Here is a 57,671-nt window from a genome sequence, read left to right on the forward strand (position 1 = left end):
TAATTCTCTCCCATTGGTCATCACGTAGGGCATGTCGTCTTGTCATAGTCATTGAGCTCAAATTCCTAAATACGATCTAAGTATAGCTTATTCTGAAATATCCATGCTAATTGATGACACGCCCTAGAGAGCAAAAAGACGCTGTCGAAATTATCAGCAACGGCAGTGATAAATTGGTGCTGTCACTGGATCATATTATTCAATTAAATCAGATACAAAAAGGACAGATAAAAATTCATAACAATGAATTTAATCCGTTACAGTTGATATCTGATCTTTTGATAAAGTTTGAACCTATAGCCAGTCAACAAGGCTTAGCGTTAACCAGTAATATTCATCATGTAGATTACAGCCTTTATGGCGACTCCGCAAAAATTCAACAAATATTATCCATATTAGTCAGTAATGCCATTAAATTTACTCCTGCTGGGCAGGTGGTTATCACGTCACAACTGACGCATTTTGATAAAAGTAATCGTTGGAAAGTTAGTGTAAAAGATACGGGCATCGGTATTGATAGCAATCATATTGATGATATTTTCAACCCTTTCTTTCAGGTAGATTCGTCACAAACGCGCCAGTATGAAGGCTCAGGTGTGGGCTTACCTGTGGTGAAGCAAATGGTGCAGCTCATGGGGGCGACCATCGAAGTTGATAGTACCTTTGGGTCAGGGACTCAGTTTACTTTGACATTAGTAATGCCAAACCAACAACAATCTCGCCAGCAGCGGCTGCTAAATGGGCTAACGATTATTTATTATTATGATCAAGAGACAGGTACTTTATTCAATGAGCTAGAGTATCTGGGCGCTACGGTTATTTGCCACCAAGACACACAGCAAGTCATGAATGAGATAAAAGCGCAGAAAGTGGATATGGTGATGTTCGCTGAGGACGTGCTCGCGGATAAAGCTGAACTATTAGCAAAACTTATTCGCCAACATGAAAACGAAGAAAGCGTGCAACGTGCTCTATTGATATACTGGTATCCCCAACATCAAGCGCGTTATGTTGATAATTTCGAGTATGGTTTAAAGGCAGCGGGCATCGATTACTGTCATAGCACGACTTATCAGCACAAGGCTTTGAGTGACTTGTTAAAACGTTGGTTAGTATGGACCTAAAACGCTCTCAAAAAATACGTTTGGCTTTTTAAAATCTCCTAGCCCGTTAGATGTAATTTTCTGATAAAAAGCATGAACAAGCCAAGATTTTTTTACAACAAATAAAAAAGACGCCCAATTTTAAGGCGTCTTTGTTATTGTGTCATTTTCTTATAATGAGATACTTTGCTCTAGCTCTCTATTTATAAAAATAGAGCAGTTTTTAGAACAGATTCTGCGCCCAGCGCACAATATGTTGCCAAGTACGGCTCAAGAATCCTGACTGTGCGACATCATTAGTGGCAATAATAGGGACAGATGCGACAGCTTTACCATCAATAACCGCCATCATCTTACCGATTTCTTGACCTTTCTTAATCGGTGCTTCTAGGCTGTCAGGAATATCAACCACGGTCGTGATTTTATTCTTCTGCGTTTTACTGGTTAGGATTTGTAAGTTATCACCCGTTGCCAGTTCTACCTCATCAGCTTCTCCGAACCATACTGGAACTTTGCTGACGAACTGACCAGCAGGCGCTTTGGTCACTGTGGTGAAGTGGCCAAAGCCCCAGTTGAGTAGTTCACGCGACTGATCAGCACGAGCCTGCTGGCTCTTGGTGCCCATGATGACAGAAATGAGGCGCATACCGTCACGGTTACTCGAAGCGACTAAACAATAACCTGCCGCATCAGTATGGCCCGTTTTTAGACCATCAACCGTAGGATCGGTTGCGAGTAGGGCATTGCGGTTGCCCTGAGTGATACCATTATAGGTAAACTCTTTTTCTGAATAAATACTGTAGTAATCACCACTGTTTTTGACAATAGCGCGAGCAAGTTTGGCCAGATCTAGCGCTGATGCCTGATGACCTTCAGCAGGCATGCCAGTAGAGTTGACGAAATGAGAGTTTTCCATACCAAGCTTTTGCGCTTGCTCATTCATCAAGATTGCAAATGATGCTTCGCTACCTGCGATATGCTCAGCCATAGCTTTTGACGCATCATTACCTGATTGAATGATAATGCCGCGTAGCATATCGATGACACTAGCGGTCTTATTGACTGGCACATACATGCAAGACTGACTGCTGCTACCACGGCACCATGCATTTTGGCTCATGAGTACTTGATCGTCTTCTTTGATGTCGCCTGATGCTAAGCGCTGTTCGATGATATAACTGGTCATCATTTTCGTCAGAGACGCTGGCGGTAATGACTCATTCGCATTTTTTTGACCCAAGATCTCACCAGTATTATAGTCCATCAATACATAGGCGGTATTATCCATCTCAGGTGGTTGTATGGCTGCGTTTGCCATCACTGCACTCATTGAGATACTTACACCAACGACCAGCTGTACTAGCTGATTTTTTACACGCTTTACTGTCATATATCATTACACCGCATCATGGAACCAAATGTATCTATCGCTTGTATTCAATGTCAATTTTCATACATTATTTTAAGCAGCATGCCTTAAACATCATGTCTAAAATAATGTATTAATCAAAACAAGAACGACTGTACGATAGACATAAAATTAACGCCTTATCTTAGCAAAATGCCAACCGATGGGGAATCGATAAATGCAAAAAAGTAAGGCATGAATAAAAAGAAAAGCGAATAGGTATCAAGTGTTTGCTCTTACTAACCTATAGATAACTTCGATCAGCATAAATTCAACGACCACAAAAAAGCCTGCTGTACCGCTTGTGGTTTATAAGCGGAATGACAGCAAGCTTTTATGTTCATTAAACTTAATAGGTAAGTGTAGAGTATCATTTTTGACGATAGTGAGGGTGGGGCTCCAGAAAGAACAAAACCATTTTTTATTGTCGTTAATTATGACTGGCTTTTCTAGCGCTCAAGACGGCTCTCTACGCTTACACGCTTTTAGTGATTAATACTCTGCGTTCGCCAAATCTTCGCACAAGGCTTTATTTTCTTGCTTTGAGAAGCCCATTGTCCAGCTACGAATCCCTTGCAGTATCTGACGATAGTCTTGCTGCGTTGACAGGTATTGGATGGCTGCTTTTGGGTCTTCTAGCGAAGGCATTAGTTCATGCAATTGCACGGTATAAGACTTATAAAAACGTTGTTTTTGATTGCCGTTCAGCATTGATGGACAGATCTCTGATAGTACCTGCATCACAGCAATTTCATGCTTTGTGATATTAATGCCAGACATATCTAACGGAATAGTGGTCGCAGGATTGTTTGCAGCATTAGACGCTTGAGACAGCATGGCAACAGACGTTATTAGTCCTGCCAGCCCGATTTTTGAGGCGGTCTTTGCTATCACAGAAGCTATAGATAATATCGATTGATTCTTCATTCAGTATTACACTCGCTTATCTTTATTTGATGGTGATATGTTAATGGGTAAAAAAACAAAAGTCACATAAAATATTGATTTATGTGTAGATATCTTGTGAGCCAAAGGCATTTTACAGCAACATATCAGTAGCATATACCAATGAAGTCACATCAGTATAAACGCATCAGTTTGTATTGTTGTATGGTGTTGCATATTGTAACGCGTTGACTTATTTCTCTCATTTCGACTCCGTCTTGGGCAAATAATATAACAATAGACAAAAATGCCAGACAGTTTTTGGTCAAAGACTGGGTTCGTGATTATCTATTGTTTAGGTATAATCGCTCGGGCTATCAAGATAATTTAGTTTTAATATACTGATATCACAAGGCTTTCAAGAGTAATCGCCAAATTTTTTATTTTATATACTAGCCTTTGGTTGCTATTTTTATGCGAATAAAGATATGGTACGGTAGCAAAAATTTCTAACAAAAAGACGGTTTGACACAAACATACTGAGCTGACATGAAGATTTTAATTAGTAATGATGATGGGGTGTATGCGCCAGGATTATTGGCACTGTCTCAAGCACTATCGACCATCGGTGAGGTCGTGGTAGTCGCACCAAACGAGGAGCAGAGTGGCTATGCTAGTGCATTGAGTGTATCAAAGCCATTGCATACGCATCAATTGCCATCGGGTTTTATAGCGGTCAATGGTTCACCAGCTGATTGTGTCCATCTGGCGCTGCATGAGCTATACCGTGACGTGGATTTTGACTGTGTCATTACAGGTATCAATTCAGGTGCAAACTTAGGACAGGACGTGATGTTTTCTGGTACCTTTGGCGCGGCATTGACCGCGCAACTATTGGGAATACCTGCTATTGCCACGTCTTTGGTAGGTGGCGGCGTAAAAAATGGCGGACAAGAATCAGCCAGCGATTATCAAGTGGCGGCAAATGAAATTGTCAAATTGCTCACTGAGACCTCGATTTTAGAGTTTCTCAAAAGTTTGCCCTATCATGTATTAAACGTTAATATTCCTGATGTGGATAGCAGCAATGACATCAAAGGGCGAAAGGTTACCTCGTTGGGACATAAGCAGATCGCAGAGCCAGTGCGTCATATGATTGACCCGCGCGGCCGAGATGCGTATTGGCTGTCTCTACGAAAATGTAAAAACAGCAAGCACGAGAATGAGCAACCCTTAGACAGTTCAGCTGAATCAACCAATCAAAAAAATGTTGTATTAACACCGGGCATGACGGATGATCAAGCAGTGGCAGCAGGATACATTAGTTTGTCGCCAGTACGTCTACATCATACTCCAGCGGCGGCATTAGATAAGCTTTTGGCACTAGATTTATAAGTTCGATAGGATATGATTATCAATGACATAGGTGATGGTCACCATATCGCTTGCTGTACGAGTGATATAAATCATCTGCTAGATCGCTAATTGTAGTAACAATATCTAGAGGCTTTTGAGTGATATCAAGCGCTTTTGGATGATAAAACAATAGATAAGCAACACAAAGAACAGGAACCTTGTATGAAAAGAATCATGACCGGATCGCACCTTGCTAAGGCGGCGTTGATTGGCACTATGGCAGTTACTACCTTGTCTGTAGTCGGCTGTGCAACCAAGCCTACTTATCAATCACCAAACCAAGCAGGTCCTAAGATTATTACCAACGCACAAGGCGTCCCTAACTACCATCGCGTACAGCGTGGCGATACGGTCAGCCAAATTGCGGCGCGCTATCGTCTTAACTATCGTCAGATTGGCGCACTAAATAATCTGGACAGTAAATATACGATTTATAGCGGGCAATGGCTCAAACTATGGCAGGGCGGTGCAGCGACGACAGCGAGTAATAACAGCTATAGCAGACCAGCACAGCCACAACCAACTTATACCCCACCTGTAACCCAGTCTCAAACGCCAGCATACGAGGCAACGGCCAATACGACCTCTGGGTATGATTATCCTACTCGCAATCCAGTGACGCGTAACATTGATCCAGCGGCGGGCAATATGGGCATGTGGTTTGCTGGCAATGTCGGTGATCCAGTACTTGCTAGCCAATCAGGGACGGTGCTTTACTCAGGCAACGGTCTACCAGAATATGGCAACTTGATCATGATCCGCCATAGTGATGACTACATCACGGCCTACGCACACAATAGCCAATTGCTGGTAAAAGAAGGGGACACGGTACAGCGTGGCCAACGTATCGCGACGATGGGTAGCAGTGGTCAGACCAATCAAGTAGGGCTGGAGTTCCAAGTTCGCTTGAATGGTAATCCGATTGATCCACGTACAGTACTCGGGCGTTAGTATTGAGGCATGTCGCTGATGGCTGGGCGGCTTTGGTTTATTTTATTTATTTATGTTTGAGACTTTTTATGAGATTAAAAAAACAATACCTCACTCTTATGCCGGCATTAGTGATGGTCGGGTGTACAAGCCAGCAAGCCATGCAAAAAAAGCCTGTCCGTCAAGGTGGCGTTGAGATTACTCAAACCCAAACCGTGCAGGTTAAGCCAACACCAGCGCCAGTTATTAAGCCGCAGCCCGCCCCAAAGCCAAGCTATAGCAGCTTTTCTGATTGGAAGTCAGACTTTTCTATGCGTGCAATATCTTCAGGTTATGATGCTGGGGTCATCCGCCGATTGCTCGATTCCGCTTATCTGAATCAGCAAGTTATCTCATTGGACTCAGGACAGCCTGAGTTTTCTAAGATGCCTTGGGAATATGTGGACTCTGCTGTCTCTAGTGGGCGTGTGAGCGTAGGTAAGCGCAAATTTGCAGAGCAGCGTGCGTTCTTGTCTCAATTAGAATCGCAGTATGGTGTTGATGCAGAGATTGTCGCAGCGATATGGGGCATGGAGTCGTCATATGGCGCGGTCACGGGTAACAGTGATTTACCAAGCTCGCTTGCTAGTCTTGCCTACGACGGCCGTCGTCAAGAATTTGCAGAAGCTCAGCTATTATCCTTAGCGACGCTGCTTCAGCGTGGCGATGTATCATGGTCGCAATTGGACGGCTCGTGGGCAGGCGGCATGGGACAAACGCAGTTTATTCCTGAGACTTGGCTCAAGCAAGGCGTTGATGGTGATGGTAATGGTCATCGCAATCCTTGGGCCACAGGCGATGCACTCGCTTCTACTGCCAACTATCTGAGCAACTCAGGCTGGGTGCGTGGTCTAGCGCCTTTTTATGAGGCGACTGTACCTGCTTCGTTTGATTATTCACTAATGGGAAGTAAGCAACCTGCAGCCAGATGGGCGGCGATGGGTGTCGATACGATAGATGACGTCTATTTAGATGCCAATACTCAGATGGAGCTTTGGTTGCCAGCTGGTAAAGATGGTCCTGTATTGCTGCTAAGCCCAAACTTTGATGTTATAAAAGTTTACAATAACTCATCGAGTTATGCGCTAGGGGTGAGCCTATTGGGCAAAACGATTGATGGGCAAAGTGGTCTGCGAAAATCATGGCCCCGCTATGAGCGTCCGTTGTCAACCACGCAAGTGACCAACTTACAGCGCCGTTTGACGAGTATGGGTTACGACACCAAAGGTGCTGATGGTATCGTGGGCACCAATACTCGTATGGCATTTCAGCGTTGGCAAGCAGACAATGGGCAAACGCCAGATGGATTCATCACTCAAAATAGTGCCTCTTCATTGGCTGGCTGGTGAGGTAAGCTGACGGTATTTATACACCGTATGAATGTCACGATTTTTAATCGCTTTTAGCCATTATGAATCAGTCATTAATCATCAATTAAGCATGTTACTTTGTTCTACAAAAAGCACCTTGCCAAGGTGCTTTTTTTGCCTCAGGCTATGTCTGATTTTGCTGAAATTTATTAAATGAATAAATATTGTGATAATCATCAAATATTTGAGTTGGCTTGATCTAGCAGTCTTCAAAACTTATCAGGACAAGGTTAATACAAGAAAATCGATACTGTGAATGATAGACTCTAAATACAGCTTTTAATAATAAAGATTCAATCACAAATAATGAGAACGACCAAAAGAGCATACCTTTATGATTACCATGGAAGAATTACAAGCGGCAATAAAGCTGCGTATCAATAATTATAATAATACTGACTTCCCGCTTCACAACAGAGCTATCAATACCTGCGATCTATTAGACAGTCGTAATCACATATTAGCGCAAAGCGTCGCCTCACCCTTTGATGTACCCAGACAGAATCTATCTGCGATGGATGGCTATGCTATTGCTAGAGGTAGCGAGCTGTCAGAAGGTAATACGATCGAGATCATTGGTGAGTCTCAAGCGGGTAACGCCTATACTGGTGAGACAGTAGCAGGGCAGGGCGTCCGTATTTTTACTGGCGCAGTAGTGCCTGATAATTGTGATACAGTCATTATGCAAGAAAATACTAACTTTGCTGATATCAGAGCGACCATCGATAAATCCCAACCTTATCGCATAACGCTCACGCAAACGGCCAAAGCCAATGATAATATTCGTGCGCAAGGCGAAGAGATTGAGTCTGGCGAAGCTGTGCTAAAGATAGGAAAACGAATTAATCCTGCCGATATCAGCTTGCTTGCAAATTTAGGTGTCAGCCAAGTGAGCGTGTTTCAACCACTCGTCGTCGGTGTGCTCGCGACAGGCGATGAGCTCGTCGCTATTGGCGATAAGTTGGAACATCTAGCCCAGATATACAACTCCAACACCCCAACGCTCAAAAGTCTACTGTCGAATTTGCCTATCATCATTCGTGACTATGGCATCATTCCTGATGATTTAGAGAAGACGACTGCCGCGGTGAATGATGCTATGCAAGAGTGTGATGTACTTATATCGACGGCAGGCGTTTCGGTCGGCGATTATGATTTTCTGACGACCGTGATCGAAACGCTTGGCCAGATTAACCACTATAAAGTGGCGATGAAACCGGGTAAGCCGTTTGTATTTGGCGAGTTAAATAAAAATCTCGATAAGCCCGTATTGTATTTTGGACTACCGGGTAATCCGCTTTCGACGGTGGTGGGCGCGCTACAGTTTGTGATACCCGCATTATGGCAGATGTCAGGTGCGAGTTTATCAGAGCAGCCGATGCCCCTAACGATCAACGCTAAGCTCACAAATGACATCAAAAAGTCCCCTGGCCGCAAAGACTTTCAGCGCGGCGTATTGTCACAAGATGAGGCGGGTAACTACCAAGTTGAGTGCTTTTCAAGTCAACAATCACACAGAATAAAACAGCTGAGCCGCGCCAATTGCTTTATTGTATTAGACAAAGACAGCGGTAATATATTATCTGGTGATGAGGTTACCGTACAACCGTTTCCTTGGTTACATCGCTAATTCATCGTTTGCCAATCTGCTATAAAATGATGGAACGAAATTAAAAAGCAATCTAGCAATGGGATGCTAAAAACGAATAATAAAGTAACGCTTATGGCAAGCAATACTGATGGCAGTAATATATGAATGAAGACAATATCAAAATAGACAGACCGCAACTGTATTCTCCTGCGTCAGCACCTGTGCTGTCTGACAGCTATATACCGTCTGCTCTAATGATGCCGACTGATCAGGCAACCCAAATCCATCAGCCTTTAACTGATGGGTTTGCGCGGCGTCTGACGTATCTGCGCCTATCTATCACTGATTTTTGTAATTTTCGCTGCGAGTACTGTTTGCCAAATGGCTATCAGGGCAAGCGTCCTGACGATGAGTTGAGCGTTTCTGAAATTGCGACATTGGTGCGCGGCTTTGCCCAAGTAGGTACCAAAAAAGTGAGAATTACGGGCGGTGAGCCATCCATTCGCCGTGATGTTGTCGACATTATCAACATTATTAAGCAAACGGATGGTATTGAAACAGTCGCGATGACCAGTAATGGCTATAAGTTAGGCAAGCATTTGGCTAGCTGGCAAGCGGCTGGACTTGATCAGCTCAATATCAGTATGGACAGTTTTGATGCGGCTACTTTTCATAAGATGACTGGTTTTGATACCTTGCCACAGATATTGGCGGATATGGATACCTTGCTAGAAACGACAGATATCAAACTTAAAATAAATAGCGTCTTGATGGCAGAGACAGCCTTTGAAAACCTGATCGCCGCGATCGACTATGTCAAAGACAGGCAAGTGACCTATCGCTTTATTGAGTTTATGCAGACCAGTGACAATAGCGACTTGTTTTTTGCTCAACATGCCCAGTCTGATATCATCACGGATTATTTATTAGATCATGGCTGGCAGCCACATGAGCGTGGTAGTGCCGACGGTCCAGCAGTAGAGTACAGTCATCCTGATTATATCGGTCGAATTGGTATGATTGCCCCTTATGCGGCACACTTTTGTGATACTTGTAATCGGCTGCGAGTCAGTAGTCAGGGCAAGGTGCATCTGTGCTTATTCGACCAAGGTAATTATGATATTCGCCCTTATCTACAGCATAACGATATCCAAGGGCTAGTAAACACTTTACATAGCTTTATGCCGATTAAGCCTGAGCATCATCATCTGCATGACTCGAACAGTGGCATCATGCACAATCTCTCGATAATCGGTGGTTAAGGCATTCTCAGTCCTTAATCATGATGCTAACTGATGCTGTTTTTGTTATAGATTTTCTAATATAAGCTTTTTTTTGATACAAGTATAAAATTATATCTATAAAGGATTTTTTATGAGTAAGCCTGCTGCACCATTTACCCCTCTTAATATCGCGGTGTTGACTGTTTCTGATAGCCGTACGCTGGCAGAAGACACATCAGGTCAGTATTTAGTAGATAGTTTGATAGAAGCAGGGCATCATTTGGCAGACCGTCAGCTGATCACTGATGATATTTACCAAATTCGCGCCGTGATTAGTGGCTGGATTGCTAGCCCAAACGTGCACGCGGTCATCACAACGGGTGGTACAGGATTCTTTATTAGAGATAGTATGCCAGAAGCCGTCAGCGTGCTGTTTGATAAGTCGATTGATGGTTTTGGTGAGATGTTCCGTTTGATCTCAAAAGATGAGATAGGCATGTCTACGGTGCAGTCGCGGGCAGTGGCTGGTATGGCCAATGGTACGGGTATATTTTGTCTACCAGGTTCGTCTGGCGCGTGCCGTACAGGGTGGGAAAATATCCTAAAAGATCAGTTTGATAGCCGTACGCGTCCGTGTAATTTTGTGCCGCATTTTTTGGCACAAAATCCTAGCCATAACTGATCGCATAAGGTAGTGGGATAATGACAGCGCGCTCAAATAGTTCGGATAACTTGGCAGGTATAGTAATCTTGGCTGGTGGAGCATCCAAACGCATGGGAACACCAAAAGCGACGCTCACTTTGCCGACAGGTGAGCGGCTACTCGATTACCATGTTCGTCATGCCAGCGAATTGCAAGTTCCTATTTTGATTGCGGATAATGGGCGCGGCTTTCATCTTGGTTTAGATATCAATTCGTCTACACCCAAGTCGCCTGTGATGCCTATTGCTGACTATGGTTCTAATTTTGACGCTGATAATGATGAGCAAATTCATACAGGCGGTGCATTGGTCGCTATCGAATCAGCATTGCAAACATTGATTGGTTTGAATGATTCAGAGGTATCAAAGAATCAGAACGCATCGTGGCTATTAGTTATTAGCTGTGACAGCTTAATACCCGCCACTGATCTATGGCAGAAATTGCAACAAGCGATTAATACAGCGGCTAATAAGGGAGTCATCTGCTTAACAGATGACAGTCATTTATATCCATTACTAGGGCTGTATCATTTAGACATTGAACCTGATTTGAAAGCTTATATTGATAGTGGTCAGCGCCGAGTCATGCCATTTATTCAGCCGATGGTAAAAACCGTTCCATTTACTCAGGACTGGCAGCACTTGACCAATTTTAATACGCCTCAAGAGTTTGAACAGGCGTGTGCCGCGCTACCAAAATAATAAAAATACCGATAAAGAGATTACTAAGAAAAGGCTATATCAATGAGTAACAGCGTTCAGACAAATCACCAATCTGCTTTATCACACTTAGATGGTAATGGTGACATCACGATGGTTGATGTCAGTGACAAGATCTCAACGACGCGAGAGGCAAATGCGACGGGACAGGTTTGTTTTCCGAGCGAAATTTATGCGCAAATTAAAGCAGCTGATGGTATGACTAAAAAAGGCAGCATTACGCAAACGGCACATATCGCCGGTATTATGGCTGCCAAACGCACGCATGATCTGATACCGCTTTGTCATCCGCTGCCGCTAGATAAGATCGGCCTCACCTTTGTGTATAATGATGCGCTCAATAGTATTACCGTCAGTGCTGTGGTCAAAGTCACGCACAAAACAGGGGTTGAGATGGAAGCGCTAACCGCCGTGAGTGTTGCCTGCTTGACCATCTATGACATGACTAAAGCACTATCGCATGACATTGTTATAAATGATATTCATCTGGTTAAAAAGACAGGTGGTAAGTCAGACTATACTCATGCTTAGTATGAAAACAATGAGTTCATAGTTAGAGAAATGCCGAATATCAAGCAAGGAAGCTTGCAAAAAAAGGAAAGGTTTATGAGTACTATTGAGACAAAAGCTGATATCGAATCAACGATGGACATTAATGTCATGTATTTTGCCAGTTTGGCAGATGAGGCCAACTGTCAGCAAGAGACTGTAAAAATATCCCAAGATACCTCATTGACTGAACTGTACGAACAGCTCAGTCAAAAGCATCGTTTTAGCCGTACGCAGTCAGAGCTACGAGTGGCAGTGAACGATTATTTCGCTAAATGGACAGATCAAATCAATGACGGTGATAGCGTGGTGTTTATTACCCCAGTTGCTGGTGGTTAGACACACATTTATAAGCGGCTATAAGCCACAAGTAGAGCAGATAGAGAAAAGAAATGACAGATAACGTCCATAACCACTCAATGACCATCAAACGCAGTAGCGATGAAGCCTACCTTATTGCTGAGCGCGACGGTTTTGCATTGCTCGATATTGCAATTGACGAAAATAAGCTTAAAAGTACGCTAGACAATGATAGCTGCGGTGCGTTTGTTTGCTTTGAAGGGCGAGTGCGCAACCATAACAACGCCACCAATGTTGATCGCCTTACGTACTACGGTTATGAAGACTTAGCAATCAATCAAGGCCGTGCCATTATAGAAGAGGCCAAACAGCGCTTTGAGATCACTCATGCCATAGCGATACATCGTATCGGTGCGCTAGAAATTGGTGATGTGGCTGTGTGGGTGGGGGTAGTGTCAGCGCATCGTTATCCAGCATTTGATGCGTGCCGCTGGATATTAGATACCATCAAAGCGGACATTCCTGTTTGGAAGCAAGAATATTACGAAGATGACTCGTCTAAATGGCTCAGCAATAATGGTTAAGTCATTCGCCGCTGTCTGTGCATCGATAGGTACGCTATTAGTGCTAAATGCTTGTACACCAGATAACAGTGTCAATACGGAGTCTGCTGCTGATACAACTGAGCAGCATCAAACACTACGTATTGCTGCGGCTGCCAATTTGTCTGATGTCCTACCCAGCATCATTAATAGCTATCAAACGGATAGCAATATATCGAATCAAGATAACTTAGATATCGAAGTCACTTACGCGTCTTCTGGCAAGCTCTATGCTCAAATCAAGGCAGGCGCCCCTTATGATATATTCTTGTCTGCCAATCAGGAGTTTCCGGCAAAGTTTGCTGATGAAACCGCTTTACCTTTTACCTATACCAGAGGTCAGTTGGCACTCTATAGTGTCACAAAACCTTTAAATGATTTTACGCCAGCATCTCTTATTGACGCGTTTACAAGTGCTAGTTTCAAAGATGATAGCAAAGTTTCTATTGCTAACCCTGAACTCGCTCCTTATGGTGCGTCTGCAAAAGCCTATCTGCAATCACAAAATATGTATGATAAATTAAGCGCTCAAAAACGTCTGATACAGGCAGAGAATATTGGTCAAGCATTTCAATACGCCCATACAGGCAGCGTGGACTATGGTTTTGTGGCGCAGTCTCAACTTGTAGCGATAAAAGCCAAACCTGAGCAGTTCATGACTTTACCAAAAGCGTCCTACCCAGCCATCTTACAGGATGGTATCGTTATCAATAATACAGTCCCTGCGGCAGCGTTTACCAAATACTTGCGCTCGGATGCAGGACAACAGTACTTCGCGCAGGCAGGCTACCTGCCCATCCAGTAATTCGTTAGACTAGACCTTCTACCTATAGAACGAGCCGTGACATTATATGATCGATCAGTCTCTTATGTCAGATATGCTCAGTCCATTTTGGGTGAGTATTAAGCTCGCTTCTATCACGACCCTATGCTTATTATTGTTTGCAACCCCTATGGCTTATTGGCTTGCCAAACCAAGTCGAAAGAAGGCAGTTGGGCGTTTCAAAATTCTGCTCATGGGTATCATTGCCATGCCTCTAGTACTACCACCTACGGTTATTGGCTTTTATTTATTATTATTATTAAGCCCAAATATGGGTATCGGTAAATGGCTTATTGAGCACAATATTAGTCCGCTTATTTTTACTTTTGAAGGTCTAGTGGTCGGGTCTATTATTTATTCACTGCCTTTTTATATACAGCCAGTGTATGCACAGTTTTTGCGTATTCCCCAAAGTGTCACCGAAGTCGCTAATCTATTAGAACCCAGCCGTCTGCGCCGCTTCGTCAAGGTAGCCTTACCGCAAGCGCGCGTGGGTATTATTTTAGGTAGTTTGGTGAGCTTTGCTCATACCATTGGTGAGTTCGGTGTAGTGTTAATGATAGGTGGCAGTATCTCGGGTGAGACCAAAGTAGTGTCGATTGCGATATATGAGCAAGTAGAAGCGCTCAACTATGAAGCAGCGCATATGATGTCTGGCATCTTGATTGTGATGGGCGTAGTGATGGTGGCCTTGATTGCCAGTGTGAGTCGCATGAGTCAGCGTCCATAGTGCTAAAAAATGTGCCCATCAATTCTAAATGAAAAACTGAATAAGATAAGCAGATATAAAAAAGCCTCAGGTAAATTAATGCTTAAGATGAGAACTGCTTAAAATAAAAAGTTTAAATTAGTTTTAGCTGTTTACAGAAAATAGTGCAGCGGATAGAACTCGATTGCTATTTACTTCCAAGGTACTGGCGTTAGATGTTCTTTCAATAATGAGATAAAACCAGAAACACGAGCCGAACGTTCTTTCTCTTGGCTGCTCAACAAGGCCACAATATTGGCGTTAGGTAAGGAATAATCAGGTAAAAGCCGCACCAGCTGACCACGATTGATCTGGGGCTGAATATCCCATTCAGATCGCATGATTACGCCCAAATCAGACATAGCCCAATCCTTAATGACTCGACCTTCATTGCATACAAGTGTAGGATTGATTCTAATCACCTCCTCTTTGCCGGTGGTAATATTCGTAAATTGCCATAAATTGGTGTCTTCGTTGTTTTCTCTCAACGTAATACAGTGGTGATTGACTAGATCTTGAGGCGTATCAGGATAACCCATTTCCTGAATGTATTGGGGAGAGGCACAGATAAAGCGTTGATTGGTTGCTAAAGTAATCATCTTCAAGGACGAATCATTCAAATCCCCGATATAAATGATAATGTCCCATTTATGGTGAGTTGACCAAATGGGATTGTCGGACAAATCAAGCTCGATATCCAATCGAGGATGCATGACCTTATATTTTCCCAATAATGGGGCCACATAATCATTGCCAAATCCCAAAGGTGCTAAGACCTTCAACTTGCCACATACCTCATCTCTGTTCTCATCAAGCTGCTCTTGCAACTCATCTAATCCTTGCAGAATAGCAAGTCCCTTATTCAGTATCAGCTGTCCTTCTTCTGTCAAACTTACCACGCGAGAAGGTCGCTGAATGAGCTTTATCGACAATTTTCTTTCAATGTGCTGTAGCCTAAGTGTCACGGATGGTGGCGTAATGTTCAAGGCTCTTGCTGCATCGGCGAGTGTTCTATGGTTCGCTATCGTCGTAATAAATCTAAGATCTTCTGTCGTAATCATTTGGTTTGAGCTTAATCTAGGAGTTAATAGATATTAATATAAAGCAAAATCTCTTTGCTACATACTGTTTATCAACCAATCACTCAAATATGGCATTTGGGTGTTAACCTTTGATACAACAGGATATTGATTATGTTGCAGAACTCCAAATTACTAACGAATTATGAGGGGCTGGATACGCCTTTTTTGTTAATTGATAAGCAAAAGCTCCTCACAAACTTGGATAGACTACGTCATAGAATTGAAGGTCTAGGGGCAGATTTAAGACCGCACTTCAAAACCATGAGAGCGCTTGAGGCCGCACCTTACTTACTACCAAACAAAACCTCTCCCATCACAGTCTCAACCATAAAAGAAGCAGAGGCGCTGGCAAGTGAGGGGTACGACAACATCGTTTATGCGGTGGGAATCTCTGCTAATAAATTACCCCGCGTGCTCAATCTTATCGAAAAAGGAGCAGACCTCACTGTATTGCTGGACAGCACGGAACAGGCTCATCTTCTCAATCAGTTTAGCGCAGACAACCAGTGCGCTATTTCCGCATTGATAGAAATCGACTGTGACGGGCACCGAGGCGGTATTGCGCCTGATGATTCAAAACTACTCGAAATCGCCCAGTTATTGCATCACGGCGCAGCACACTTCAAGGGAGTCTTGACCCATGCTGGCGAGTCTTATCACTGTTTTGATCAAACCTCTCTACGCACTGCTGCTGAGAATGAAGTAAAAGCTGCCCTTAACGCCGCCGAGCGTCTTCGTTCGGCAGAGATACCATGTGAGATCGTAAGTATTGGCTCGACACCGACTGCCCACAATTACCAAAACCTAGACGGTATCACAGAAGTCAGGGCGGGGGTGTATGGATTTTTCGATTTGGTGATGACGGGTGTAGGCGTTTGTAGTGTCAATGATATTGCAGCCAGCGTGGTCACTACGGTAATAGGGCATAATCAAGAAAAAGGTTGGCTCATTATTGATGCCGGATGGATGGCGCTGTCTTCAGATCGAGGTACCGCAAACCAACCAACAGATTGTGGCTATGGTCTGCTAACTGACAGCAATGGCGAATTGCTCGACAATTTGCAAGTCACAAACGTGAATCAGGAGCACGGCATTATAGAAGCGGTCAATGATGCCAGTATAAACTTTAATGATATTCCCATTGGTAGTCGTTTACATATCATGCCTAACCACGCCTGCGCTACCGCCTCAATGCACAAGCAATATCACGTGTTTGATACGCAATATAATACCTATGAAGTTTGGATGAGAATACAAGGATGGTAAAATGATTTATTTGAATGAAGCTCAAACCGCAAAGCTTATTTCACACGAGCTGGCATATACGGCCGTAAAAGAAGCCTTCGTCGCTGCTATTAGTAGTGACACGACCTTGTTCCCCGTTGTCAATGCCTCAGGTGCACAGCCTGACTCTATGTTTTCGTTAAAGTCAGCATCCACCGCTCACCTAGTCGGTTGGAAGACTGGCACTTACTGGCCAGATAATCACGCTAAAAACATGCCATGTCACGGAACCACTATTTTTTTATTAAGCCCAGACACGGGCGAGGTTATGGCTGTGGTGGCTGCAAGTCAAGTCAATGCTTATAGGACAGCAGCGGCAGACGCCGTTGCTGTTGATTATCTGGCTCGAAAAGATGCCTCAGTATTGACGGTCTTTGGAACAGGGCATCAGGCAGAATATGAAGTCTTGGCGATTTCGGCTATTCGCAATATCTCCAAAGTCATTGTCGTGGGACGAAATAAAAGCAATACCGAAAAGTTTGTCAATCGCTTGGTGGGAAAGGGTATTCCTGCTGAAGAAGGGTCTGCTCAATATGGTTGTGAATACGCGGATATCATTGTCACGGCAACGACTGCTAAAGAACCCTTATTTCATGCCGATTGGGTCAAAGCAGGCACGCATATTTCAGCAATGGGCGCGGATAGAGCTGGCAAACAAGAGCTACCTGCCAAGCTGTACCGAAACGCTAAGCTTTTTTGTGATTATCAGCCGCAGTCTATAGTTATTGGTGAATTTCAGCATAGCGTTCATTTGTCAATCACAGAGATAGGCAAAGTCATTACTGGTGAAGCTTTAGGTCGACAACAAGACTCGGATATTACTATTTTTGACAGTTCAGGTATCGCTATTCAGGATTTGTTTATTGCCTCTAAACTGCTTGAACAGGCTTAAAATCGAGCAATAATGTTTTGTCATACTAGAAAAGTTACTCTCATGTAGGTGAGAGTAATTTTTGGCATATAATAATTAAAAACGAGAGATAACAAAGGCGTAATATGTTATTAGAAGGAATTGAAACGTTATTAGTTCTAGCTGAAGCGAAGACGATGAGTAAAACGGGCAGCTTACTATTTATAAGCCAGTCTGCTGTCAGTAAGCGTATCCATAATTTAGAAAAGAAAATAGGTAAAAAGCTCATTGAGCCTCAAGGCCGTTACGTACGCTTGACGAATGATGCGATCGCTTTAATAAATAATGTTGGACCGACTTTTAACGAACTACGTGGTCAAATCTATGACGAAAGTATTATGGATAGTAATGATTCACCGATTAAAATTGATTGTTCAGAAACGCTAATCTCAGGATACTTCAGTGACCTACTTTCATCAGCTATTCAGCTTGATAGGAATATTATACTATCCACTAACCACACGCCAAGAATTATAGAAAACGTCAAATCTGGAAAAGCGACCATGGGCCTTAGTGCAGGCTATTTACCAGCAAGCACTGGGTTGCTTACCTTTCATTTGTTCGATGAACATTTTTATATAGTAAGTAATGAGCCACTAAAGACCTTGCCTACACAGTTAATTACTACGGATTTAAGTAATTCTGCTAATTCTTATCAATTAGCCATATTGGATAGACTCAATATTAAGCCTGTAATGCAGCTTGACTCTTATCACGCCGCTGCACACCTCGCGTTAAGTGGGGCAGCAGCTGCACTCATCCCATTATCAATTATTAATGGGCTGTGTATAGAAAAATCTAACATATATTACTTTGCAGAATTAGACGATCTTGTTCGACCTGTGAATATTTGTGTTAGGCAAAAGAGCTATGGTATGAGTCGTGTCAAGAACTTGGTTCAGAAGCTTTGCGATTACTCCTACGACTCAATGACAAACAGCAATACAATCGATCTCGATACTCAAACCAAAGTGTAAATCTCGTGTGGGCACAATGGTTCTGACTGGCTTATGGGTAATGAAATACTCACCACAGATGTCATTGACTTGATTCCATAACTCCACGCTTGAGATATAGATAACCAATTTAATCACTTGATTGAGATCAGTACCAGCCTGATTCAGGATCAGTTTTAGGTTATCGAATACGCATCTCGTTTGAGTGTTTATATCGCCAGTCACTTTTTTACCAGAGTTAGGTTCAATAGGTAATTGACCAGATATATAAAGTAGTCCAGCATGTTTAATCGCTTGGCTGTAATGACCTGCAGGCTTGAGTGCATTGTCAGTTTGAATATATTCCATTTGAGACGCCTTATCGTTATTCAGCATTGATCAGTAAATTTTGCAAGGTGTTTGCTGATTTAAGACCGTTTCCCGTGATCACGCCAACAGTGATTTGTCCTTCAATAATTTGGTTTGTATCAATCAATGTTTGGATTCCGGCAAAAGCAGCAGCTGACGTAGGTTCAATAAAAAACCCTTGCTTACCCATCATATTCAATGCTTCTTTGATTTGTGACTCGCTCACACTAATAAAGTTACCATTCGATTGGCGAACAAACTTAACAATTTCTTTCAGTCGAGATGAGCGTTGAATCTTAATCCCTTCTGCAAGGGTATTAGTTGAGCCAATTTTAATTTCTTCTTCATTGAATTTTTGTACAAAAGGCTGAATACCTTTGGTTTGGATGCCAAATAGCCTTGGTAGTTTGTCTATAGCGCCGCCCCTCAAAAGCTCCATAAAACCTAAGTAGGCACCCGCTAATAGACTTCCATTACCTGCTGGTGCGATAAAGTTATCTGGTGCTCTGTATCCACATTGTTCCCATATCTCATAGGCGATGGATTTGACGCCCTCAATAAACAATGGGTGCCAGTTATGACCAACATAATAGCTATCATGCGTTGTTTTGCTATTCATCGCTGCATTAGCGACATCTTCTCGGGAGCCTTCAATCTCAAAGCAGCGCGCACCATACATCCTAGTCTGAACGGTTTTTCCAAGTGACGTGCCTGCTGGTACAAAAATGTTGCAGTTCAACCCTCCTTTGGCTGCATATCCTGCGTAGGCTGAACCACCATTGCCGCTTGAATCTTCAGAAATGCTTCGTATACCGTGTGAATTTAGATAGTTGACGACCATGGCGGCACCACGATCTTTGAAAGAACCCGTTGGCATTAATGAATCCATTTTTGCTAAAATATTTACATGACTGATTTTGGCAGATGCTAATGGAGTAATAGTTTCATTAAAGGTGATCTCAATGGATTCTTTGTTTAGGGCATAGGATTTGGCGTAACGCCACATGGTAAAGTCATTAGTGATAAGATCTGACTTTGAAAAAGTTTTCTCAGGTTTAACCCACAACGCGGAGCCACAATTACAGCGGATAAGAAGTGGTTCTGGCACGTACTCTTTCTCACAATTCATGCATATATATTTCATATTAATCCTTAGTATGTTTGTTTTACATAGGATATGAGCAATATGGGCGATCAATAAGAGAAAGATTCAAATACGTTGTATGCCTGCTTGGAATTGATGATCATAGAGTTTAAGGTAGTTGGCTTGAGTAACAAATAGGCCATTAGGCTGGTATGATTTGATTCAAATTATGAAAGCGGAAAAGAGTAGAGTATTTCTTCAGAGTTGATAAAAAAGAGATATCTAAGCTCTATAAATAAAAATTTTTAAGAGAATTTTAGACACAAAAAAACCTCAAACAATCTAATGTTTGAGGCGAAACTTGCTTAAACTTAACAGTTTAAATTCGTTTTAAATATGGCGCAGCGGACGGGACTCGAACCCGCGACCCCCGGCGTGACAGGCCGGTATTCTAACCAACTGAACTACCGCTGCTTAGGTCTCTTAGCTTGTTTAGCCACTTGCTAAGAAGTGGTGGGTGATGACGGATTCGAACCGCCGACATTCTGCGTGTAAGGCAGACGCTCTACCAACTGAGCTAATCACCCTTCGAACAATTGCAATGCAATTTATTCAACATCAACTGAGCGCTACGTTTGTCACTAAGCTCTGCTGCTGTGGGTGTGTATTATATAGATTTACACTTGGCTGTCAAACGTTATTTTAACTATTTTATAAAATAATCAGAAATAAATTTTTAATGGTATTAAAAACAGTAATGTATGGTAGACGCTTACTTGTGTTTTTTAGAGGCAGGTTATGATTGTTAGCAGTTGTTTGACGGCGAAAAGCTACTATACTACGGATACTTTGTTTTTTGAGCATGATTGAGGGAGGCCAGCATAGATATTTTTACGATTGGGCAGATCTTTACCAACTGGACGTGGGGAGAGTACGCAGGTCTAGGTCTGATATTTCATATTATGCTGATGATTGTTATGACGTTACGCGTTGTATCAGTGCAGCGTAATATTGGTGTATCCATTGCTTGGATTGCAGTGCTTTATACCGTGCCCGTGTTCGGTCTGATTGCGTACATACTACTGGGCGAGCCGATGATTGGACGACGCTACCGTGAGCGCGTGGATCAAGCAAGCATCATGATGAATGACATGGCACGGCGCGAACATCTGGTGTTTGATAAAGGACAAGATCTGCTACCAGTTAAATACCGCGGTGTGAGCCAAATAGGAACGCGCTGGACAGGGCTAGGAGTATTTCCCGATCATCAAATGCAGTTGTTAACAGATCCTGCATCAATTTTTAAGCGTTTGATTGAGGATATCCATGCAGCGCAGCGCATTGTTTTTATGGAGTTTTATATTGTATATCCCAGAGGAAAAGTGCTCGATGTGATAGAGGCGTTGTCGGTAGCCGCTCAGCGCGGTGTTGAGTGTCACATATTGGCGGATAGTGTGGGTAGCTTTAGTTTTATTAATAGTAGTGCCCATCGTAAATTAGAAAAAGCCGGTGTGTTTGTTCATCAGTCGCTGCCAGTGGGACTACTCAAAACACTATTTAAGCGCTCGGATTTGCGTAATCACCGTAAGATGGTGGTCATTGACGAATATATTGGCTATATCGGTAGCTTTAATTTGGTCGATCCGAGGTTTTTTAAGCAAAATAAAAATGTCGGACAGTGGATTGATGTGGCGATCAGAACGACCAGTCAGCACTCTATTAGTATCAATACCGCCATGGCAAAGGTTATTGTGACAGACATCGGTGCTGAAAATAACGATAATCTCGCTGAGCTACATCAACGAGTTAACAATTACACGCGTAAATTGTATGTGATGGATCCAACTATCAACGATCTGAATAGTAGAGTAAAGGTGTTGGGAGATACGATTGATTATCATGAGCAGCCAGATATCGGTAGCACTTCAATTGTGATACCAAAGATGCCTGTCGTAGACAAGGTGATGGCACAGCTCATACCGTCAGCACCGCAACTCACAGCGCATGTAATTTACAATACGTTAGTGACTGTGATTCACCGTGCCAATAAGCGTATTCGTATTACCACACCTTACTTTGTACCGGATGAGTCGCTATCGGGTGCGCTGACGATAGCGGCAAAACGCGGCGTTGAAGTGACGATTATTGTTCCTGAAAAGGTCGATTCGTTTTTGGTGCAGCATGCTTCACAAGCTTATTATCAAGAGCTGCTGGATGCTGGCGTGACTATTGCGCTATTTCGAGGGGGGTTGCTACATGCAAAAACCGTGGTCATCGATGACGATTACTGTCTATTTGGCACGGTCAATATTGATATGCGCAGTTTTTATTTAAATATGGAAGTCAGCTTGGCGATTTATACGCCAGAGATGGTCGCTCAAGTGGCTAACTGTCAGGAAATATATTTACAAAGTTGCCGTATTTTGGACAATGAAGAGTGGCAGCAGCGCCATGGATCAAAACGCTTATTTGATAATGTTGTACGCTTGTTTAGTCCTTTATTGTAGCGCGCTGAATTTTAGGTTAAGGTAACCTGTCCGTGTTTTTTATGCTCATATTTTTAATCATTATCACTGCCTCTATAATCAACTTCTCTAAAAAAGGACACGCCTGTCTATGTCTGCCTCGCCCTTAACACCACTTGACTATATTGCAGAAGGCTACTGGCAGGATTTTTTAGCTGGGCGTCCTATCGCAGGTGGTATCGCATATGAGACACAGCTGCATAGTTGTGCGCTAGATGAGTCGCTTGAGAGCTTACAGCGTATTGATACACTATTATCTCAAGTACGCCGTGACATGATGAAAGGCGGTATATGGAACGAGGCGACATTACTGGTCGATGAACACTATCGCAACTTTATGGTGTTTTTAGGATTTTATGCAGGTCGTGTATTGGCACAGCAGTGGGAAAACAGACCACGCTGGTATGGTCAGTTTGAGCTACGCAAGCGTTATCCGGAGTTGTCATTGATTACCGATGACTTTTATCAGCATATGGCGGTTGGCTATGGTGATAATAATGCGGCTGCTAATGCGTTGCCTTTATTTTTTGCATTAGAGCCAATAGGGCTGCGTCTATTTGGCAATATCGATCGGCAGTTTGAAGCGGTACAAGGTGGACAAGCGGCGAGTGGACTATACCAAGCAGTTAGCGCAAGATTGCCAGATTTATCGGATCAAGCGAATTCTTTAAAAATTTCTAGTGGTCAAGCGACCAAAGCTGCAACGAATAATGCGACCCAAAGTATTCACTCAATGACAGATTCGAGTACGACTATCAGTACAAGTCAACCTGCTAATCATTATGAGCCGTCAGAGGACGTACCAGTAAATAATGGATTGGCTGATGTTAATGTAGTATCAGCCAATATCGAGCGCCCTTCTGCTGCAACTACTGTATCTGAGCTATCGGAAAGTACCGCACCGCACCAACCAGAGCTTCAAATAAAACCTGAGCTGACGAAATTAGAGTCGCCCGTCATTAAGCCTAAGTCATCTGTAAAAACCTCGCCGACACCAGAAATGTTTACGCAGCTGCTCATAGAGCTAGACGAGATTGAGGTGCCGCAAATAGCAGGCGTGACTGAATATCAGCAAGCTTGCAAAGTCCTCGATCAGTTTGAGCGGCACATTGCTAAGCAGGATAAACCGCGTGGCCAAGTTGTCTTTTCAGACAATCATATAGCAGCAAAAAATAAAGCATTGCTAGCATTACAGGCGGCTGCAGAAGCGGGTAATACGGCTGCCATGCTACGCTTGGCGATGTATGAGCTGCTTTGCGAAGGACTCACGGCAGATGATGAGGAAGCTAAAAAATCTGGTGTAGAATGGGTGAAGCAAGTCGCTAGTAAAAATGACAGCCGTGCCCAGCGTTTACTTAGCAAGCTGTACTATCAAGGGGTAGGCGTGCCGCAAGATATTGATAGTGGTAAATACTGGCTAGAGCAAGCGGCAGATAATGGTCATATAGAGGCGGCAAATCTTGTGTCTCAATGGGAGCAAGCGCAAGCGCTGATCACGACGCAAAAACAAGAGCAACACAGCATCAAGCGCTATCAGTTACTGTTTGGTGCAGTGATCATAGTCGCGGTACTGATACTGATTATCGTCTAATCGCTATTTACTCAGTAAACTTTTAAAAGTTTATGGTTACGCGCTGATTTCAGGTAGAATTGGCGCGTTTTTATATTTACCTTTCTGCTGTTTGATTCATTACTAATCTGGGCTACTCCATGCCATCATCTCATACTCCATCTGACGCCTCATCCAACTTCACTGATACCATGCTACTAGACAATAAGCCACTGACTGACAGGGCGGTGTACCAGACACCATTTTATTATCAGTTTCTGATCAGTGTGCTAAAACCACTATATCGCCTACAAGTATGGCGGCGCTCTCGCAGACGTGACAATTATCAGCAGGAAGTTGCTCAGCGTTTTGGCAAGCAGTATCCACCGCGTCCAGCGACTACTGGTCACAGTAATAAAGGTGTGATTTGGTGTCATGCGGTATCGTTGGGGGAGACCAATACGGTTGCGCCTTTATTAGACACATTACTGGCTAATGGCTATCAGATATGGTTGACCAACACCACGCAGACAGGTTTTGCTCGCGGTGCCAGTCGGTTTGCAGATGAAATCGCTCAAAACCGCATGAGCCACAGCTATGTCCCCGTTGATACTCCTGCCGTGATTGAGACATTTTTGACGCATGTACAGCCTATCGCCGCGCTGTTTGTCGAAACTGAACTATGGGCGAATATCTTGACCAAGCTTGCTCAGCATCAGATACCTAGTATCTTAGTCAATGGTCGTCTCTCGGCCTCTTCTTTTAAAAGTTATCAAAAAATCGGTGCGGTGAGTACTAGCATGATGAAAAACCTTGCGCTCATCATTGCGCAAGACAGCGATTCTGCCAAACGCTTTCGTCAATTAGGGGCGGATAGCGCACAGATTCGCGTGGCAGGGTCGCTAAAGTGGGTCATCAATACGCCCAAAATTGAAGTGGAAGCTATTAATTCTGATAATTTAGCCGTTGATGCAAAAGATGCAAGTGCGCAGATACCCTCTAAGAAAAATGCGCTTGCTAAAAAAAATGCGCTGGCAAAAGCGTTTGCGATAGCGGGCCGACCAGTTTGGGTGGCAGCAAGCACTCATAACGGCGAAGAAGAGACGGCGCTATCGTTACATCAGCAGCTATTGTCACGGCCAGCACTAGCCAATACGTTACTGATCATCGTACCTAGACATCCTGAGCGCTTTGATGAAGTTGCAGCATTGATCGAAAAGACTGGTCTAACAATGGCACGCCGCAGTCTTGATGAGGCCATCAATGCAGATACGCAAGTCTATCTGGCGGACAGCATGGGTGAGATGATGACTTGGTATACACTGGCAAATGTTGCATTGGTTGGAGGGTCGCTAGTAGACATAGGCGGACACAATCCAGTTGAACCTGCGAGCGTGGCAACGCCTGTCATCATGGGTCGTTACACCCAATCGTGCCAAAGTGTGGTCGATAAGCTGGCCGAGGTAGGTGCGTTATATCAGCCAAACAATCAGTTTTATCGTCCAATTACGATAAATGGCTCAAATGAGCGCGCTAAAAGTATAGTAAACCATCAGCATGGTACTGATAGCACTGATGACATTGCACTTATTTATCAGCAGTTAGAGGTGTGGTTAAGTGATTTATCATTAGCGATGCAGGCAGGGCAAGCTGGCGAGACAATAACCGTACAACAGCAAGCGGTGTTGACTCGTCAACTGGCTATGATTGAGGACGTTATTGAGCAATATTTTCCTCAAAGTTTAGGGCAGGAGATATTATGAATTGTATATTACTGCCCGTTGAAAACTTCTCTGCAAACACGGCAAAGATCAATGCCTTGGCACAAGTCGATCATGTCAATAACATACTGGGCGCAAAAGTCGGTGACACGCTCAAAATTGGGCAACTTGGTGGCAATCTTGGTACAGCTGTCATTGAGGATATTGCTGCTGATAGCATTCAGTTATGTGACGTTCAGCTCACTATTGCCCCGCCTGCCAAACTGGATCTGACGGTTGTTTTAGCACTGCCACGGCCAAAAGTATTGCGGCGTTTAATCATGGATATGACGGCGCTTGGCGTACGCGATATCGTTCTTGTCAACAGTTATCGCACGCAAAAAAGCTATTGGCAAAGTCCGATGCTTGAACGCCTTGATGAGTTTGTATTAGAAGGGTTGCAACAAGGGGTTGATACGATTGCACCTCGTATTACGCTACAAAAACGCTTTAAGCCATTTGTCGAAGATACGCTTACCAGTTTGGTGAGTAATCAAGCCATCGTTGCACATCCTTATGCTGAGCAGTCATTTTCTGAGTTTCGACAATTAGATATAACATTGGAATTGCCCAGTTTGCTCTGCATCGGCGCTGAGGGCGGTTGGATCGATTATGAGATAGCGCTACTCGCCGCGCACGGGTGCACGCCAGTACATATAGGGCCGCGTATATTGCGTACAGAAGCAGCGGTCAATGTTATGTTAGGACAGTGGTTGCTCTAAATTGGTTTGGCATTCGTTACTATATTGGCCATTCACAAGACTATAGGAGTACAAAAACACAAGAGCTGTTTTTGGCACAACTTAGCTTTAGAAATTAACTAATAAGCCAAATAATTTCAGCATCTTGGGTTAGATAAATGTATTGATAATTAATCTCATTTCTATTAGTATGTTGTTTCCATAATTATGGTCCAACGAATCCCAATAAACAGGGGCTTTGACCATTTTATCTCACTATTTGCCGTATCTTTTTTATCGCATTACTATGGGGAAAACCATGCCACTGAACACCATTCGCACTAATCTAGTCACCACCAAGCCTGTATTGTCTGCTGCCATATTTGGCCTGATGTTGGGAATGGTTGGCTGTAGCAATTCTTCTACAACCGAAGACAGCGTGGAGACAGAGACAACAGAGGCTGCTACTGAAACTGAACAGCAAGCAGCGAATGATGACGGTGCGACCAGTGCAGATGGTCAAACAATTACTATTTATTCTTCACGTAATGAGCAGCTGATTAAGCCATTGCTAGACCGCTATACTGAACAGACTGGTGTCAAGATTGAACTTGTCACAGACAAAACTGGTCCACTGATGGCGCGTTTACAAGCAGAAGGTCAAAACACTCCAGCTGACATGCTACTGACGGTGGACGCGGGTAACTTATGGCAAGCGGCGCAGCAAGGGTTGCTACAACCAGTAGCGTCGTCTGTGCTAGAGGCCAATGTCCCTGCAAAGTATCGCGATCCAAAAGGTCAATGGACAGGTCTATCACTGCGCGCGCGTACGATTTTTTATGACCCAAGCAAAGTTAGCGCCGATCAATTATCGACTTACGCAGATTTGGCGGATCCAAAGTGGAAAGGCAAACTATGCTTGCGTACTTCTAAAAAGGTCTATAACCAGTCGCTTGTCGCCAGCATGATAGAGCATTTGGGTGAAGAAAAAACAGAAGCCGTTATCCGTGGTTGGGTGGATAATCTCGCCACTGACGTGTTCAGTGATGATACCGCCATGCTAGAGGCGATTGCTGCTGGTCAGTGTGAAGTCGGTATTGCCAACAGTTATTACTATGGCCGTCTATTAGATGAAAAGCCAAACTTCCCTGTGAAAATATTCTGGGCAAACCAAGGCACAACTGGTACACACGTAAACGTTTCAGGCGCGGGCGTGGTTGCAGGGTCAGACAATCCAGACGGTACGCTTAAACTGATTGAGTGGTTGTCATCTGATGAGGCGCAAGGTCTGTACGCCAGCTCAGACAAAGAATTTCCAGTCAAAGAAGGGATTGATGAGTCAGAAATGTTGAGATCTTGGGGTGAGTTCAAAAAAGACGATATCAACGTACAGAAATTTGGTGAGCTACAAACTCAAGCCATTCAAATGATGGACAAAGCGGGTTATAAATAAAGGACTGCCAGTCATCGCGATACCAAGCTCAAAATCATCTTTTTTAAAGGACAGTTTTTAAAGAACAGCCTTTAAAAATAAGTCATTAAGAATTAGTTGCTAAAGTAATGACGATTTTGAGTTTGGTCTATGCTTAAAAAGCCTCGATGAGTGAGTATGACACGGTAATGATACTATGATCACAACGCCAGATGCGTCTGTTAGTCAAAACGATACAGTCAATGACAGTGCTAATGACACTCAGACGATCAGTCAAGACCACGCCCTTCGTAAACGTATTATCTCGAAATCAGTCTTAGGGCTGATTTCGTTGTTTATGCTGGTGCCGATTTTGATTGTGTTGTTATCGTGGACGCAACCAGTCGCAGACATTTGGACACATATGGCAGAGTATGTACTGCCACAAGTGCTCAAAAATACGGCGATTTTGTTGTTTATGGTGACTGTTATATCGGGCACTATCGGTACGGTTTTGGCTTGGATAACCAGCATGTACCGCTTCCCTGGCCAGCGGTTTTTTTCGTGGGCGCTCATGTTGCCGCTTGCCATACCAGCTTATGTATTGGCGTTTGTCACGATTGGTATTGTTGATTTTAGTGGGCCGTTACAGACAGGACTGCGCGATTTTGGTATCACGGCAGCGATTCCCTCAATACGCAATGTATGGGGCGCTGGTCTCGTTTTATCATTGGCATTTTATCCTTATGTGTATTTGCTGGCGCGTCAGGCGTTTTTGTCGCAAGGTCGGCGGACGATTGAAGCAGGGCAGATGCTGGGTTTGAGCCGTAGCCGTGTGTTTTTTCGGTTGGCATTACCGCAAGCATTGCCGTGGATCATCGGTGGCTTATTGCTAGCAAGTATGGAAACACTGGCAGATTTTGGTGCAGTATCCGTATTTAATGTCGATACCTTTACTACCGCTATTTATAAGGCATGGTTTGGTTTCTTTAGTCTAACCACTGCCGCGCAGCTGGCTGCATTGCTCATTGGTGTGATTTTTATCGTAGTACTGTTTGAGCAGTATTGGCAGGCCAAGCGCGGTAGTTCGATTACGCAAGGTAGCAATCAGCGTTTTGATGCCAGTACCCCTGCCAAAATAGGGATGAGCTTGCTATGTACGTTTGTGTTTTTACTGGCTTTTCTGATACCGTTTTTGCAGCTGATTTATTGGACAGCATTGAATTTTCGCCAAGATTTTGATGCGCGTTATATTGATTTTGTCCTCAATAGCCTCATGATTGCTAGTATGACCACGCTTTTTATTGCCTTTTTGGCGGTGATTATTGCGTGGATAAAGCGGCAGTATCCTGATAAATCGACCAAGCTAATGACCACATTAACCAATTTAGGTTACGTCGTGCCGGGTACGGTATTGGCAGTGGGTATTTTTATCCCCATTGCGTGGCTAGACAATCAAATGATTGCTTTTGGTATTACCTCGACGCAAATACTCTCAGGCAGTGTCATTGTTATGCTATTAGCCTTGTCGACGCGTTTTATGACAGTGAGTTTTCAGCCAGTGGATCGGCAGTTGCAACGATTGACCGTCAATCAAGAGGCCGCAGCTAAACTGCTTAGTGACAGTGCTTACCAGCGTTGGCGACATGTGATGCTACCGGTGCTTAGCCCTGGGGTGCTCACGGCATTGTTAATGGGATTTGTCGAAGTGATGAAAGAAATGCCGATTACATTGATGACACGCAGGCAAGGCTGGGATACGCTGGCGGTGCGGGTGTTTGAGATGACAAGCGAAGGTATGTGGGGACGGGCGGCATTACCGAGCCTATTGATTGTATTGGTTGGATTGCTTCCTGTTTGGATATTATTGCGTCAAAGTGACAAACAAGGCTAACCGCCATTGCTGCTTATAAATGTGCCATATTTAATGGTGCTTGACCTAACTTATATTATAATTTTTACTGCTTTATCCAACATTGTATTTACTAATAGCGAACTGGGATTGTCTATGTACACTGATTCAATGAAAGACTCATCAGACGCTCAGTCCGTAAAGACTGGAGCACGTATTACTCCTGTCAAAAAATCACCAGTCGTGCAAACTCGGACAGCCCAATCTCAATCCAACAAGCCTGTAAAACAAGCCGATACTGTGAGCCAAGATACTGAGAACAATATCGCGACCAATCCTTATTTTAGTGTACAAAACCTAATAGTTGGCTATGACGATACTATTGTGGTTAATGGTATGTCTTTAGTATTAGAGCAAGGAGAGATTGGATGCTTCTTGGGTTATAGCGGCTGCGGCAAGACCACGGCATTACGAGCGATCGCAGGTTTAGAGCAAAGCCGCGGCGGTACTATTCATTTAAACAATCAGCGTCTAACGGAAAAAACAGCTCGGCACTCTTTTGCCGTGGCACCAGCCAAGCGCGGCATGGGGATGGTGTTTCAAGATTATGCGCTTTTTGGTCATTTAAGCGTGGCAAAGAACATTGCCTTTGGCCTTAATAAATGGTCAGCTGCTGACAAAAAAGCACGTGTGGCTGAGATGCTTAGCTTAGTTGAATTAACTGAGCATGCGGACAAACGCCCACATGAGCTATCCGGTGGTCAGCAGCAGCGTGTGGCTCTCGCAAGGGCACTCGCACCGAAGCCCAAATTACTGCTACTTGATGAGCCATTTTCTAACCTAGACGTGGTATTACGCGAATCTCTGGCAATGAATGTCCGTGATATTCTCAAACGCACCCATACCACAGCGATATTGGTCACTCATGACCAAAACGAAGCGTTTGCGTTAGCTGATAAAGTCGGTGTGATGGACAAGGGCAGATTGGTACAGTGGGCGACCCCAAGTGAGCTGTATCATGAGCCTGTCAGTCCTTTTGTCGCTGAGTTCGTCGGCGAAGGCGCGATGATAGACGGTATCATCAAAGAAGGTCATGTGGAGACGGCATTGGGGAATATCTATCGCCGTATGGAGGTTTATGATGAATCAGGCCAACCGCAATATTGCGCGTATGATTATCCCAATGGCACTCCCATCAAAGTACTCGTGCGCCCTGATGATATCATTCATGACGATGACAGTACGCAGACAGCCTTAGTCATTGGACGTGTGTTTCGCGGTGCCAACTATTTGTACCGTCTACAGTTAGATGACGGACAGACCGTCTTATCCTTGGTTGCCAGCCATCATAATCATGAAATTGGCTCACATATTGGTATCTTGCCGTTGTTGGAGCATGTCGTGGTCTTTGATGAAAAAGAGGTTAATGCCACCACTTGGTCAGAATATGACAGATCGTCAAGAGTTGATGAAGACGTTTAGCAGACTTCACAACCTTTGAGCGGTTGTCTAAATTTACCGTTTAGCCAAAATATGCAAATACCGTCCAAGCCATTTGTACGGCTCTAATTGTGAGTAACGTAACTCCATTCTTATCACCGCATCTGGGTCGTTATGGCCACCACGCTTGAGCGGCGCATAGTCATGAAATACTCGTAGACCACTGCTGCGCACAGTCTGATAGTCATGCGCCTTTAACCAAGACTCTACTTCTTCTTTAGCAACAGGATGATTGGGTGTCAGACTTTTTTTGTTGTCTGCCTTGTAGTCTGTATTATCGAGTAAGTTAAAATTGCCCATAATAAGGTTGCGATAATCAAAGCTTGCAGGGTTGTAAAAGCACAAAGACAGCGCGCCATCATCTGTTAGATATTGATCAAAGAAGTCCATCACGGCAGCGGGCTCTGCCAACCATTCAAGCAGCGCATGCGACATGATCAAATCAAATTTATCGACTTCTTTAACCAATTTTTTTGCAAGCGCTTGGTATGGACAAACGTACCATGTGATATCTAGCTCTTGATCAATTTGCTCAGCGTTTGCTTTTGCTTTTTCGAGCATATTTTCTGAGATATCATTGATGACCACGCTATGACCTTGAGCAGCAAGCTCTATGGCAATTTGTGCAAGCCCTGCACCCACATCTATGATGCGTAACGGTCGCCCAAGCGCTTCACTCATCTGCGCACTGTATTCAAAAATATCACGGCGTAATACTGCCAGTCTAATCTCTCCTTTTAATCCGCCGTAGACCTTTTTTTCAAAATGATCGGCAATGGCATCGAAGCTACGATCTGCTCGTGTCTCGTCTTGCGCTGTGGTTTTTTCCACAGAATCTATCGGTTGATTATCGGACAATGACATATTTTGATTAGAGGTTTGCATAAAGGGCTATCTGTATTGGGATTGTATTTTGGGACATCGTACAATAAAGCGCAAAGCGAAGCTAGAACTGGTTTAATGGCGATAAGCGATTTTACATCGTTTAAAGAGCGCGATTAAGTACATGTTTTCCAGTAGCTTTTCATAATATTTTGCGGTATAAATAGTAAGGTTTAAGAAACAATAGTAGTTTGGCGGATATCGTACCCAGCTACTTAATAAGCATCAATGACAAAAAACCTATCAAAATGGACGCATATACTGCCAAGGAGTCTCAGCAAAGTCTGATTCACCACTGCTAAGGACAGCAATCATGATCAAATCTACCACAGGTACTAACGCTAAGTTATCTACCGATGCTTCTCACTCAATGTCTATTACCAACCACAAACCCACGATGTCACGCTGCCTACTGTCAGTTGCTATTGCCAGTAGTTTACTGCTGGTTGGGTGCGGCGACGATGATAACGATATCATTGTTCGTAATGATACGTCAGTTGAGAGTATCAATTCGTTTAATACCGCGCAAATAGATGGCCAGTTTGGCCTAAATGGCACCGCTACCCCTGCTGCTAAATGTGATATCAAAATCGAAAAAGTTAGTTATCCGACGGTTGGCGCGGCAGGCGAGCGCACTAATGCGACCGCAGCTCTGATGTTGCCAAGTGGTGATGGTGCTGACTGCCAAGGCGACCGACCTATTTTGCTTTACGCTCATGGCACAACGACCGATAAAGACTATGACTTTACCCAAGTGGCCAACATTCAGAATCCAGCCGTTGGCGAGTCGACATTGATTGCCGCAAACTTTGCTGCACAAGGCTATATCGTGGTCGCACCAAACTATGCAGGTTACGATGACTCAGAGCTTGATTACCATCCGTACCTTGTCGCAGAGCAGCAAGCGACTGATATGGCTGATGCATTAGACAGCGCGCGTGAGATCATTGCCAGACAAAAGCGTGCCAATGACAGCGATTATGTGAACGTGGATGACTCAGGTAAACTTTTCATTAGCGGCTACTCACAAGGTGGACATGTAGCCATGGCAACTGCAAGGCTACTTGAGCAGAACAATGAGCCTGTTACAGCCATCTCACCTTCATCAGGGCCTTATGCATTGGCCGCGTTCGGTGATGCGATATTTGCAGGTAATGTGAATATTGGCGCTACCCGTTTTGCACCGCTTCTAGCGACAGGTTTACAGAAAGCTTATGGCAACGTATACAATAATACCACCGATATATTTACGGCAAACTATGCCAACACGCAACTACCAAGCTTATTAAGTTTTAGCCAGTTGGTCGCTGCAAATAAACTACCTGACAATGCCTTGTTTGAAGCAAAACCTACTAATAATCCTGTACTCGATCAACTACCAGATAGTGATTTACCTTTTGCATTCTTAGGTTTTGCAGATGATAATTATCTGATAAAAACGGATTTTCGCGCAGCTTATGTAACTGACGCTTTGCAAAATCCAGATAGTCTGGTAGCGAAAACTGGTGTATTACCAGCAGCGAATCCACAAAACAACTTACGGAAAGCCTTAAAAGATAACGATTTACGTGGTTATATTCCTAAAATGCCAACGTTACTGTGCGGCGGTAATCAAGACCCAACCGTATACTACGATCTAAATACAGGTTCGATGATGGCGATATTACAGCAGGCAAGTGCAGCCCCCAACGCTAACCTCAATGTTACTGTTCTAGATGTGGACGTCAGAAACAACCGAGGACAAGTAAAAGCGATTGGCAGCAGTGCTATGAGCAACCCATGGATGTCAACGAATACACTTGATAACGTTCAGGACAGATTCTCTACCACATTAACAGCCGTTCAAAATAAAGCTATAGCAGATGCTCGTGCCGCAGGGGTGACAGATCCAACAGCATTAGCACAAGCGGCAGGTGCTGCTATATTGTCAAGCTATCACGGTGGTCTGGTTAGCAGTGCTTGTACTCAAGCGACACGTGAGTTCTTTGAGCAAAACTTTAATTCAAGTGTTAATCCAACGTAGTATAAACAAGCGCTGATCTAATAGTCGTCAATAAATTATCAAAAACTGCATTCATTGAATGCAGTTTTTTTTGTATGTAGCGTCAGGTATTTATCATCACATCCACTAGCCAATCAGAAAGCTCGCCATTGAGAGTGTTTTAGCCTGTATTAATCTTTAGAAATATCACTGCGAATGAACCGCTTGGCTTGATTTTAATGGCAGCCAGAACCCCCTAAATCAGCAAATTTGTGCTAAAATAGCTTCTTTTATTAAACATTAAAACTATCGCTATTTTCCTATTGTTTTGCACGTGTAGCAGTGTTTTTTTATGGTATGTATTTTGATCATGACTGCCCATTTATGTGGCAGTATTTTTATATGATCTATGGGTGCCATAAGCGATGTGTCAACGTTAGAAAAAAATGTGAATGAAGGAGTGTATATGAGCGAATCGGTCAGTCCTATTGGCATCGTAGATGAACTAAAGCAGTCGTATTTGGATTATGCGATGAGCGTGATCGTCTCGCGTGCGCTGCCTGATGTGCGTGATGGGTTCAAACCTGTACACCGCCGCGTGATGTATGCCATGCACGTGCTATCAAACGATTATAATAAACCGTACAAAAAATCAGCCCGTGTGGTCGGTGATGTGATCGGTAAGTACCATCCACATGGCGATAGTGCCGTCTATGACGCCATTGTACGTATGGCGCAGGATTTCAGCTTGCGTTATCCAATGGTTGATGGTCAAGGTAACTTTGGCTCGATCGATGATGATCCTCCGGCAGCGATGCGTTATACCGAAGTACGTATGACCAAACTGACCCACCAGATGCTGGCTGATTTGGACAAAGACACAGTCGATTGGGAAGACAACTACGACGGCTCTGAGCGCATGCCAAGCGTGATGCCAGCGCGTATTCCTAACTTATTGGTCAATGGCGCGACGGGTATTGCCGTTGGTATGGCGACCAATATGGCACCGCATAACCTGACCGAAGTGATCAATGCGTGTCTAGCCTATGCTGAAAATCCACAAGTCTCAGCTGAAGAGCTGATGTCACATATCTCAGGCCCTGATTTTCCAACCGGCGGCATTATCTATGGCCGCGCGGGTATCTTAGATGCTTATCGTACGGGTAAAGGTCGTCTGCATATTCGTGGTCGTTATCATATTGAGCCGATGAGTAATACTGGTGTCAACCGTGACCGCGAGCGTATTGTATTTACCGAAGTCCCTTATCAGGCCAATAAAGCCAAACTGATCGAGCGTATCGCAGAGCTGGTTCGTGATAAGAAAATCGAAGGCATTAGCGAGATTCGTGATGAGTCTGATAAAGACGGTATGCGTATCGCTATTGACTTACGTCGCGGCGAGACTGCCGAAGTTATTGTTAATAACTTGTTCTTGCAAACGCCGCTTGAGTCTAGTTTTAGTATCAATATGGTCGCGCTCGATAATGGTCAGCCAAAGCTATTGACTCTACGTCAGCTTATCGCTGCATTTGTCCGTCATCGTCAAGAAGTGGTGACACGTCGTACGATTTATGAATTGAACAAAGCCCGTGTTCGTGGCCACCTGCTCGAAGGTTTAACGGTTGCACTAGCTAATATTGATGAGATTATTGCGACGATTAAAGCCTCTGCAAACCGTGGATTGGCACGCGAAAGTTTATTAAACAACACGTGGGGTTCAGGTAGTGTCGTTGCGATGCTTACTGCTGCTGGCAGTCAGTCAGTACGCCCTGAATTCATCGAAGGCGAAGATCCTAAAGCGCCTTTTGGTCTGATCGAGGGCGAAGAGCGTTATCGCTTATCACTTGAGCAGGTCAATGCGATTTTAGACATGCAATTGCATCGCCTGACAGGTCTTGAGCAAGACAAATTAACCGAAGAATACCAAGATCTACTGCGCGAGATTGCACATTTAGAGTCTATCTTAGGTGATTTTGATAAGCTAATGACCATTATCTCTAATGAGATGATTGAGATTCGTGATAACTTTGGTGATGAGCGTCGCACCGACATCATCGACTCACGTATGGATTTTAACCGCGAAGACCTTATTCCTGAGCAGACTGTTGTGATGACGGTATCGCGTACTGGTTATGCCAAAACTCAGCCGATTGACGATTATGTCGCGCAAAAACGTGGCGGTAAAGGTAAGTCTGCTACGGCAATGAAAGAAGATGATGTAATCGATCATTTAGTCGTGACCTCAACGCATTCGACTGTTTTGTGTTTCACTGACAGCGGGCGTGTCTTTAGCTTACGCGGGTTTGAAGTGCCGATTGCCAGTCGCGGTGCTCGTGGTCGTCCGTTGGTTAATTTGATTGGTTTAAATAGCGACGAAACCGTTACGACGATATTGCCAATTCCAAAAATTGTAGAAGATACATCAGTAGTAGGTGAGGTATCAGAGCATAGCAATGATGACGATTCGGTAGAAGATAGCAATCAAGCAGAGCCACCTTTCGTATTCTTTGCCACGGCTAATGGTACAGTGAAGCGCGTAGAGCTGAAGCAGTTTGCTAATATTCGCTCGAACGGCTTGATCGCGGTTGGTCTAGAAGATGGTGATAAATTGGTCAGCGCTCGTATTACTAATGGTAACCAAGAAGTGATGTTGTTTGCTTCAAGTGGTAAGGCGATTCGTTTTGATGAGAATGATGCGCGTGCGATGGGCCGTACGGCGAAAGGCGTCCGCGGTATGCGTTTGGCTACTGATGAATTCATCAAATCATTGGTCGTTATCGAAGATGATGTACATGAAATCCTAATTGCTTGTGAAAACGGCTTTGGTAAGCGTACCCTTATCGAAGAGTTCAATACGCAAAATCGTGGTGGTGGCGGTGTAATCGCTATTAAGACCAGTGAGCGTAATGGCGCATTGGTACGAGCGACCAAGGTTGACGCTACTGATGACATTATTTTAATCTCTGACAAGGGAACGCTAGTACGTACGCCAGTTGAGCATGTCGCTAGCTCTGGTCGTAATACTCAGGGTGTCACGCTCATTCGTTTGTCAAAAGATGAAAAATTAGTCGCTATGGCGCGTGTTGAGCACGAAGAGGGCGATGATGAATTAGTCGATGCGATGAAAGAAGATGGGACGTTTGATGTAGAAGGTCAAGAGCAGATAGATATCGATGCTGCAACTGACGATACCGCTTTGAGCGATGCCAATGACGCTATCGATATTGCCAACGATTACACATTGGATAATGATGCAGTAGACGATGACGAGTAATAGTCTTGGTAATTAGCTTTTCAGTCTAGTTTCTGATCATTGTCCTAGAAAAAAGCCTCTGACGTTATCGTCGGAGGCTTTTATTTTTCATTCACTTTTTCTTAATAATGTACATAGGGTTTTACTTTTAAGGCTGTTGTTATGCTTACGACCAATCAAACTTTTCAGGGAACTGTCGCAGCGGTATCGTCGAGCTTTTTATTCTCGATGATGTTTTTGTTTGGGCTATTTATGCTGCCCTTAACGGGAACACAGGTAGCCTCATGGCGAGTGCTGATGATGTTGTTAAGTTTGGTCATCTTGCTCAGTTTGACCAAGCAATGGCAACATGTCTTTGATTATATAAAGACGCTTAAGACCTTGAAAGAATGGCTGATATTTATATTGCCTGCACCGATATTAGGCGGCCAGATTTGGTTGTTTATGTGGGCACCCGTGAATGGATTTGGACTGGATGTCACCTTGGGCTATTTTTTATTGCCACTTGTGATGATTGTGCTTGGTCGGTTTTTTTATCGTGAGGATATGAGTGTCTTGCAGTATGCGGCAGCGATACTGGCAGCACTCGGTATTGGCTACGATATTTTTCAATATGGTTCGGTGTCTTGGGTGACGCTATTTGTATGTTTGGGCTATCCGCCGTATTATCTATTGCGCCGCACGCTTGCTGTACCGCCCATTACTGGCTTGTTGTTTGATTTGACATTGCTGACGCCAGTGGTACTGATCATGCTTTATCTCACTGGTGGTTTTAGTGTGGCGGCACAAAATATGAAGTTTTGGTACCTACTGCCATTGCTGGGTGCATTTAGTGCACTAGCAATGTCGCTGACGATGATTGCAAGTAGTAAGTTGCCGGTCTCATTATTTGGGGCGCTGAGTTATATCGAGCCGCTGCTGTTATTTGTGTTGTCCATTACAGTTCTGAGTCAAAGTCTCGATGAAGGTGGCTCGCTCTTTATGTACGGCATGATTACACTTGCCCTAGTGGTCATGATAATCGATAGTGCGATAGGCTATCTCGTTCGTCAGCGTAATGACCGCTTGCATGGATATAGAGAGCTTCAAATTGGCGGCTTTCCGCCGCGTCGTCATTTTATCAATCAGCGTATCGATGGTGTGCTAAAAGCGCATCGCTTTCGCAAAATTCGTCGTTATCAAAAAAAGATGGATAAGATACAGCAAAAACTCGAACAACTTGATGCAAAATAAGCACTTATATACATTAAATTTACTGGATGTAGAAATTAATACACTAGATGAAGAGTAGCATTGCTTATCTATTCCGACTTTGACATAATGCCGCCCATGATGTAGCAAGATACATTAAAAGCGTTTATCTTAGATTGCGCGACGACCTTATATGCAAAAGCCTCAGACGTTATCGTCTGAGGCTTTTGTTTTTTTTTAAAATTGCCAAGGATGTGCCCCAATCTCTAAAGGCTGTTGTGATGTTGACTACTAACCAAACCTCGCAGGGTACGATCACTGCTGTGGCTGCAAATTTTTTATACTCATTGCTGTTCCTATTTGGTTTGCTGTTGCAACCGTTATCAGGTACGCAAGTTGCTTCGTGGCGTGTGCTCACGATGTTTTTTAGTCTAGTGCTGCTAGTGAGTGTGCTAAAGCAGTGGCAGCATATTTTTGATTATCTAAAAACACTAAAAAACGCAAAAGAGTGGTTTTTATTTATATTACCCACTCCGATTTTGGGTGCGCAAATCTGGATGTTTATGTGGGCACCAGTCAATGGCTTGGGGCTTGAGGTGACGTTGGGCTACTTCTTATACCCAATGATTATGATCGTGGTCGGTCGCTTTTTTTATAATGAAGACATGAGCTTGCTACAGTGGGCTGCGATTATATGTGCAGGTCTCGGTATTGTTTACGATATTTTTGAATATGGCGCGATCTCTTGGGCGACTTTGTTTGTATGCTTGGGTTATCCGCCGTACTACTTGCTGCGTCGTAAACTGGCCGTACCGCCTATCACAGGCTTGATCTCTGATCTTGTATTGCTGCTACCAGTCGTATTGGTTGCGCTATATATGAATGGCGGCTTTGAGGTGGCAATCACCAATCATAAGCTTTGGTATCTATTGCCATTATTGGGCATCATCAGTACTGCTGCGATGTCACTAACGATGGTCGCGAGTCAAAAGCTACCTGTCTCGTTGTTTGGGACTTTGTGCTACCTTGAGCCGGTATTTTTATTCGTATTTTCGATTGCGATTTTGGATCGTAACTTACATGAAGGCGGCTCCATGCTGATGTATAGCATGATTTTTATCGCACTGCTGATTATGATTGCTGATAGCGCTCTGGGCTATCTGGCGCGCAAACGTGAAGACCGCTTACATGGCTACAATGAGCCACAAGTGGGTAGTTTTCCGCCGCGCCGCCGTCTCAAAAATCGCCGTATCAAAGGCGTGCTAATTGCGCACCGCTTTCGCCAAATCAAAAAATATCAGCAAAAGATAGATAAGATGACGCGCAAGATTGAAGCACTACATGTAGAATAATGCGGATGATTACCGTGTCCTAGATATATGTAGAGCTGACTTGTCAGGCCGTACTTTCGTCACAGTTCTACAAAGTTGCAGTGTCAAAGGGGCAAAAATTACGCTATTATCGAGAACAGTGGTGTCATATTTAATTCAAAACGTGGCGCCATATCCAAGAGATTATGGCTGATTTAAAACAATATATAACTAGGACGGTTTATGTTAACTCTGCATCATTTAAACAATTCGCGCTCGTTTCGTATTTTATGGCTACTAGAAGAGTTGGAGCTGGATTATGAGCTGACAACCTATGAGCGTACTAAGGCGTATCTTGCACCTGAGAGCTTAAAAAAAGTGCATCCGCTTGGTCACACGCCGGTGCTTGAAGTGGGTGATCGCGCTTTGGCTGAGTCAGGTTTTATCATCGAATATTTGCTCAGACACTATGATAAAGAACATCAGTTTAAGCCGACTGATGACAATGAAGCGGCGTGGGAAGATTATACTTTTTGGTTGCATTTTGCCGAAGCCACGGCGATGCCACAATTAGTCATGCGTCTGGTGTTTAGTAAAGTGGTTGAACGATCACCCATGCTCATCAAGCCAATCAGCAAAGGTATTCGTAAACAAGTTGAAGATGGCATGATCAACAATAATATTATCAACAACTTAAATCTGATGGAGCAGCATCTACAACATAGTCACTGGTTTGCAGGGGAGACATTCAGTGCTGCTGATATTCAAATGTATATCGTAGTCGCCGCCTCTAATGCGCGTGCAGGTATGGACCAATCTAAATACGCCAATCTATTGAACTGGCTCAAACGCTGTCAAGAACGCCCCGCTTTTAAGCGTGCTGAGGCAAAGGGCGGAACACCGCAGTTTTAATAGATATTGGTATAATTACTTAAACACCTCTCAATGCTTGAGGTGATATTAGATAAAAGGTTTTGTTTATTCATAAGCAAAGCCTTTTTTAGGATAAAACAATGACAGACTTGAATACATCGCATCATGCAAAAACAAAGAAAGACACAGATGCTAAGCAGTCGCTAGATCAGAACTTGCAAAGCAAGCAAACGGTTGATAACCAGCAAGTATCTATCAAATCTTGGTCACAGAAGCTGCTGGTTGTGATTCTGTGCGCCGCTAGTTTTTATGGTGGCTGGAAATCTTATGAATCTAATATGGTCAATGAATGTACAGCCAATGGTGGACAAATGGTTGACGGTCAAAAAACCATGATATGCCAACGGTCCTAACCCGTGCCTCTAATAAATAAAAGACATGACCTATGCTGAAATTAACCTTTTTGGGCACCTCCGCAGGCGTGCCAACCAAGCAGCGCAATGTAACGGCATTGGCAATCGAGTGCTTGAATCCTCATGCGTCTGGTTCATCAAAAGGCAACCAGCCGCATAGTAACAATCAAAATAGAAAGTCACGCCCGTGGCTACTCATCGATTGCGGCGAAGGCACACAGCAGCAATTACTGCATACCAAGCTCTCCTTCCATCAATTGACGGCTATTTGTATTACGCACGTCCATGGTGATCACTGTTATGGCCTGCCAGGATTGCTGGCGAGTGCCGCGATGTCAGGTCGCCGTGAGCCACTGACGCTCATTGCACCAAAAGCCATCTCGGCGCTGCTTGATGCCTTTATCCTACATACTGAACTATATCTGCCATTTACCCTCAACTTTGTGTCGATAGAGAACCTGTTGTCGCAAGAAGTTAATAAAGGTAAAGTAAAAATCGACTTGGATAATCAGCATCAGCTGATGATAGAGGTTCATCCGTTATCGCACCGCGTGCCATCTCATGGATTTAGTATCACGCAGACCATCAGCCATCGCACGCTTGACACGGACAAGCTCGTAGCAAATGGTATCCCAGCAAGTGCGCTGTGGGGCAAGCTACAACAAGGTGAAAATGTCATCACTGAGGATGGTCGACAATTGCGTTCAGCAGACTATGTTCATGATGATGTGCAGCGGACAAAAGTAGTAATAGCAGGGGACAATGACACGCCAGATTGCCTAAGCACCGCAGTTATGGATGCGGATTTGTTGGTGCATGAGGCCACTTATACGCACGAGGTCATGATGGCTATTCAAGCCAGAAACCCTGACTTTGATCCCATGCATAGCAGCGCGCACATAGTGGGCACATTCGCGCAAAAGATGAGCCTGAAAAATATCATTTTGACCCACTTTAGCGCTCGTTATCAGAGCTTTGACAATCCAGATAGCGAAACGCCAAATATGGCCTATATCCGCTTAGATGCGCAAAGTGTTTACCAAGGCAATCTATGGCTGGCAGAAGATTTTGCTCAATATACCGTCAATGGGGCTATCGACTTGGCAGATAATCAAGAGGGCAGTCAAAAGGAGAGTCGCGTGCAGTATGTAGGCTCTGCACGCAGCAATTAGGCATGACTGTAAAGAGATAGTTTCAAAGATATGGCTTAGTGGCTATGATTTACGGTCTTCAATAGCCAATTGTGTTTTGCCGCTCCAATAACGACTGAATTGATAAGCAACCCGACCTGAGCGTCCACCGCGTTCAGATGCCCAGCGCAAGGCGTCCATTCTGATTTTGTCAGGTAGATTTTCACCATCCACATCCATTTCAATATCAATATCAATATCAATGCGAGCTGAAATTTTCTGTTGCTCTAAGCGCAGATAATGCTGCACAATCTGTAAGTAAGTCTGCTGATCCATAGGATGAAAGGTCAAGGATAAGCCAAATCGATCCGATAACGACACGGTCTCGTCAATGGTCTCGTAAGGATTAACTTCATCCGTCTGCCCATTATAAATATTAAGATTGTCCTTCATCATCTGTGGTAGCAAGCGACGGCGGTTACTGGTGGCATAGACCAGTAGCTTGTCTTGCTCAGAGTCTAGCGCGCCATCAAGCACACTTTTTAGCGCCCGATAACTTTCATCTTGACCGTTAAATGCCAAATCATCACAGTAAACGATATAGCGACAAGCGCAGTCCGCTGGCAGCGCATTAATCGCGGCACGAATCTTGTCCAGCACCTGTAGATCATCACGCGCAATCTCGATAATGCGTAACCCTTCACTGTGATAGGCTTGTAGTAATGCGCGAATCAGCGAAGATTTGCCGGCACCGCGTGTCCCTGTCATCAGGACGTGATTGGCAGGATAACCTTTTAGGAACTGGCGGGTATTTTGTACCAGCTTTGCTTTTTGCACATCAATACCTTGCAAATCATCCAAACTCAAAAATAAATTGACAGACAAAGGCTGTAGGTGACCAGTACGTCCACCGACCCAGCGATACGCAAGCTGGCTTGGGTCAATCTTGATGGTTGGTGTGACGCGCTCTTGCAGATACTGACTAAGTAATTCTAATAAAGGGGCGGGCAGGGCGTAATTGTTAGACTGTGACATAATGACTCTAGCGGTAAAGTGGCGGTTGGGTAAAACGATAGTGCGCGATTGCGACTCTATAATATGATGAGAGATAATACTGTGAAAAATAGTGCCAGTAATTTGCCTATTAAACAAGCCTTGCAAGTGCAATCTGGACAACTATTGCCAGTCATTACCCAAGTATTATCAGAGTTACAATATGCCCAAATAGTGCATCAGCGTATCAGTAAACAATACAGAGAGGGAGGCACAGAACAAATCCAAGAGAGTAACACGCAAATTACCAAAAAACGCAGTAAGCAAGGCTATTATCAAGGTATAACGCGTGCACGCCATGTAGAGTATGGTAGCGTGATAATTAAATGGGAGCTACGTGCCACTTCAGTTAGACTTCAAAGTGTCTCAGATTTAACTCATGAAATAAGCGTGTTGCAAGCGTTATATACTTCGCAGAAAACCCAAGTTAGCTCTATTACGCCACCTCTATTGGCCTATCACAATGTAGAGATCTACACATTAGGACAGAGCCAGCAGTTAACGGTATTGGTCATGCCGCATTATAAAAACGGCAGCTTAGCTAAGCTGTTGAATCACCATGTGTCATTAACGCACTATCAAAAACATGACTTGATCAAAGAGTCTGCTCATTTAGTCTGCAACCTACACAACGCTGGCTGGCTTCATAATGATATTAAACCCAGTAATATCTTGCTCAGTGATAATCTAACGAGTCACGCTGACAGTGATTGTATAGTGCCTGACTTACTATTGACAGATTTTGCATTAGCCCAAAGAAATGATCAACCAAACGCAATAAATTTTTCTGGCGGAACACCAGCATATTTGGCACCTGAGCGCTGGCAGGGACAGAGAGTAACGATACAAAGTGACATCTATGCCTTCGGTATCATGATGGTTGAGATACTGATAGGGAAGCGACCATTTAATATAGACCTTCAAAGTAATCAATCCATGACAGATTGGGCCATTCAGCACTGCCAGCAGCCTATTCCAAAATTACCGTTAGAGTATACTCGCTATCAAAGTATTGTTGATAAAGCATTGGCAAAGCGAGTAGAGAAAAGGTATCAGAGTATGGAAGCTGTATTGTACGATTTAGAAAAGTTATAACTAGAAATACTAAATGACAGACACAAAAAAACCTGCTAAAAAGCAGGCTTTAATATTTGGTCTAAGATGTACTATCCGAAAATGGTGGGGCTGGAGAGACTCGAACTCTCACACCTTGCGGCGCCAGAACCTAAATCTGGTGCGTCTACCAATTCCGCCACAGCCCCATTTTCCGTTACTCTATCATCAAAAGCGATTAAGTTCAAACGCTATCTAGACAGTTAACTGATTCGGTAGTGCGTCTCAGTGGTTGGCTATTATATAGAGTTTGAATTTTTGGTCAACCCCTATTTGCGATTATTTTTAATTATTTTGCATTTATTTTTACGTATTTTTATAAATATTTGATATTAATGGTTTTTTAATATTGCGTTTTAAACCTTTATTTACTCTTTGGATGGCACTCTGGGTGCAGAGATATCTAATTGCTGCAATTTACGGGTTAGGGTATTGCGCCCCCAACCAAGTAAGCTTGCCGCTTCTATCTTTTTGCCACCACTATGGTTGAGTGCTGCTGTCAATAAAACCCGTTCAAACTCAGGCGTGGCCGTTTGTAGAATATCAGTTTCGCCTGTATTAAGAGATTGCTCAGCCCAAATAGCAAGCGCTTTTTGCCAATTTGGACTGGTAGGAGTTTGAGTAACTTGATCATTTTGGTTGTGATTATTTTGGCCGTGATTATTCAAGTCATCGTTATTTTGCAGTTGAGGATTCACTGTATTTGCTTGTGGTGATGATTCATGCTCTTGGTACAGCTCTGAGTCTAGAGGCGTGTTTTCTAATAGCTCTGGTGGCAAATCTGTCGCCATTACCGTATCACCAGTCGCCATCACTGTCAGCCATAGGCAAACATTCTCAAGTTGACGCACATTACCGCGCCAGTCAAAGGTCTGCATCATCTGTAAGGCCGCAGGATGCAAATGCTTCGGTGTTGTGTTCATTTGCTCGGCTGCGGACTGCATAAAGTAGGTCGCTAATGCAGGAATGTCTTCGGGACGCTTGCGCAGTGGTGGCAGCGGTAGACGAATGACATTAAGACGATAAAACAAATCTTCACGGAAACGATTTTGTTTTACTAACTCTTCTAAGTTTTGATGAGTGGCGGCGATGATACGGACATCTACTTGGATCGGCTGCTGTCCACCAACGCGGTAAAACTCACCATTGGCCAGTACGCGTAACAGACGTGTTTGGGTGCTAAATGGCATGTCGCCAATTTCATCCAAAAATAACGTACCACCATTAGCCTGCTCAAAACGTCCTTGGCGAGTTGTCGTTGCACCAGTGAACGCGCCTTTTTCGTGACCAAATAATTCAGACTCAATCAAATCATGTGGTATAGCTGCCATATTAAGTGCGATAAATGGTTGCTGTTTGCGCGGTGAGTGCTGATGCAAGGCACTGGCAACCAACTCTTTACCTGTTCCTGACTCTCCGGTAATTAAGACCGAGATAGGGGACTGTGCCAATCTACCAATAGCACGAAACACGGTTTGCATAGCTTGTGACTGACCAATGATACCGCTCGGATTGCTATTAGCTTTAGAGGCAGTTGTCACATCAGCTTTATTTTTGCTGTGTTTAGAGGGTGTACTGGTAGGTGCTTCAGGTTTTATATCACTGTTAGCGCGCGCGTCAGTCGCGATATGGGTATCGGACTCGTTCGAATAGTGAGCTATCGCCATATTTGGCTGGTAGTTGATTGCTTTATAGATAGTGGCAACAGCATCATCTAGGTCAAAAGGCTTTGGTAAGTATTCAAATGCACCGGTCTGATAGCTATTAATCGCAGAGGTGAGGTCTGAGTGCGCTGTCATAATGACAATCGGCATATCCGGAAAGTGCTGATGTACCCAGTCACTAAATGACAATCCATCCATCATTGGCATACGAATATCAGTCAATATTACGTCTGGCAGCTGTGTGGCTGACGCTTGCTGTTTTAGTGCATCATTGAGCCGAGTCCATGCTGCCTGCGCTTGGGTAAAACTGATAACGGTCAATCCAGCATCTTCAAACGTATCTGCCAATACCATACGCAGCGCTGCATCATCGTCGATTAACCAGAGCGTTGCAGGCTGATCGCTGGGTGCGTTGTTGACGGTGACTATTGGAGAGTGTGCATCGCTTTTAGGGTTTTGGTTGTCACTGTATTGGGTCATGTATCGGGCCTAATGAGCAATTGTTATTGTCGGTTTGGGATTGGATGCCTTACAATTTAGCAGTTTTATGCCGCCATGTGTTCTATGATTCAGCGACGGGCTGGGTAAAAGGCAGATATAGTGTAAAGCGTGTTTGTTTGCCGTTCGTCTCCTCTGTAGAGCTCACATCAATCATACCATGATGATGGCTGATAATATCTTGTACGATAGATAAGCCAAGGCCAGTACCTGCTGCACGGCTGGTCACCATCGGAAAAAATATTTGTCCGATAAGTGCCGGATCAATGCCTGAACCATTATCAGTGATAGTGATTTGCAGCACTTGCTTGTGCTGCTGGCCGACAATCGTATGCTGAAAGGCAACGCGCGTTTGAATGTGCAAGGTTGGCTGATAGGCAGTCTCTCTATCGGTCTGCACGTCGGTTGATGGTAATTCCTTAGACGCAGAGAGCTTGTGCTGTTGTAGCGTTTGCTCAAACTCAGTCATAGACTCACACGCATTATTCATAATATTTAAAAATACCTGAATCAATTGGTCTTTGTCAGCACACAACTCAGGCAATGACAAATCATAATCTCTCTGTATCGTCACTTGTGGGTATTGACTGACTACCAAGGTCAAAACATGCTCTAGTGGTTCATGGACATTCAGCGTTTGCCAGTTTGGCAGCTGGTTTGAGCCAAGCAGCTGAGCAATCAGGTGCGTCAAACGGTCAGTTTCTGAGATGATAATGTCGGTATAGTTACGCAGCTTTTGATTCATTTTTTGCAAATCATCGTTTGTGCCAGCGCTAGTGTCTTGTGAGATACTAAGCGCGTTAGAATGACTATTGGCCGCCGTCGTATTCGCATCACTGAATTTAATAAACTGCCTTTGCAATAACTGCGCTGCACCCCGAATGCCCGCAAGTGGGTTTTTGATTTCATGCGCGACCGACCGTAGCATGTGACGAGCAACCGCATATTGCTGCTGCTGGCGCTGCTCCTCTGAGATGCGACTTTGGCGGTCTTTGCCCCACATCTCGATAATAAAATACGACTGCTGCTCGTAGATAACAGGCGTCACGCTATAATCGACTGAGAGTAGTAGGTTGCCATTCAAAGGCGTTTGGATAACATGATCATGGTCAATGAAAGGCTGCTGGTAGTTTTGTGCTTGATTGAACCGCTCTGTCAAAGAGTAGAGGGGTTCATCCAGAGGTTTATTTTCACTATCATCACTGACATTGCCGATAGAAGCATTTTCTTTTAGTTTTAATTCATCGGGTGCCAATAGCGTCAAGATAGACTGGTTGATTAACCTCCCACTACTAATAGCCAGTAATTGCTCTGCTTGAGCATTTAAACGGGTTATCGATAACTGATCATTGACCCACAAAATAGCGGTGAATAGATGCTGTGATACGAATGCTAAATCAGGGGTAGTTTTGGTGGTGATAAAATCAGCAGTCATGGATAATGCCCATAAAAATAGGATGTTTGAATCAATATTTAACCATAAATCAAGACTATAGAGCGGCAAAACTGGTGATTTTTGCAAAAAAAACGTACAATGCGCTCAGCCAATTTATCTCTAGCAAGGTCAGCCATGTCCAAAACTTCTACCGAGTCAGTGAACACGACAACGACAGCCCCTACGTCAGCCGTAAAAGACACTGCCACTATCTTTAATCCTGCAAAGCCATCAATACCGCAAGAGCAGAGTCAGGCAGATATCAGTCAAACACATACTGACCAGCCCTATCATCATAAAGCCAACCACAATCAAAACCGCAGCATTGCTCAAAGTAGCCACGCTACTTCAGCCTCGACGGCTAATGCAACTGTCACGATGCCAGTGAGTGCAGCGCCAAAGATTGGGTTTGTGTCACTAGGTTGCCCCAAAGCCTTGGTGGATAGTGAGCGTATTATCACTGAGCTGAGCCGTGACGGTTATCAAGTCGCAAGCGACTATGACGGTGCGGATTTGGTCGTGGTCAATACCTGCGGCTTTATTGAGTCAGCGGTTCAAGAGTCGCTTGATGCGATCGGTGAAGCCATTAGTAAAAACGGTAAAGTGATTGTTACCGGTTGCCTAGGCAAAGAAGCGGACAAAATCCGTGAAATGCATCCCGCTGTACTCGCAGTGACAGGCGCGCATGCCTATGATGAAGTGATTACGGCCGTTGCACAGCATGTGCCAAGGCCAAATCGCAGCTTGGATGCCAACTATGATCCAAAAATAGATTTGATTAATGAAGCGGGTATCAAATTGACGCCAAGTCATTATGCGTATCTAAAAATCTCAGAAGGCTGCAACCACCGCTGTACGTTCTGCATTATCCCAAGCTTACGCGGTGATTTGGTATCGCGCCCGATCGATAATGTCATGAGCGAAGCACTGGCGCTCAAAAAAGCTGGCGTGAAAGAATTACTTATCATCTCGCAAGACACCTCTGCTTACGGTCTTGATCTCAAGTATAAGACCAGCTTTTGGAATGGTATGCCGCTCAAGTCCAAGTTTTATGACTTATGCCAAGCATTGAACGATTTGGGCATTTGGGTACGCCTGCATTATGTCTATCCGTATCCACACGTAGACAAAGTCGTTGAGTTGATGGGTGAGAAGAAACTGCTTCCTTATCTGGACATTCCGTTCCAGCATGCCAGTCATCGTATCCTAAAAGCGATGAAACGTCCTGCGCACAGTGAAAACACCTTGGCGCGTATCAAAGCGTGGCGTGATATCTGCCCTGATATCGTGATTCGTTCGACCTTTGTGGTTGGCTTCCCGGGTGAGACCGAAGAAGACTTTCAGTGCTTGCTTGATTGGCTAGTAGAAGCGCGCCTTGATCGCGTGGGGGCATTTACGTATTCAGAAGTAGAAGGTGCTGTCGCCAACGACTTGCCTGACCATGTCCCTGAAGACGTCAAGCAATCTCGCTACGAGCGCTTGATGGCACTACAACAAGATATCTCAGCGCAAAAACTACAAGAAAAAGTCGGTAAAACCTTAATGGTATTGGTCGATGAGATTGATAGTGATGAGAATATCGCTATTTGCCGTAGCTATGCTGATGCGCCTGAAATTGATGGTCATGTCTATGTTGATGATATTACGGATCAAGTTAAAGTCGGGCAGTTCCTAACCGTGACGATTGATGACGCTAGCGAATATGATCTATTTGCCAGTTATCAAGGTTAGATGTTCGACAAGATATACGAGTGAAAATTGCCCAATGGCGGGCAGTTTTTGCTACAATTAGCGCAATTTAGCCTGTTTAATACGCTTGTCTTTAAACGCAGCGTTACGGGCAAACTTGATTTGTGTTTTACCCATAATTTTCTTTATAATTTCATGATAATAAGGTGACCTCATGTCTGACAAAAACCCGCGTTACGCTCGTATCTTGCTAAAACTCTCTGGCGAAGCCTTGGCTGGTAGCAAAGACATGGGTATTGATACCGAAGTGCTCGACAAAATGAGCCTGTCTATTGCTCATTTGCGCGGATTAGGTGTTCAGGTCGGTATCGTGGTCGGCGGTGGTAACTTATATCGCGGCGCGCAATTACAAAAAGAAGGTTTGGTTGGCCGCGTGACGGGTGATCAGATGGGTATGCTAGCCACTGTTATGAATGGTCTGGCGATGCGTGATGCGCTTGAGCGCCGTAATATCAAAACGCGCTTGATGTCTGCATTGCCAATTGGTGAAGTCACCGAAAGCTATAGCAGTCGTAATGCAATCCGTTATCTCAAAAATGGTGAAGTTTGTATCTTTGTTGCTGGAACAGGCAACCCATTTTTCACTACTGATACGGCGGCTTGCTTGCGTGGTATCGAAATCGAAGCTGGCTTAATTCTCAAAGCGACCAAGGTCGACGGCGTTTATGATAAAGACCCAAGCTTACATTCTGATGCCAAAAAATATGACGGTCTTACCTTTGATGAAGTGTTAGAGCAGAAACTTGGCGTAATGGATTTGACTGCTATCGCGCTATGCCGCGAGCATAACGTACCGCTACAAGTGTTTGATATGACCAAACCCAATGCATTGTTAAATGTCATCATGGGTGAAAACGAAGGCACACGCGTTTTTCATTAATTAGTTCCCTGCATTGATGTAGCGTTGATCGGTCACTTCAGAGAGTGGCTAATAATGAAAAGTAGCTAATAACAAATATCCCAATAGCACATAAAAAATTTGTCGATAGCGATAAATAAGGACACACAATGATTAAAGAGATTAAGCAAGACGGCGAAGCACGCATGCAAAAAACGTTGGAAGCGCTTGAGAGTACTTTCAGTAAAGTTCGCACTGGACGTGCACACCCAGGCATGTTGTCAGGCGTGATGGTCAGCTATTATGGTTCTGATACACCGCTAAACCAAGTAGCCAGCGTCAACGTTGAAGACTCACGTACGTTATTGGTTCAACCGTTTGACCGTACGATGGTACAAGCGGTAGACAAAGCCATTCGCGAAGCAGATTTGGGCCTAAACCCGATGACGGCTGATGTGATTCGTGTGCCAATGCCAGCGTTGACCGAAGACACCCGCCGCGATATGCAAAAACTTGCTCGCGGAGAAGCAGAGAGCAGCCGTGTGTCTATCCGTAATATCCGCCGTGATATGATGAATGACATCAAAGACTTGGCCAAAGAGAAAGAAATCTCAGAAGATGATGAGCGCCGTGCTAACGATGACATCCAAAAAATCACTGACAAATATATTGAAACTATCGATAGCCGCCTGAGCAAAAAAGAAAGCGACTTGATGGAAGTTTAACACGAGCAATTTTGCCATCCATCATTTATGGCAAAACGTAGTTCAGAGTATTATCTACATTTTAGCAGCCAATACCTTGTAGTTATTGGCTGTTTATTATTGGGTAAACTGATATGACCTATTAATACATTCATAGTTTTTTAATCTCTATTAAATTTATGGCAAACTATAGGTTGCATAGCGCGTCTTTCAATCTATTAAAAGCGTTGATAAAGCAATTATGATAAGTTTGTGAATTGTATTTGTAAGCCTTTTTAAACATTGTCGCACACGTTATTATTATTTCACCTTAACAATAAGCAAGTTCGCCTATGTCCACTTCAGCCATCACGGCTTCTGTTCTTCTTCCACGTCATATTGCTATCATTATGGATGGTAATAATCGCTATGGTAAAGCCAATAATTTAGGCAAAGGCCAAGGGCATGTGGTGGGTAAAGATGCGTTAGACCCCATCGTTGAATACTGTGTCGAAACTGGTATCGAGGTTCTGACCGTATTTGCTTTCTCTAGTGAAAACTGGCAACGTCCACCCAGTGAGGTGGCGCTATTAATGCAGTTACTAACCTCGACTATTCATGAGCAAATGCCGCGTATGAGTGAATATCGTATTCGCTTACGTTTTATCGGTGATCGCAGTCAGCTTAGTGAAGAATTGCAAGCATTAATGGCAGATGCTGAAGCAGAAACTGCAGGCTTTGATGCCATGACATTAGTGATTGCGATTAGCTACGGTGGACAGTGGGATATTGCTCATGCAGCAAAACGGCTGGCACAACAAGTGCAGGCAGGTGAGTTGAGAGCTGAAGATATTAGTGCAGAAATGCTCGGTGAGCAAGTACAACTGGCAGACGCACCAGCAGTAGACATGCTTGTTCGTACCGGTGGTGATTACCGAATATCAAATTTTTTATTATGGCAATCGGCCTATGCGGAGTTGTTTTTCACGCCAACTTTATGGCCAGATTTTGTTCCAGAAGAGCTGGCTTTAATGATTGCTGAGTTTGCACAGCGTCAGCGCCGCTTTGGTAAAACCAGCGAGCAGGTAGGGATAGAGCAGCATAGTCGCTGACGCAATAGTAGCCATAAAAATTCAGACAGTATTCTCTAGGTTGCTAATACCGCTTGCTTACGAGATGATAAATCGTTTTAATGAGGGTCAATGCTATTAATGGGCACAGGTCTATTAACTGTTATAATGCATTTTTTTGACTGTACCTTCTTCATTATTATAAGGCTCGATAAGTATGTGGCAACGAATTAGAACGGCAATAGTTCTCGTTATTATCGTTGGTATTGCAATGTTTGCGAGCCAAACCCCTATTTTATTCGCACCGCTTTTAGCCGTTGGCGTCATTATCGCAGCTCATGAGTGGGCTAAGTTGATGCCGAAGTGGCGTCAACCTATTGTCTTTGTGCTATTAGTTTTAGTGATAACTGTCGTATCGCTTATGTTTAAGGTGACTTGGTTATTCTGGTGGACGGCTTCGCTTGTCATATGGCTGATGGCACTGTCTTGGGTGCGTGCATTCCCAACAAAGACGAAATGGTACGGAAAACATCTAGCGTTGTTGGGTGTGGTTATTTTGACAGCCTCTATTACTGCGATTTTTTACCTCTGGCAGCTATCAGCATGGTGGCTACTCTATGTATTTTTATTGGTCTGGTGTGCTGATAGCGGTGCTTACTTTGTTGGTCGCAAGCTTGGCCGCCGAAAAATGGCACCCAATGTCTCACCCAATAAGAGTATGGAAGGATTGGCCGGTGGTTTGATTACAGGTCTACTGGTAGTCGTTGCGATCAGTGTGTTTAAGCTACAACTGACAGGCGCATCTCTAGTCGCCTTTGTGGCACTATCGGCGCTAACGATTCTGGCTTCTGTGCTTGGTGATCTTTTCGAATCAATGCTCAAGCGCCGTGCTGATGTCAAAGACTCTGGTACTATTTTACCAGGGCATGGTGGTGTACTTGATCGTATTGATTCATTGCTATCTGCAACTCCAATATTCGCACTTGGCTTTTGGGCGATACAGCAGCTAGGTTTGATTGTGGTATAAGACAACAAAGTCACTTAGCTGATTTTATAATGTGATAAGTAAGCGAAGTGACCGTTTTGGCTAGTCTTTTACGACGGTCTTATTTATTACTATATAGCTTTATTGCCCTTTATACTGTTCGACCCTCATTTGCTCTTTTCTCCTTCTCTAAATATTAAATATCATAGGCATTAATGGTTATGACGCAACGCATCGCCGTACTAGGCGCGACAGGCTCGATTGGCGATAGCACGTTAGCAATATTAGCGGCGCAACCGCAATATTATGAAGTCTACGCATTGTCAGGCTACCACCGTTTAGATAAGCTGTTTGCGCTCTGTCAGCAGTTTTTGCCTAAGCGCGTCAGCGTGCCAACAGCCGCTGTGGATGATTTTGCCAAAAGGCTTAAAGCAGCAGGAATTGATAGTGATGTAGTAGGGGGCGAGGAAGGTCTAGTAGATATAGCCACTGATTCACAAACTGATACTGTCGTTGCTGCTATCGTAGGCGCGGCAGGACTGCCTTCTACCTTAGCAGCAGCACGCGCAGGTAAACGTATTTTGCTCGCCAATAAAGAAGCGCTGGTGATGGCAGGGCAGGTAATGATCAATGCGGTCAAAACACATAACGCTACGTTGTTACCCCTCGATTCTGAGCACAATGCCATTTTTCAGTGCTTACCACTTGCTATTCAGCAAGACAATACGCAAATTCATCAGCCAAATCATGGTGTCCGTAAACTATGGTTAACAGCCTCTGGTGGGCCATTTTTGCAGCAGTCTTTTGAACAGATGCAGCAAGCAACTGTCGCAGAGGCAGTCAAGCACCCTAACTGGTCAATGGGTCAGAAGATATCTGTCGACTCAGCCACAATGATGAATAAGGGGCTTGAGCTGATCGAGGCTTGTCATTTATTTGATTTGCCTGAAAATAAAATAAATGTGGTCATTCATCCACAAAGTATCATTCACTCAATGGTAGAATATAGCGATGGTAGCTTTTTAGCACAGCTTGGCAGTCCAGATATGAAAACCCCAATTGCCCATGCGCTCAGCTATCCTAGCCGTATCGATAGCGGTTCGCAGCCATTAGATTTATATGCACTTAGTGGTTTGGAGTTCATCGAGCCTGATCTGCAAAAATTTGCCTGCCTACGTTTGGCTCGTCAAGCAATGCAAGCAGGTACGCAGGCGACTATTGTATTGAATGCAGCTAACGAAATTGCAGTAGCAGCATTTTTGGATGGACAAATTCGCTTAACTGATATCGCTGATATCAATGAGCAAGCCTTAAACGATATACAGCTGCCACCATTAACTGAAACGGCTGATATAGAAGATATATTAGCCATTGACAAGATAGCACGTCACCTTACGGATAAACTTGTGGCAAAGTTGGCGTAATCGCGGCAATCATTAGCAATAGATAGTCTCTTAATTAAAAGATGGTGCTAATAAACGATATTAGTGAAGATGTCGATGTTAATGTTGATAAAAGATACTAAGCAACAATACTGAGAAAAGATCATGACGTTTTTATTAACGCTTCTTGCGGCAATATTTGTCTTAGGTCCACTCATTGCCTTACATGAGTGGGGGCACTATATCGTGGCACGGATGTGCGGCGTCAAAGTATTAACATACTCTATCGGTTTTGGCCCTAAACTGTTTGGTTGGACCAGCAAAAAAAGTGGAATCGACTATCGTATCTCGGCATTGCCACTCGGCGGCTATGTCAAAATGCTTGATGAGCGTGAAGGCAATGTCGCAAAAGATGAACGGCATCTTGCGTTTAATTATCAGCATCCGCTCAAGAAGATTGCGATTGTCGCCGCTGGTCCTATCATGAATTTCATCATTGCCATTGCGCTCTTTTGGGTGTTGTTTATGACGCCGTCTGAGCAGTTGGCTACGAAAATCGGGCAAGTACTGCCAGATACCCCAGCTGCGATGGCGCAATTACCTGTTGGTGATAAGATTGTTGCGATTGATGGACACGACGTACAGACGTGGGAAGGTATCAATTATCGCCTTGCAGGACGGATGGGTGAGACAGACAATGTGAGTATTACACTACAGTCAGACGCCCAAACCAATCAGTCGATCAAAACCTATCAAGCACCAGTCACACAATTTATGCAGGGTGATGCACAAGGTAAAGATGCATTGACCAGCTTTGGTATGTTACCGTGGCAGCCACAGATTGCCCCGATTGTCGGTGAATTGGCGCCTGATGGTGCGGCTAGCCGTCAAGGTCTACAGGTGGGCGATCGTATTACTGCCATCAATAATCAAAACATTGACGATTGGATTAGCGCCACGCGTATTATTCGTGATAATCCCGAGGTGTTACTTAATTTTACCGTATTGCGTGATGACAAAACGGTGCAATTGCAAATTATGCCGCAAGGTAAAAAAGACAACTTGGGTAATGATTACGGTCAAATTGGCGCCATGGTAGACCAGACTGAGATTGTTATTCCTGATGCTTACAAAACCACCGTGGTTTATGGCCCTGGCGAGTCATTGGTTAAATCATTTGAAAAGACTGAGCAACTAGCCGTGATGACAGTAAGCTCGATGGGAAAAATGCTCTCAGGTATGATTGGTCTGGATAACTTGTCAGGTCCGATTACCATTGCCAAAGTTGCCAAGCAAAGCTTTGATATCAGTTGGCAGATGGTATTATCGACGGCTGCATTGATTAGCCTGAGTCTTGCTGTATTGAATCTTTTACCGATTCCAGTATTGGATGGTGGTCATATCGTTTATCATTTTATCGAACTGATTCGCGGTAAACCGCTCTCTGAAGGGGTGCAAATGGTGGGGTTAAATATCGGTTTACTCTTACTGGCAGGTTTCATGGTGTTAGCAATTGGTAATGACATCAGTAGGCTGTTTTGATTGGTTAATGAGTAATATAATCAATAAAGCACGATATACTAATGGTTTAATGGCGCTTACGATTTGATTGTTGCTATGATACGCAAGATACTTTGTGTCATAGCCTCTGTACTAATCGTAATTTTTAGTTTATTTTGTGATGCTTTTTATATAAAGTGTTCTGAGTCAGCCATGCATGGAGTTGCAACTTTATGCAAATGGGCTGGACAACATGTGCTTTTTAACTTAACTTTAGCAAGTTTTTTATTGACGGATAGTGTTTATGCGTACGCCTTTATTTATGAGCGCGGCTGGGTTGCCGTTAGTTGTAGCGATGATGAGTATGCCGGTACAGGCTGCAGAATTTGTAGTGACTGACATCGGTTTTAACGGCCTGCAACGCCTAACCCCTGATAGCCTCTATCCGGTTCTACCTATTACGGTAGGAGATACGGTAAATGACAGTAGCTTGGCTGCCAGTATCAAGGCACTATATGCGACTGAAAATTTTGCCGATATTCAAAGCCGTGTCGAAGGTGGCAATCTAAGGTTTGATGTTGTTGAACGTCCAACCATTGCCGAAGTGAATTTTGAAGGTAACAAGCTCATTCCTAAAGAAGGGCTTGAGCAAGGTCTTGGGAATGCTGGACTGTCTGTCGGTAATGTACTGAAGCAATCGACTCTGCAAGGCGTTGCTAACGAGCTGCAACAGCAGTATATCAGTCAAGGCTATTACAACAGTAATATTGAAGTAGATCAGACGGTACTTGATGGTAATCGCGTTAAGCTTGATGTACGCTTTATCGAAGGTAAGCCTGCTAAAGTTGTTGATATCAATGTGATTGGTAACAAACACTTTAGTGATGAAGAAATCAAAGATGTCTTTGCTGTAAAAGAATCATCATGGACACGCTTGCTATCAAAATCTGATCGATATGCACAAGAAAAACTGGCCGCGAGTTTAGAAAATTTAAAAGCATTGTATCAAAACGATGGTTATGTGCGTTTCGCAGTAGATAACGCGGTACTTAATATTAGTGAAGATAAACGTAGTGTGTTCATCGAAGTCAGTTTGAGTGAAGGTGAGCAGTATCAGTTTGGTGACGTCAATTTCTTAGGTAAGCCCACTTTTGATAATAACGAACTAAAAGAGTTGGTTACTTTTGCGCCTAATGAAAAATACTCACAAGCCAAACTGGATGAAACAACAGCCGCGCTCAAAAGACGCTATGGTAACGAAGGGTATTATTTAGCCCAAGTTAGACCAGTACCACGCATTAATGACGACACCAAAATG

The 57,671-nt window shown here is 43.9% G+C and carries 48 protein-coding genes and 3 tRNA genes (1 of these 51 running past the window's edge); 39 read left to right on the plus strand and 12 right to left on the minus strand.

All coding sequences use genetic code 11. The features are described from left to right. The first annotated feature begins 113 nt into the window (after positions 1 to 113). Complete coding sequence (locus JMX83_RS09935) at positions 114 to 1,124, plus strand: sensor histidine kinase (RefSeq protein WP_227675811.1); 1,011 nt, start codon at positions 114 to 116, stop codon at positions 1,122 to 1,124. Between the two features lie 202 nt (positions 1,125 to 1,326). Here JMX83_RS09935 and JMX83_RS09940 read toward each other — a convergent pair whose 3' ends face one another. Together JMX83_RS09940 and JMX83_RS09945 are read right to left on the minus strand one after the other, a co-directional pair. After that, positions 1,327 to 2,493, minus strand: coding sequence for a D-alanyl-D-alanine carboxypeptidase family protein (locus JMX83_RS09940; protein ID WP_201601243.1), 1,167 nt, complete (start codon positions 2,491 to 2,493; stop codon positions 1,327 to 1,329). Between the two features lie 510 nt (positions 2,494 to 3,003). After that, positions 3,004 to 3,438, minus strand: a complete 435-nt coding sequence (locus tag JMX83_RS09945; protein WP_058025084.1) for an MCR_0457 family protein — start codon at positions 3,436 to 3,438, stop codon at positions 3,004 to 3,006. Positions 3,439 to 3,945: 507 nt separating this feature from the next. Here JMX83_RS09945 and surE point away from each other — a divergent pair. From surE to modB, 12 genes are all read left to right on the plus strand, one after another. Then, the gene (gene surE / locus JMX83_RS09950; RefSeq protein ID WP_201601246.1) at positions 3,946 to 4,791 is read left to right on the plus strand and encodes a 5'/3'-nucleotidase SurE; all 846 of its coding nucleotides are present in this window, start codon (positions 3,946 to 3,948) and stop codon (positions 4,789 to 4,791) included. A gap of 183 nt (positions 4,792 to 4,974) precedes the next feature. Beyond that, a complete protein-coding gene (locus tag JMX83_RS09955) occupies positions 4,975 to 5,763 on the plus strand; it encodes a M23 family metallopeptidase (RefSeq protein ID WP_201601249.1) in 789 nt (262 codons plus the stop codon). 68 nt (positions 5,764 to 5,831) lie between these two features. Then, positions 5,832 to 7,130 (plus strand): lytic murein transglycosylase, encoded by a 1,299-nt coding sequence (locus JMX83_RS09960; protein ID WP_201601252.1) that lies wholly within the window; start codon positions 5,832 to 5,834, stop codon positions 7,128 to 7,130. 355 nt (positions 7,131 to 7,485) lie between these two features. Beyond that, positions 7,486 to 8,781 (plus strand): molybdopterin molybdotransferase MoeA, encoded by a 1,296-nt coding sequence (locus JMX83_RS09965; protein ID WP_201601254.1) that lies wholly within the window; start codon positions 7,486 to 7,488, stop codon positions 8,779 to 8,781. Between the two features lie 215 nt (positions 8,782 to 8,996). Continuing rightward, positions 8,997 to 10,004, plus strand: a complete 1,008-nt coding sequence (gene moaA, locus JMX83_RS09970) for a GTP 3',8-cyclase MoaA (RefSeq protein WP_406947628.1) — start codon at positions 8,997 to 8,999, stop codon at positions 10,002 to 10,004. Between the two features lie 112 nt (positions 10,005 to 10,116). Continuing rightward, the gene (gene moaB, locus JMX83_RS09975) at positions 10,117 to 10,647 is read left to right on the plus strand and encodes a molybdenum cofactor biosynthesis protein B (protein ID WP_201601260.1); all 531 of its coding nucleotides are present in this window, start codon (positions 10,117 to 10,119) and stop codon (positions 10,645 to 10,647) included. A 20-nt stretch (positions 10,648 to 10,667) separates the two neighbouring features. After that, on the plus strand, positions 10,668 to 11,369 hold the full coding sequence (mobA, locus tag JMX83_RS09980) for a molybdenum cofactor guanylyltransferase (RefSeq protein WP_201601263.1): 702 nt from the start codon (positions 10,668 to 10,670) through the stop codon (positions 11,367 to 11,369). Positions 11,370 to 11,411: 42 nt separating this feature from the next. Further along, positions 11,412 to 11,918, plus strand: a complete 507-nt coding sequence (gene moaC / locus JMX83_RS09985; RefSeq protein ID WP_201601266.1) for a cyclic pyranopterin monophosphate synthase MoaC — start codon at positions 11,412 to 11,414, stop codon at positions 11,916 to 11,918. 75 nt (positions 11,919 to 11,993) lie between these two features. Further along, positions 11,994 to 12,275 (plus strand): MoaD/ThiS family protein, encoded by a 282-nt coding sequence (locus JMX83_RS09990; RefSeq protein ID WP_201601269.1) that lies wholly within the window; start codon positions 11,994 to 11,996, stop codon positions 12,273 to 12,275. A 53-nt stretch (positions 12,276 to 12,328) separates the two neighbouring features. Next, entirely contained in the window at positions 12,329 to 12,820 is a 492-nt protein-coding gene (locus JMX83_RS09995) for a molybdenum cofactor biosynthesis protein MoaE (protein ID WP_201601271.1), read from the plus strand. Beyond that, entirely contained in the window at positions 12,813 to 13,643 is an 831-nt protein-coding gene (gene modA, locus JMX83_RS10000; RefSeq protein ID WP_201601273.1) for a molybdate ABC transporter substrate-binding protein, read from the plus strand. Before JMX83_RS09995 ends, modA begins: the two co-directional genes overlap by 8 nt. A gap of 46 nt (positions 13,644 to 13,689) precedes the next feature. Further along, positions 13,690 to 14,391 carry a molybdate ABC transporter permease subunit gene (gene modB, locus JMX83_RS10005; protein WP_201601275.1) on the plus strand — a complete coding sequence of 234 codons (702 nt, stop codon included), beginning with the start codon at positions 13,690 to 13,692 and terminating at the stop codon, positions 14,389 to 14,391. A 170-nt stretch (positions 14,392 to 14,561) separates the two neighbouring features. Here the strand turns inward: modB and JMX83_RS10010 are convergent, their stop codons facing one another. Continuing rightward, the gene (locus JMX83_RS10010) at positions 14,562 to 15,470 is read right to left on the minus strand and encodes a LysR family transcriptional regulator (RefSeq protein ID WP_201601277.1); all 909 of its coding nucleotides are present in this window, start codon (positions 15,468 to 15,470) and stop codon (positions 14,562 to 14,564) included. A 132-nt stretch (positions 15,471 to 15,602) separates the two neighbouring features. On the opposite strand from JMX83_RS10010, the gene JMX83_RS10015 reads away from it, so the two are divergent. The 3 genes from JMX83_RS10015 (at position 15,603) to JMX83_RS10025 (ending at position 18,662) form a co-directional block, all read left to right on the plus strand. Further along, a complete protein-coding gene (locus tag JMX83_RS10015) occupies positions 15,603 to 16,757 on the plus strand; it encodes a DSD1 family PLP-dependent enzyme (protein WP_201601279.1) in 1,155 nt (384 codons plus the stop codon). A gap of 1 nt (position 16,758) precedes the next feature. Then, entirely contained in the window at positions 16,759 to 17,667 is a 909-nt protein-coding gene (locus JMX83_RS10020; protein WP_201601281.1) for an ornithine cyclodeaminase family protein, read from the plus strand. A gap of 104 nt (positions 17,668 to 17,771) precedes the next feature. Further along, complete coding sequence (locus JMX83_RS10025; RefSeq protein WP_201601283.1) at positions 17,772 to 18,662, plus strand: LysR family transcriptional regulator; 891 nt, start codon at positions 17,772 to 17,774, stop codon at positions 18,660 to 18,662. On the opposite strand, the gene JMX83_RS10030 is transcribed toward JMX83_RS10025, so the two are convergent. The 4 genes from JMX83_RS10030 to JMX83_RS10045 form a co-directional block, all read right to left on the minus strand. Then, a complete protein-coding gene (locus JMX83_RS10030; RefSeq protein WP_201601286.1) occupies positions 18,612 to 18,989 on the minus strand; it encodes a RidA family protein in 378 nt (125 codons plus the stop codon). The genes JMX83_RS10025 and JMX83_RS10030 overlap by 51 nt on opposite strands. A gap of 16 nt (positions 18,990 to 19,005) precedes the next feature. Beyond that, the gene (locus tag JMX83_RS10035) at positions 19,006 to 19,995 is read right to left on the minus strand and encodes a threonine synthase (protein ID WP_201601288.1); all 990 of its coding nucleotides are present in this window, start codon (positions 19,993 to 19,995) and stop codon (positions 19,006 to 19,008) included. Positions 19,996 to 20,470: 475 nt separating this feature from the next. Then, a tRNA-Asp gene (locus JMX83_RS10040) sits at positions 20,471 to 20,547 on the minus strand. A 37-nt stretch (positions 20,548 to 20,584) separates the two neighbouring features. Next, positions 20,585 to 20,660: transfer RNA gene (locus tag JMX83_RS10045), tRNA-Val, on the minus strand. Positions 20,661 to 20,939: 279 nt separating this feature from the next. Here JMX83_RS10045 and JMX83_RS10050 point away from each other — a divergent pair. The 7 genes from JMX83_RS10050 to JMX83_RS10080 all read left to right on the plus strand — a co-directional run bounded on the left by JMX83_RS10050 (position 20,940) and on the right by JMX83_RS10080 (position 31,332). Next, complete coding sequence (locus JMX83_RS10050; RefSeq protein WP_227675812.1) at positions 20,940 to 22,580, plus strand: cardiolipin synthase; 1,641 nt, start codon at positions 20,940 to 20,942, stop codon at positions 22,578 to 22,580. A gap of 109 nt (positions 22,581 to 22,689) precedes the next feature. Then, the gene (locus JMX83_RS10055) at positions 22,690 to 24,189 is read left to right on the plus strand and encodes a tetratricopeptide repeat protein (RefSeq protein WP_201601290.1); all 1,500 of its coding nucleotides are present in this window, start codon (positions 22,690 to 22,692) and stop codon (positions 24,187 to 24,189) included. Between the two features lie 119 nt (positions 24,190 to 24,308). Continuing rightward, positions 24,309 to 25,910: a 3-deoxy-D-manno-octulosonic acid transferase gene (locus tag JMX83_RS10060; protein WP_201601292.1), complete on the plus strand. Its 1,602-nt coding sequence runs from the start codon at positions 24,309 to 24,311 to the stop codon at positions 25,908 to 25,910. After that, positions 25,907 to 26,629 carry a 16S rRNA (uracil(1498)-N(3))-methyltransferase gene (locus JMX83_RS10065; protein WP_201601295.1) on the plus strand — a complete coding sequence of 241 codons (723 nt, stop codon included), beginning with the start codon at positions 25,907 to 25,909 and terminating at the stop codon, positions 26,627 to 26,629. Before JMX83_RS10060 ends, JMX83_RS10065 begins: the two co-directional genes overlap by 4 nt. 277 nt (positions 26,630 to 26,906) lie before the next feature. Continuing rightward, a complete protein-coding gene (locus JMX83_RS10070) occupies positions 26,907 to 28,040 on the plus strand; it encodes an extracellular solute-binding protein (protein ID WP_201601298.1) in 1,134 nt (377 codons plus the stop codon). A gap of 175 nt (positions 28,041 to 28,215) precedes the next feature. Beyond that, positions 28,216 to 29,892: an ABC transporter permease gene (locus JMX83_RS10075; RefSeq protein ID WP_201601301.1), complete on the plus strand. Its 1,677-nt coding sequence runs from the start codon at positions 28,216 to 28,218 to the stop codon at positions 29,890 to 29,892. A 114-nt stretch (positions 29,893 to 30,006) separates the two neighbouring features. After that, on the plus strand, positions 30,007 to 31,332 hold the full coding sequence (locus JMX83_RS10080) for an ABC transporter ATP-binding protein (protein WP_201601304.1): 1,326 nt from the start codon (positions 30,007 to 30,009) through the stop codon (positions 31,330 to 31,332). 33 nt (positions 31,333 to 31,365) lie between these two features. On the opposite strand, the gene JMX83_RS10085 is transcribed toward JMX83_RS10080, so the two are convergent. Then, positions 31,366 to 32,235: a methyltransferase domain-containing protein gene (locus JMX83_RS10085; protein ID WP_201601307.1), complete on the minus strand. Its 870-nt coding sequence runs from the start codon at positions 32,233 to 32,235 to the stop codon at positions 31,366 to 31,368. A 310-nt stretch (positions 32,236 to 32,545) separates the two neighbouring features. On the opposite strand from JMX83_RS10085, the gene JMX83_RS10090 reads away from it, so the two are divergent. The 7 genes from JMX83_RS10090 to JMX83_RS10120 all read left to right on the plus strand — a co-directional run bounded on the left by JMX83_RS10090 (position 32,546) and on the right by JMX83_RS10120 (position 42,425). Continuing rightward, positions 32,546 to 34,255 carry an alpha/beta hydrolase family protein gene (locus tag JMX83_RS10090; protein ID WP_201601310.1) on the plus strand — a complete coding sequence of 570 codons (1,710 nt, stop codon included), beginning with the start codon at positions 32,546 to 32,548 and terminating at the stop codon, positions 34,253 to 34,255. A gap of 424 nt (positions 34,256 to 34,679) precedes the next feature. Further along, on the plus strand, positions 34,680 to 37,487 hold the full coding sequence (gene gyrA / locus JMX83_RS10095) for a DNA gyrase subunit A (protein ID WP_201601312.1): 2,808 nt from the start codon (positions 34,680 to 34,682) through the stop codon (positions 37,485 to 37,487). 141 nt (positions 37,488 to 37,628) lie between these two features. Further along, on the plus strand, positions 37,629 to 38,699 hold the full coding sequence (rarD, locus tag JMX83_RS10100; RefSeq protein WP_201601315.1) for an EamA family transporter RarD: 1,071 nt from the start codon (positions 37,629 to 37,631) through the stop codon (positions 38,697 to 38,699). A gap of 239 nt (positions 38,700 to 38,938) precedes the next feature. Next, positions 38,939 to 40,009 carry an EamA family transporter RarD gene (gene rarD, locus JMX83_RS10105; RefSeq protein WP_201601319.1) on the plus strand — a complete coding sequence of 357 codons (1,071 nt, stop codon included), beginning with the start codon at positions 38,939 to 38,941 and terminating at the stop codon, positions 40,007 to 40,009. Positions 40,010 to 40,210: 201 nt separating this feature from the next. Then, positions 40,211 to 40,879, plus strand: coding sequence for a glutathione S-transferase (locus JMX83_RS10110; protein WP_201601322.1), 669 nt, complete (start codon positions 40,211 to 40,213; stop codon positions 40,877 to 40,879). A 101-nt stretch (positions 40,880 to 40,980) separates the two neighbouring features. After that, positions 40,981 to 41,253 (plus strand): hypothetical protein, encoded by a 273-nt coding sequence (locus JMX83_RS10115; protein WP_201601324.1) that lies wholly within the window; start codon positions 40,981 to 40,983, stop codon positions 41,251 to 41,253. 32 nt (positions 41,254 to 41,285) lie between these two features. After that, positions 41,286 to 42,425, plus strand: coding sequence for a ribonuclease Z (locus JMX83_RS10120; RefSeq protein ID WP_201601326.1), 1,140 nt, complete (start codon positions 41,286 to 41,288; stop codon positions 42,423 to 42,425). A gap of 42 nt (positions 42,426 to 42,467) precedes the next feature. Here the strand turns inward: JMX83_RS10120 and JMX83_RS10125 are convergent, their stop codons facing one another. After that, on the minus strand, positions 42,468 to 43,418 hold the full coding sequence (locus tag JMX83_RS10125; RefSeq protein ID WP_201601328.1) for an ATP-binding protein: 951 nt from the start codon (positions 43,416 to 43,418) through the stop codon (positions 42,468 to 42,470). A gap of 63 nt (positions 43,419 to 43,481) precedes the next feature. Between JMX83_RS10125 and JMX83_RS10130 the strand changes: the two genes are divergently transcribed. Continuing rightward, on the plus strand, positions 43,482 to 44,531 hold the full coding sequence (locus tag JMX83_RS10130; protein WP_227675813.1) for a serine/threonine-protein kinase: 1,050 nt from the start codon (positions 43,482 to 43,484) through the stop codon (positions 44,529 to 44,531). 82 nt (positions 44,532 to 44,613) lie between these two features. On the opposite strand, the gene JMX83_RS10135 is transcribed toward JMX83_RS10130, so the two are convergent. From JMX83_RS10135 to JMX83_RS10145, 3 genes are all read right to left on the minus strand, one after another. Beyond that, positions 44,614 to 44,698, minus strand: a tRNA-Leu gene (locus JMX83_RS10135). A gap of 219 nt (positions 44,699 to 44,917) precedes the next feature. Next, a complete protein-coding gene (locus JMX83_RS10140) occupies positions 44,918 to 46,693 on the minus strand; it encodes a sigma 54-interacting transcriptional regulator (RefSeq protein ID WP_201601330.1) in 1,776 nt (591 codons plus the stop codon). An 82-nt stretch (positions 46,694 to 46,775) separates the two neighbouring features. After that, positions 46,776 to 48,146 (minus strand): two-component system sensor histidine kinase NtrB, encoded by a 1,371-nt coding sequence (locus JMX83_RS10145; protein ID WP_201601332.1) that lies wholly within the window; start codon positions 48,144 to 48,146, stop codon positions 46,776 to 46,778. A gap of 135 nt (positions 48,147 to 48,281) precedes the next feature. Between JMX83_RS10145 and rimO the strand changes: the two genes are divergently transcribed. The 8 genes from rimO to bamA form a co-directional block, all read left to right on the plus strand. Beyond that, on the plus strand, positions 48,282 to 49,877 hold the full coding sequence (gene rimO, locus JMX83_RS10150; RefSeq protein ID WP_201601334.1) for a 30S ribosomal protein S12 methylthiotransferase RimO: 1,596 nt from the start codon (positions 48,282 to 48,284) through the stop codon (positions 49,875 to 49,877). Positions 49,878 to 50,049: 172 nt separating this feature from the next. Further along, positions 50,050 to 50,775: a UMP kinase gene (gene pyrH / locus JMX83_RS10155; RefSeq protein ID WP_093068829.1), complete on the plus strand. Its 726-nt coding sequence runs from the start codon at positions 50,050 to 50,052 to the stop codon at positions 50,773 to 50,775. Between the two features lie 128 nt (positions 50,776 to 50,903). After that, positions 50,904 to 51,458 (plus strand): ribosome recycling factor, encoded by a 555-nt coding sequence (gene frr, locus JMX83_RS10160; RefSeq protein WP_058023672.1) that lies wholly within the window; start codon positions 50,904 to 50,906, stop codon positions 51,456 to 51,458. 311 nt (positions 51,459 to 51,769) lie between these two features. Next, positions 51,770 to 52,528: a polyprenyl diphosphate synthase gene (uppS, locus tag JMX83_RS10165; protein WP_201601337.1), complete on the plus strand. Its 759-nt coding sequence runs from the start codon at positions 51,770 to 51,772 to the stop codon at positions 52,526 to 52,528. Between the two features lie 175 nt (positions 52,529 to 52,703). Beyond that, positions 52,704 to 53,513 carry a phosphatidate cytidylyltransferase gene (locus JMX83_RS10170; RefSeq protein ID WP_201601339.1) on the plus strand — a complete coding sequence of 270 codons (810 nt, stop codon included), beginning with the start codon at positions 52,704 to 52,706 and terminating at the stop codon, positions 53,511 to 53,513. A 173-nt stretch (positions 53,514 to 53,686) separates the two neighbouring features. Further along, on the plus strand, positions 53,687 to 54,895 hold the full coding sequence (gene ispC, locus JMX83_RS10175; RefSeq protein WP_201601341.1) for a 1-deoxy-D-xylulose-5-phosphate reductoisomerase: 1,209 nt from the start codon (positions 53,687 to 53,689) through the stop codon (positions 54,893 to 54,895). A 123-nt stretch (positions 54,896 to 55,018) separates the two neighbouring features. Next, positions 55,019 to 56,395: an RIP metalloprotease RseP gene (gene rseP / locus JMX83_RS10180; RefSeq protein WP_201601344.1), complete on the plus strand. Its 1,377-nt coding sequence runs from the start codon at positions 55,019 to 55,021 to the stop codon at positions 56,393 to 56,395. Between the two features lie 262 nt (positions 56,396 to 56,657). Then, positions 56,658 to 57,671, plus strand: partial view of an outer membrane protein assembly factor BamA gene (gene bamA, locus JMX83_RS10185; RefSeq protein ID WP_201601347.1) — the 5' end (the start) only. The gene runs 1,419 nt beyond the window's last position; 1,014 of the gene's 2,433 nt are visible here — the first part of the coding sequence; the start codon lies at positions 56,658 to 56,660; the stop codon falls past the right edge of the window.

It is taken from the genome of Psychrobacter piscatorii (genome assembly GCF_904846415.1).
Taxonomy (GTDB): Bacteria; Pseudomonadota; Gammaproteobacteria; order Pseudomonadales; family Moraxellaceae; genus Psychrobacter; species Psychrobacter piscatorii.

Bases quoted from the DNA above. Each gene is read 5' to 3' on its own strand.
- rimO (WP_201601334.1), top strand. From the start codon at position 48,282: ATGTCCAAAACTTCTACCGAGTCAGTGAACACGACAACGACAGCCCCT.
- JMX83_RS10075 (WP_201601301.1), top strand. From the start codon at position 28,216: ATGATCACAACGCCAGATGCGTCTGTTAGTCAAAACGATACAGTCAAT.
- JMX83_RS09965 (WP_201601254.1), top strand. From the start codon at position 7,486: ATGATTACCATGGAAGAATTACAAGCGGCAATAAAGCTGCGTATCAAT.
- JMX83_RS09955 (WP_201601249.1), top strand. From the start codon at position 4,975: ATGAAAAGAATCATGACCGGATCGCACCTTGCTAAGGCGGCGTTGATT.
- JMX83_RS10140 (WP_201601330.1), bottom strand. From the start codon at position 46,693: ATGACCCAATACAGTGACAACCAAAACCCTAAAAGCGATGCACACTCT.
- JMX83_RS10025 (WP_201601283.1), top strand. From the start codon at position 17,772: ATGTTATTAGAAGGAATTGAAACGTTATTAGTTCTAGCTGAAGCGAAG.
- JMX83_RS10125 (WP_201601328.1), bottom strand. From the start codon at position 43,418: ATGTCACAGTCTAACAATTACGCCCTGCCCGCCCCTTTATTAGAATTA.
- modA (WP_201601273.1), top strand. From the start codon at position 12,813: ATGGTTAAGTCATTCGCCGCTGTCTGTGCATCGATAGGTACGCTATTA.
- JMX83_RS10115 (WP_201601324.1), top strand. From the start codon at position 40,981: ATGACAGACTTGAATACATCGCATCATGCAAAAACAAAGAAAGACACA.
- moaB (WP_201601260.1), top strand. From the start codon at position 10,117: ATGAGTAAGCCTGCTGCACCATTTACCCCTCTTAATATCGCGGTGTTG.
- JMX83_RS10090 (WP_201601310.1), top strand. From the start codon at position 32,546: ATGATCAAATCTACCACAGGTACTAACGCTAAGTTATCTACCGATGCT.
- modB (WP_201601275.1), top strand. From the start codon at position 13,690: ATGATCGATCAGTCTCTTATGTCAGATATGCTCAGTCCATTTTGGGTG.
- JMX83_RS10010 (WP_201601277.1), bottom strand. From the start codon at position 15,470: ATGATTACGACAGAAGATCTTAGATTTATTACGACGATAGCGAACCAT.
- JMX83_RS10085 (WP_201601307.1), bottom strand. From the start codon at position 32,235: ATGCAAACCTCTAATCAAAATATGTCATTGTCCGATAATCAACCGATA.
- JMX83_RS10170 (WP_201601339.1), top strand. From the start codon at position 52,704: ATGTGGCAACGAATTAGAACGGCAATAGTTCTCGTTATTATCGTTGGT.
- JMX83_RS10015 (WP_201601279.1), top strand. From the start codon at position 15,603: ATGTTGCAGAACTCCAAATTACTAACGAATTATGAGGGGCTGGATACG.
- moaA (WP_406947628.1), top strand. From the start codon at position 8,997: ATGATGCCGACTGATCAGGCAACCCAAATCCATCAGCCTTTAACTGAT.
- rarD (WP_201601315.1), top strand. From the start codon at position 37,629: ATGCTTACGACCAATCAAACTTTTCAGGGAACTGTCGCAGCGGTATCG.
- JMX83_RS10145 (WP_201601332.1), bottom strand. From the start codon at position 48,146: ATGACTGCTGATTTTATCACCACCAAAACTACCCCTGATTTAGCATTC.
- JMX83_RS09960 (WP_201601252.1), top strand. From the start codon at position 5,832: ATGAGATTAAAAAAACAATACCTCACTCTTATGCCGGCATTAGTGATG.
- uppS (WP_201601337.1), top strand. From the start codon at position 51,770: ATGTCCACTTCAGCCATCACGGCTTCTGTTCTTCTTCCACGTCATATT.
- JMX83_RS09940 (WP_201601243.1), bottom strand. From the start codon at position 2,493: ATGACAGTAAAGCGTGTAAAAAATCAGCTAGTACAGCTGGTCGTTGGT.
- JMX83_RS10070 (WP_201601298.1), top strand. From the start codon at position 26,907: ATGCCACTGAACACCATTCGCACTAATCTAGTCACCACCAAGCCTGTA.
- mobA (WP_201601263.1), top strand. From the start codon at position 10,668: ATGACAGCGCGCTCAAATAGTTCGGATAACTTGGCAGGTATAGTAATC.
- JMX83_RS10110 (WP_201601322.1), top strand. From the start codon at position 40,211: ATGTTAACTCTGCATCATTTAAACAATTCGCGCTCGTTTCGTATTTTA.
- surE (WP_201601246.1), top strand. From the start codon at position 3,946: ATGAAGATTTTAATTAGTAATGATGATGGGGTGTATGCGCCAGGATTA.
- rarD (WP_201601319.1), top strand. From the start codon at position 38,939: ATGTTGACTACTAACCAAACCTCGCAGGGTACGATCACTGCTGTGGCT.
- JMX83_RS10030 (WP_201601286.1), bottom strand. From the start codon at position 18,989: ATGGAATATATTCAAACTGACAATGCACTCAAGCCTGCAGGTCATTAC.
- JMX83_RS09990 (WP_201601269.1), top strand. From the start codon at position 11,994: ATGAGTACTATTGAGACAAAAGCTGATATCGAATCAACGATGGACATT.
- moaC (WP_201601266.1), top strand. From the start codon at position 11,412: ATGAGTAACAGCGTTCAGACAAATCACCAATCTGCTTTATCACACTTA.
- rseP (WP_201601344.1), top strand. From the start codon at position 55,019: ATGACGTTTTTATTAACGCTTCTTGCGGCAATATTTGTCTTAGGTCCA.
- JMX83_RS10065 (WP_201601295.1), top strand. From the start codon at position 25,907: ATGAATTGTATATTACTGCCCGTTGAAAACTTCTCTGCAAACACGGCA.
- JMX83_RS10060 (WP_201601292.1), top strand. From the start codon at position 24,309: ATGCCATCATCTCATACTCCATCTGACGCCTCATCCAACTTCACTGAT.
- JMX83_RS10120 (WP_201601326.1), top strand. From the start codon at position 41,286: ATGCTGAAATTAACCTTTTTGGGCACCTCCGCAGGCGTGCCAACCAAG.
- JMX83_RS10055 (WP_201601290.1), top strand. From the start codon at position 22,690: ATGTCTGCCTCGCCCTTAACACCACTTGACTATATTGCAGAAGGCTAC.
- JMX83_RS09935 (WP_227675811.1), top strand. From the start codon at position 114: ATGACACGCCCTAGAGAGCAAAAAGACGCTGTCGAAATTATCAGCAAC.
- JMX83_RS09945 (WP_058025084.1), bottom strand. From the start codon at position 3,438: ATGAAGAATCAATCGATATTATCTATAGCTTCTGTGATAGCAAAGACC.
- JMX83_RS10020 (WP_201601281.1), top strand. From the start codon at position 16,759: ATGATTTATTTGAATGAAGCTCAAACCGCAAAGCTTATTTCACACGAG.
- JMX83_RS10080 (WP_201601304.1), top strand. From the start codon at position 30,007: ATGTACACTGATTCAATGAAAGACTCATCAGACGCTCAGTCCGTAAAG.
- JMX83_RS10035 (WP_201601288.1), bottom strand. From the start codon at position 19,995: ATGTGGCGTTACGCCAAATCCTATGCCCTAAACAAAGAATCCATTGAG.
- frr (WP_058023672.1), top strand. From the start codon at position 50,904: ATGATTAAAGAGATTAAGCAAGACGGCGAAGCACGCATGCAAAAAACG.
- JMX83_RS10130 (WP_227675813.1), top strand. From the start codon at position 43,482: ATGATGAGAGATAATACTGTGAAAAATAGTGCCAGTAATTTGCCTATT.
- pyrH (WP_093068829.1), top strand. From the start codon at position 50,050: ATGTCTGACAAAAACCCGCGTTACGCTCGTATCTTGCTAAAACTCTCT.
- gyrA (WP_201601312.1), top strand. From the start codon at position 34,680: ATGAGCGAATCGGTCAGTCCTATTGGCATCGTAGATGAACTAAAGCAG.
- JMX83_RS09995 (WP_201601271.1), top strand. From the start codon at position 12,329: ATGACAGATAACGTCCATAACCACTCAATGACCATCAAACGCAGTAGC.
- ispC (WP_201601341.1), top strand. From the start codon at position 53,687: ATGGTTATGACGCAACGCATCGCCGTACTAGGCGCGACAGGCTCGATT.